Annotated in this window: 46 protein-coding genes, 1 tRNA gene and 3 pseudogenes; 40 read left to right on the top strand and 10 right to left on the bottom strand. The window is 34.5% G+C overall.

Features of this window, described 5'->3' with window-relative positions; all coding sequences use genetic code 11:
* Positions 1 to 1,687 (top strand): annotated as a pseudogene (locus EVI01_RS07285) (hypothetical protein); the annotation flags it as partial.
* Positions 1,688 to 1,985: 298 nt separating this feature from the next.
* Here the strand turns inward: EVI01_RS07285 and EVI01_RS07280 are convergent.
* On the bottom strand, positions 1,986 to 2,384 hold the full coding sequence (locus tag EVI01_RS07280; RefSeq protein ID WP_010751242.1) for a VOC family protein: 399 nt from the start codon (positions 2,382 to 2,384) through the stop codon (positions 1,986 to 1,988).
* A gap of 444 nt (positions 2,385 to 2,828) precedes the next feature.
* Between EVI01_RS07280 and ylqF the strand changes: the two genes are divergently transcribed.
* The 10 genes from ylqF (at position 2,829) to EVI01_RS07230 (ending at position 14,081) form a co-directional block, all read left to right on the top strand.
* On the top strand, positions 2,829 to 3,689 hold the full coding sequence (gene ylqF / locus EVI01_RS07275; protein ID WP_010751241.1) for a ribosome biogenesis GTPase YlqF: 861 nt from the start codon (positions 2,829 to 2,831) through the stop codon (positions 3,687 to 3,689).
* Positions 3,682 to 4,449, top strand: coding sequence for a ribonuclease HII (rnhB, locus tag EVI01_RS07270; protein WP_010751240.1), 768 nt, complete (start codon positions 3,682 to 3,684; stop codon positions 4,447 to 4,449). The genes ylqF and rnhB overlap by 8 nt, the downstream gene beginning before the upstream one ends.
* 57 nt (positions 4,450 to 4,506) lie before the next feature.
* Positions 4,507 to 5,364, top strand: a complete 858-nt coding sequence (dprA, locus tag EVI01_RS07265; protein WP_025480657.1) for a DNA-processing protein DprA — start codon at positions 4,507 to 4,509, stop codon at positions 5,362 to 5,364.
* A 120-nt stretch (positions 5,365 to 5,484) separates the two neighbouring features.
* Complete coding sequence (gene topA, locus EVI01_RS07260) at positions 5,485 to 7,563, top strand: type I DNA topoisomerase (protein ID WP_010751238.1); 2,079 nt, start codon at positions 5,485 to 5,487, stop codon at positions 7,561 to 7,563.
* A 19-nt stretch (positions 7,564 to 7,582) separates the two neighbouring features.
* Complete coding sequence (trmFO, locus tag EVI01_RS07255) at positions 7,583 to 8,905, top strand: FADH(2)-oxidizing methylenetetrahydrofolate--tRNA-(uracil(54)-C(5))-methyltransferase TrmFO (RefSeq protein ID WP_010751237.1); 1,323 nt, start codon at positions 7,583 to 7,585, stop codon at positions 8,903 to 8,905.
* Positions 8,906 to 9,130: 225 nt separating this feature from the next.
* Positions 9,131 to 10,030, top strand: coding sequence for a tyrosine recombinase XerC (gene xerC, locus EVI01_RS07250; protein WP_010751236.1), 900 nt, complete (start codon positions 9,131 to 9,133; stop codon positions 10,028 to 10,030).
* 40 nt (positions 10,031 to 10,070) lie between these two features.
* A complete protein-coding gene (hslV, locus tag EVI01_RS07245) occupies positions 10,071 to 10,619 on the top strand; it encodes an ATP-dependent protease subunit HslV (protein ID WP_010751235.1) in 549 nt (182 codons plus the stop codon).
* A gap of 12 nt (positions 10,620 to 10,631) precedes the next feature.
* A complete protein-coding gene (gene hslU, locus EVI01_RS07240) occupies positions 10,632 to 12,032 on the top strand; it encodes an ATP-dependent protease ATPase subunit HslU (RefSeq protein WP_010751234.1) in 1,401 nt (466 codons plus the stop codon).
* 15 nt (positions 12,033 to 12,047) lie between these two features.
* Positions 12,048 to 12,839 carry a GTP-sensing pleiotropic transcriptional regulator CodY gene (codY, locus tag EVI01_RS07235; protein ID WP_010751233.1) on the top strand — a complete coding sequence of 264 codons (792 nt, stop codon included), beginning with the start codon at positions 12,048 to 12,050 and terminating at the stop codon, positions 12,837 to 12,839.
* Between the two features lie 366 nt (positions 12,840 to 13,205).
* On the top strand, positions 13,206 to 14,081 hold the full coding sequence (locus EVI01_RS07230; RefSeq protein ID WP_010751232.1) for an aldose 1-epimerase family protein: 876 nt from the start codon (positions 13,206 to 13,208) through the stop codon (positions 14,079 to 14,081).
* Positions 14,082 to 14,221: 140 nt separating this feature from the next.
* Here the strand turns inward: EVI01_RS07230 and plsY are convergent, their stop codons facing one another.
* Positions 14,222 to 14,866, bottom strand: coding sequence for a glycerol-3-phosphate 1-O-acyltransferase PlsY (plsY, locus tag EVI01_RS07225; RefSeq protein ID WP_010751231.1), 645 nt, complete (start codon positions 14,864 to 14,866; stop codon positions 14,222 to 14,224).
* Between the two features lie 892 nt (positions 14,867 to 15,758).
* Here plsY and parE point away from each other — a divergent pair.
* The 6 genes from parE to EVI01_RS07195 all read left to right on the top strand — a co-directional run bounded on the left by parE (position 15,759) and on the right by EVI01_RS07195 (position 26,054).
* Positions 15,759 to 17,786, top strand: a complete 2,028-nt coding sequence (gene parE / locus EVI01_RS07220) for a DNA topoisomerase IV subunit B (RefSeq protein ID WP_010751229.1) — start codon at positions 15,759 to 15,761, stop codon at positions 17,784 to 17,786.
* Between the two features lie 11 nt (positions 17,787 to 17,797).
* The gene (gene parC, locus EVI01_RS07215; RefSeq protein ID WP_010751228.1) at positions 17,798 to 20,248 is read left to right on the top strand and encodes a DNA topoisomerase IV subunit A; all 2,451 of its coding nucleotides are present in this window, start codon (positions 17,798 to 17,800) and stop codon (positions 20,246 to 20,248) included.
* Between the two features lie 275 nt (positions 20,249 to 20,523).
* A complete protein-coding gene (gene pflB / locus EVI01_RS07210; RefSeq protein ID WP_010751227.1) occupies positions 20,524 to 22,755 on the top strand; it encodes a formate C-acetyltransferase in 2,232 nt (743 codons plus the stop codon).
* A 473-nt stretch (positions 22,756 to 23,228) separates the two neighbouring features.
* Positions 23,229 to 23,990, top strand: a complete 762-nt coding sequence (gene pflA / locus EVI01_RS07205; RefSeq protein WP_010751226.1) for a pyruvate formate-lyase-activating protein — start codon at positions 23,229 to 23,231, stop codon at positions 23,988 to 23,990.
* A gap of 85 nt (positions 23,991 to 24,075) precedes the next feature.
* Entirely contained in the window at positions 24,076 to 25,002 is a 927-nt protein-coding gene (locus EVI01_RS07200; RefSeq protein ID WP_010751225.1) for a manganese-dependent inorganic pyrophosphatase, read from the top strand.
* 170 nt (positions 25,003 to 25,172) lie between these two features.
* Positions 25,173 to 26,054: a DUF1803 domain-containing protein gene (locus EVI01_RS07195; RefSeq protein WP_010751224.1), complete on the top strand. Its 882-nt coding sequence runs from the start codon at positions 25,173 to 25,175 to the stop codon at positions 26,052 to 26,054.
* A gap of 18 nt (positions 26,055 to 26,072) precedes the next feature.
* On the opposite strand, the gene EVI01_RS07190 is transcribed toward EVI01_RS07195, so the two are convergent.
* Positions 26,073 to 26,699, bottom strand: coding sequence for a hypothetical protein (locus EVI01_RS07190; RefSeq protein ID WP_010751223.1), 627 nt, complete (start codon positions 26,697 to 26,699; stop codon positions 26,073 to 26,075).
* 134 nt (positions 26,700 to 26,833) lie between these two features.
* Positions 26,834 to 27,264: pseudogene (locus EVI01_RS07185) on the bottom strand (DUF5698 domain-containing protein).
* A gap of 124 nt (positions 27,265 to 27,388) precedes the next feature.
* Between EVI01_RS07185 and EVI01_RS07180 the strand changes: the two are divergent.
* The 5 genes from EVI01_RS07180 (at position 27,389) to EVI01_RS07160 (ending at position 31,694) form a co-directional block, all read left to right on the top strand.
* Positions 27,389 to 27,778 carry a hypothetical protein gene (locus EVI01_RS07180; protein WP_010751221.1) on the top strand — a complete coding sequence of 130 codons (390 nt, stop codon included), beginning with the start codon at positions 27,389 to 27,391 and terminating at the stop codon, positions 27,776 to 27,778.
* A 4-nt stretch (positions 27,779 to 27,782) separates the two neighbouring features.
* Positions 27,783 to 28,535, top strand: a complete 753-nt coding sequence (locus EVI01_RS07175) for an alpha/beta fold hydrolase (protein WP_010751220.1) — start codon at positions 27,783 to 27,785, stop codon at positions 28,533 to 28,535.
* A 299-nt stretch (positions 28,536 to 28,834) separates the two neighbouring features.
* Entirely contained in the window at positions 28,835 to 29,782 is a 948-nt protein-coding gene (locus EVI01_RS07170; RefSeq protein ID WP_010751219.1) for a LacI family DNA-binding transcriptional regulator, read from the top strand.
* A gap of 95 nt (positions 29,783 to 29,877) precedes the next feature.
* Positions 29,878 to 30,597, top strand: coding sequence for a hypothetical protein (locus EVI01_RS07165; RefSeq protein ID WP_010751218.1), 720 nt, complete (start codon positions 29,878 to 29,880; stop codon positions 30,595 to 30,597).
* Between the two features lie 68 nt (positions 30,598 to 30,665).
* Complete coding sequence (locus EVI01_RS07160; RefSeq protein WP_010751217.1) at positions 30,666 to 31,694, top strand: zinc-binding alcohol dehydrogenase family protein; 1,029 nt, start codon at positions 30,666 to 30,668, stop codon at positions 31,692 to 31,694.
* Between the two features lie 79 nt (positions 31,695 to 31,773).
* On the opposite strand, the gene EVI01_RS07155 is transcribed toward EVI01_RS07160, so the two are convergent.
* Positions 31,774 to 32,430: a YitT family protein gene (locus EVI01_RS07155; RefSeq protein ID WP_010751216.1), complete on the bottom strand. Its 657-nt coding sequence runs from the start codon at positions 32,428 to 32,430 to the stop codon at positions 31,774 to 31,776.
* A 123-nt stretch (positions 32,431 to 32,553) separates the two neighbouring features.
* Between EVI01_RS07155 and EVI01_RS07150 the strand changes: the two genes are divergently transcribed.
* The 11 genes from EVI01_RS07150 (at position 32,554) to EVI01_RS14060 (ending at position 44,135) form a co-directional block, all read left to right on the top strand.
* Positions 32,554 to 32,841, top strand: a complete 288-nt coding sequence (locus tag EVI01_RS07150) for a hypothetical protein (protein ID WP_010751215.1) — start codon at positions 32,554 to 32,556, stop codon at positions 32,839 to 32,841.
* Positions 32,842 to 33,442: 601 nt separating this feature from the next.
* Positions 33,443 to 34,981, top strand: a complete 1,539-nt coding sequence (locus tag EVI01_RS07145; RefSeq protein ID WP_010751214.1) for an ABC transporter permease/substrate-binding protein — start codon at positions 33,443 to 33,445, stop codon at positions 34,979 to 34,981.
* Entirely contained in the window at positions 34,978 to 35,943 is a 966-nt protein-coding gene (locus EVI01_RS07140; RefSeq protein ID WP_010751213.1) for an ABC transporter ATP-binding protein, read from the top strand. The genes EVI01_RS07145 and EVI01_RS07140 overlap by 4 nt, the downstream gene beginning before the upstream one ends.
* Positions 35,930 to 37,252: a dihydrolipoyl dehydrogenase family protein gene (locus EVI01_RS07135; protein ID WP_010751212.1), complete on the top strand. Its 1,323-nt coding sequence runs from the start codon at positions 35,930 to 35,932 to the stop codon at positions 37,250 to 37,252. Before EVI01_RS07140 ends, EVI01_RS07135 begins: the two co-directional genes overlap by 14 nt.
* Before the next feature lie 317 nt (positions 37,253 to 37,569).
* A complete protein-coding gene (locus EVI01_RS07130; RefSeq protein WP_010751211.1) occupies positions 37,570 to 39,054 on the top strand; it encodes an AcpB/EbpR/MafR family transcriptional regulator in 1,485 nt (494 codons plus the stop codon).
* A gap of 442 nt (positions 39,055 to 39,496) precedes the next feature.
* Positions 39,497 to 40,969, top strand: a complete 1,473-nt coding sequence (locus EVI01_RS07125) for an AcpB/EbpR/MafR family transcriptional regulator (protein WP_010751210.1) — start codon at positions 39,497 to 39,499, stop codon at positions 40,967 to 40,969.
* Between the two features lie 268 nt (positions 40,970 to 41,237).
* A complete protein-coding gene (locus EVI01_RS07120; RefSeq protein ID WP_174270063.1) occupies positions 41,238 to 41,561 on the top strand; it encodes an LPXTG cell wall anchor domain-containing protein in 324 nt (107 codons plus the stop codon).
* 58 nt (positions 41,562 to 41,619) lie between these two features.
* Positions 41,620 to 42,222: a hypothetical protein gene (locus tag EVI01_RS07115; protein WP_010751208.1), complete on the top strand. Its 603-nt coding sequence runs from the start codon at positions 41,620 to 41,622 to the stop codon at positions 42,220 to 42,222.
* Between the two features lie 330 nt (positions 42,223 to 42,552).
* On the top strand, positions 42,553 to 43,059 hold the full coding sequence (locus EVI01_RS07110; protein WP_010751207.1) for a hypothetical protein: 507 nt from the start codon (positions 42,553 to 42,555) through the stop codon (positions 43,057 to 43,059).
* 247 nt (positions 43,060 to 43,306) lie between these two features.
* Positions 43,307 to 43,828: a plasmid recombination protein gene (locus EVI01_RS14065; RefSeq protein ID WP_010751206.1), complete on the top strand. Its 522-nt coding sequence runs from the start codon at positions 43,307 to 43,309 to the stop codon at positions 43,826 to 43,828.
* Positions 43,815 to 44,135: a hypothetical protein gene (locus tag EVI01_RS14060; RefSeq protein ID WP_244150156.1), complete on the top strand. Its 321-nt coding sequence runs from the start codon at positions 43,815 to 43,817 to the stop codon at positions 44,133 to 44,135. Before EVI01_RS14065 ends, EVI01_RS14060 begins: the two co-directional genes overlap by 14 nt.
* A 131-nt stretch (positions 44,136 to 44,266) precedes the next feature.
* Here EVI01_RS14060 and apf read toward each other — a convergent pair.
* From apf to EVI01_RS07090, 3 genes and pseudogenes are all read right to left on the bottom strand, one after another.
* Positions 44,267 to 44,884 (bottom strand): annotated as a pseudogene (gene apf, locus EVI01_RS07100) (aggregation-promoting factor).
* A gap of 363 nt (positions 44,885 to 45,247) precedes the next feature.
* A complete protein-coding gene (locus EVI01_RS07095) occupies positions 45,248 to 45,457 on the bottom strand; it encodes a DUF378 domain-containing protein (RefSeq protein ID WP_010751203.1) in 210 nt (69 codons plus the stop codon).
* A gap of 493 nt (positions 45,458 to 45,950) precedes the next feature.
* Positions 45,951 to 46,033 (bottom strand) — tRNA-Leu (locus tag EVI01_RS07090).
* A gap of 70 nt (positions 46,034 to 46,103) precedes the next feature.
* Here EVI01_RS07090 and EVI01_RS13660 point away from each other — a divergent pair.
* The 4 genes from EVI01_RS13660 to nagA all read left to right on the top strand — a co-directional run bounded on the left by EVI01_RS13660 (position 46,104) and on the right by nagA (position 50,155).
* Positions 46,104 to 46,265, top strand: a complete 162-nt coding sequence (locus EVI01_RS13660) for a hypothetical protein (RefSeq protein ID WP_010751202.1) — start codon at positions 46,104 to 46,106, stop codon at positions 46,263 to 46,265.
* Between the two features lie 150 nt (positions 46,266 to 46,415).
* On the top strand, positions 46,416 to 47,633 hold the full coding sequence (locus tag EVI01_RS07085) for a pyridoxal phosphate-dependent aminotransferase (RefSeq protein ID WP_025480655.1): 1,218 nt from the start codon (positions 46,416 to 46,418) through the stop codon (positions 47,631 to 47,633).
* Positions 47,634 to 48,095: 462 nt separating this feature from the next.
* Complete coding sequence (locus EVI01_RS07080; protein ID WP_010751200.1) at positions 48,096 to 48,932, top strand: helix-turn-helix domain-containing protein; 837 nt, start codon at positions 48,096 to 48,098, stop codon at positions 48,930 to 48,932.
* Positions 48,933 to 49,006: 74 nt separating this feature from the next.
* On the top strand, positions 49,007 to 50,155 hold the full coding sequence (gene nagA / locus EVI01_RS07075) for an N-acetylglucosamine-6-phosphate deacetylase (protein WP_010751199.1): 1,149 nt from the start codon (positions 49,007 to 49,009) through the stop codon (positions 50,153 to 50,155).
* Positions 50,156 to 50,244: 89 nt separating this feature from the next.
* On the opposite strand, the gene EVI01_RS07070 is transcribed toward nagA, so the two are convergent.
* Positions 50,245 to 51,024: a MerR family transcriptional regulator gene (locus EVI01_RS07070; RefSeq protein WP_025480654.1), complete on the bottom strand. Its 780-nt coding sequence runs from the start codon at positions 51,022 to 51,024 to the stop codon at positions 50,245 to 50,247.
* A 382-nt stretch (positions 51,025 to 51,406) separates the two neighbouring features.
* On the opposite strand from EVI01_RS07070, the gene EVI01_RS07065 reads away from it, so the two are divergent.
* Entirely contained in the window at positions 51,407 to 51,931 is a 525-nt protein-coding gene (locus EVI01_RS07065; RefSeq protein WP_010751197.1) for an NfeD family membrane protein, read from the top strand.
* Positions 51,932 to 51,944: 13 nt separating this feature from the next.
* Entirely contained in the window at positions 51,945 to 53,432 is a 1,488-nt protein-coding gene (gene floT / locus EVI01_RS07060) for a flotillin lipid rafts scaffold protein FloT (RefSeq protein WP_010751196.1), read from the top strand.
* A gap of 81 nt (positions 53,433 to 53,513) precedes the next feature.
* Here the strand turns inward: floT and EVI01_RS07055 are convergent, their stop codons facing one another.
* Positions 53,514 to 54,104 (bottom strand): FUSC family protein, encoded by a 591-nt coding sequence (locus tag EVI01_RS07055; RefSeq protein WP_010751195.1) that lies wholly within the window; start codon positions 54,102 to 54,104, stop codon positions 53,514 to 53,516.
* Positions 54,105 to 54,215: 111 nt separating this feature from the next.
* Here EVI01_RS07055 and EVI01_RS07050 point away from each other — a divergent pair, with 111 nt between their 5' ends.
* Entirely contained in the window at positions 54,216 to 55,169 is a 954-nt protein-coding gene (locus EVI01_RS07050; protein ID WP_010751194.1) for an aromatic acid exporter family protein, read from the top strand.
* Positions 55,170 to 55,260: the final 91 nt, after the last annotated feature.

Genomic DNA, 55,260 nt, shown 5'->3' with positions numbered 1-55,260 from the left:
TCTTTCAGAAAATACGCTTACCACAGCTACAACACCAGCGAGTCCTACACCAGCAATAAATGCTACACCAGAGCAACCCACACTAGCTAAAACGACAACAACCGAGAGTCCTACACTTTCTATACCAGAAACATATATTCAAAGAAGAAATAAAATGCTTGAATTAAAGTTCGATATGGTCATGCAAGAAACAAAGGCTTTAAATGAACAATTTCTTGAAATAGATAACTTTTTTTTATCGAAGAAGAAGGCTCATGACTTTACATTATCTAAAACTAATGAAGACTTAAGCTTACGACAAGATAATATAAAGGACAAGCTACTTCCAAAATTAAAGAATGAAACAAATTTGCTTCAAGATCAAATAATGAATGAGAAAAATTATATAAACTCGCTTGTAAAAACAGGAGAAATGAGCTCTTTGAAAGCAGAAGAGGATATGAATGAGTATGATAAACTCACTAATCAATTTGAAAAGCTAAGTAATCAGTTTGACGTTGATAATAGAAGGAATATAACAGATAAATTATTGAAACAACACTTTCCAAATTTCACTCCTACAACAGTTATGAATAATACATTTACAACCAAAAGACCTACTATTTCTACACCAGAAACATATATTCGAAGAAGAAATAAAATGCTTGCATCAGATTTCAGCAAGGTAATGGAAGAAATAAGTGACTTACGTAACCATGTTAATGGGTTAATTACTGAGATAGATCTCAACGTGTCATTGAAGAAAGTATATCCTGAGTTATATAAACGTCTTCCTAGCGATGAAGACTTAAATGCAAAAATTGATGATGCAAAGAATAACCAACTTCCAAAATTAGCGTATGAAAGAGATTTGGTTCAATCTCAAATAATGAATGAGAAAAATTATATAAGTTCGCTTGTAAAAGAAGGAAAAATAAGCGCTGTGGAAGCAGAAGAGTTTATTAATAGGTATAATGGACTCATGGATAAATATAAACAGCCAATTCCTGACATTAACATGGATAACATTACAACCACAACAGAAAGAACTGCCACAACTACCACAGAGATTCCTACTCTTTCTACTTCGGAAACATATATTGGAAGAAGAAATAAGATACTTGAATTAAATTTCGACATGGTCATACAAGAAACAATGTATTTAAGTAATAAAGCGAATGAGATAGAGGATATGTTATTCTTAAAGGAGCAGTTTCCTGACTTACCACTTCCTAATAGTATTGAAACCTTAAAAGCACAACGTGATGAGATAAGAGGTGAACTACTTCCAACATTAGTTGATCAAAGAGACTTTGTTCAATATCAAATAATGAATGAGAAAGATTCTATCGAGCCGCTTGTAAAAGAAGGAAAAATGAGCGCTGTGGAAGCAGAAAAGTATAGGAATGAGTACAATAAACTCATTGATAAATTTGAAGTGCCAGTAAATGTTTTTGGTCATGAATTTGACAACATAAGAAAGAAAAGAGACCTATCATTGGAACAAAGCTTTTCAGAAAAATCAGTAAATATAGCTACAGATAATAAAGAAAAACCAAGGCTTTCAGATAAATCAGCAAATAAGGCTACAGATAAGAAAGAAAAACAAAGACTTTCAAAAAAACTAGAAAGTATCACTACAAATAATAAACAAAATGTATTAAGGGGACGTTCAGTGATGAAACGAGAGCCAGTTATAGCAAGGTAGTTTATAAAAAAGTGTGTCAATTCCTCAATGCTAGTGTCAAGCATTGCAAGGGAGCAAACGAAAAGAATTGCAAAAAGTGTTAGCTTAAAAACGCGCTGAGAACCATCTAAGGAGTAAACTTGTCTCTCCACTTCTATAGAATAAGTCTCCATATTTGTCATTAGTTTACATCTAGAAGAAGAGTGACTGAACAGCTCAAACGCCTTACCTCCAAAAATATTTAGTGCCCAAAAAAGTTCGATTTTTTGTCTAACTTTTTTGGGCGCTATACTAAATTGGTCTTTTTAAGAGTCAAATATCACATTTTCATCCATACAGGTTCTAAAGTATTCCCATCTAAATCTTGAACTTCAAGGGAATACATCTCTTCTTCTGGCATACCCATGTCGACTTCATGATAACTTCCCCCATTTTCTCTGGCTATTTCTGCGAATTTTTTAACTGCTTCAGCATTTTCTACACTAAAAGAAATCAAAGCCCCACTTGTTTTTTTATTGTCAGCAATTTCTTTGTCTTTTAAAAACTTTTTATAAAAGTCGTGAGACAACAACATCACCCAAAAAGTATCATCCCAAACCATTGAACTTGCTTGTTCATTTGAAAATTCTTCATTTTTCTTGAAACCTAATTTTTCATAAAAAGCCACAGACTTATCTACATCTTCCACAGGAAAATTAACAAAAACCATACTATTCATTTTATTCTCTCTCCTTTTCTATTTTTATCTATCATCCGTCATTTTGTAACCGTTGTCAAAAAATGTGAACTAAAAAATATGGATTGGCGTATTTCTAAATTCTTCTTAAATTAAAAAATTGCTGTCTGTAAAAATGAAGTTGCCTCTTTATTCAGTAATATCCACTAAACATTTTTATGCATTAAGAAGATAACTGTAATGTGTCGGTTGTGGAAATGAATCAATCTGTTTGATAATAAGTAAAAATAATAAATGAAGGTATTCAAATCGCCTTATGGGGAAAAGTCCTTTAAAATTAAGAAGATAGACGGTTTAAAATATGATAAAATAAAAAAGTAAGTTTTTTCAGAATCTATTCAACAAAATGATTCATCCTAATAAAATAATAAATATAGTAAGTGAAACAATTTATGGAGAACAAAGTATAAGAGGAGAGAATAAAAAATGACGATCCAATGGTTTCCAGGACATATGGCGAAAGCACGCCGTGAAGTTTCTGAGAAAATGAAATATGTCGATATCGTGTTTGAATTAGTGGACGCACGATTGCCACTATCATCACGTAACCCAATGCTTGATCAAATCATCCAACAAAAACCAAGATTGGTTTTATTAAATAAAGCAGATTTAGCCGACCCACAACAAACCAAATTGTGGCAACAGTATTTTAATAAACAAGGGCACCAAGCATTAACCATCACTGCTCAAGAAAGCAAAGGAATCAAGGCACTGATACCAGCTGCAAAAGAAGCTTTAAAAGAAAAACGTGCACGTGATGCTGCTCGAGGAATCAAACCTCGTGCGATCAGAGCAATGGTTCTAGGCATTCCCAATGTCGGTAAGTCGACTCTAATGAACCGACTAGTCGGCAAAAAAATTGCTCAAACTGGCAACAAACCAGGGGTGACAAAAGGACAACAGTGGCTACGTTTAGGCAGTGAACTAGAATTATTAGATACTCCAGGAATCTTATGGCCAAAGTTTGAAGATGAACAGATTGGGAAAAAATTGGCCTTAACAGGTGCAATCAAAGACCAATTAGTTCATTTGGATGATTTAGCCATTTATGGTTTAGACTTTTTTGCCCGTTACTATCCAGGAAGAGTGGCTGATCGTTATCATTTAAAATTAGACGAAGAGCAACAAATAGCATCGGAATTACTGATGACTATTACTGCCAAGCGTGGTTATAAAGATGATTATGAGCGGGGGAGCGAAGTAGTCGTTTTTGATATTCGTCAAGGGAAACTGGGACGTTACACCTTAGATCGTTGCGAAGAATTGGAGCAAGAAAGCGATGAGTGAAGCAATTCTAAGTATTAAAGAACGATTAAAAGAAATTCGTTCATTAGATGATCCTGCGGTTGCTGTTTTAAGACAAGATCCACGAAAAGGCGTTCAGCAAGCCCTACTTGCCTTTGAAAAACGGCTGAAAAAAGAGGCTCTTATTCAAGAAAAATATTTGGAAATGTCAATGTTTGAGCAAATGGCATATGAACAAGGACATGAGTGGATTGCAGGAATTGATGAAGTAGGGCGTGGTCCATTGGCAGGGCCAGTCGTAGCAGCAGCGGTTATCTTGCCTAAAAATAAACAAATACTTGGGTTGAATGATTCAAAACAATTATCAGAAAAAAAACGAACAACGCTTTATGAACAGATTCAACAAAAAGCAATTGCTATCGGTATCGGTCTCATTGATGAAAGAAAGATTGATGAGGTGAACATCTATGAAGCAAGTAAATTGGCGATGATTCAGGCGGTAGAAAAATTAGCAGTGAAGCCTAGCTATTTGTTAATTGACGCAATGACTCTTGAGTTACCTATCCCCCAAGAAAAATTGATTAAAGGAGATGCTCGCTCTGTATCAATTGCCGCAGCAAGCATTATTGCTAAAGTGTATCGTGACAATCTGATGAAAAAATATGAGGAATTATACCCAGGTTATGGTTTTGGTCATAATGCCGGTTATGGTACTAAAGAACACTTACAAGGGCTTGCGAATCTGGGAATTACACCCATCCATCGAAAAACTTTTGCTCCAGTGAAAAACTATTTAACATAAATGTTCCTCTCTTACGTATTTTATTTAAAAGTAGTGTAAGAGAGGTGACTTTTAATGATAGATAAGATTGATCGTTTTTTACTTAAATTGGCTTATGCAAAAGGTATCAGCATTCAGGGAAGATGGGCTGTTGTGCAATCTTTATTAAAAACGGGAAGAGAAGAACTATTTTGTCATGAGATTATTGAAATTGCCAAAATTTATCGTTATCAGGAGAAATTTAAAGAAAGTTGGCAGAAATTAACCAACCATTTTTATGAGTTTGAAATCACTCAATCGTTTATTACTTGCTTAGATCCACTCTACCCGTCACAGCTTCTTCATCTTGCTTTTCCGCCGATTCTTTTATTTTATACAGGAGATCTTACTTTGCTTGAAAGGAAGATGCTTAGTGTGGTAGGTGGAAGGCAAACATCTATACTTGCAAAAAAAATTGTTCATCAGTTACTTTCTCCTGTCATAGCAGCTGATTATGTGATTGTTAGTGGCTGTGCAAAAGGCGTTGATACATATGCACATCAAGCTGCGATAAAATATTCGGGAAAAACAATCGCAGTCATTGGTACGGGTATAAAAAAAGTTTATCCAAAGGAAAATCAATATCTTCAAGAAGAAATTGGGAAAAAACATCTTTTACTTAGTGAATATCCACCAAATGAAGGACCTAAAAAATATCGATTTCCTATGCGAAATCGAATCATCGCTGCCTTGTCACAAGGAACTTGTGTCATTGAAGCCAAACAGAAAAGTGGTTCTTTGATAACAGCGCAACAAGCATTAGAAATTGGTAGAACTGTTTTTTCTGTGCCTGGGAATATTTTAACAGAACATTCAGTCGGCTCACATCAACTGATTCAAGATGGCGCAGTTTGTGTGATTTCTGGACAAGATATATTGTTGGAATTGAGAGAATAACAAGAACTTTCTCATTTGATTTTCTTGACAAACGTTTTCTGAATGGATATGATAAGCTACGATTTGTATGAGTCCTCTTATATAGTAGGAACACGTCAATGGAAAGGAGTCCATTCAGTAATGGCATATAAATATTTAGTGATCGTTGAATCACCTGCAAAGGCCAAAACCATTGAAAAATATCTTGGTCGCAATTATAAGGTAATGGCTAGTGTTGGTCATATACGTGATTTACCTAAAAGTAAAATGGGAATTGATATTGAAAACAACTATGAGCCCCATTATATTTCAATTCGAGGAAAAGGCGATGTCATAAAAAGTTTAAAATCAGCAGCAAAAAAAGCTCAAAAAGTCTATCTAGCAAGTGACCCGGATAGAGAAGGAGAAGCAATTGCTTGGCATTTGGCTTATTTATTAGGGCTAGATTTATCAGAAAAAAATCGAGTGGTCTTTAATGAAATTACAAAAGATGCGGTTAAAGCTGCGTTTAAAGAACCTCGAACGATTGATGTTGATTTAGTAGATGCTCAACAAGCACGAAGAGCGTTAGATCGTTTAGTTGGATATTCCATTAGTCCTATCCTATGGCGTAAAGTCAAAAAAGGATTAAGTGCTGGGAGGGTTCAATCCGTTGCGCTAAAAATCATTATTGATCGAGAAAAAGAAATTCGTGAATTTATTCCAGAAGAATATTGGAGTATTGATGGAAACTTCAAGAAAGAACGGAAAAAATTTAAGGCGAATTTTGGGGGCATCGATGGAAAAAAGAAAAAATTACCTGATGCACAGTCAGTAAAAGAAATAACTGAACGAATAGATGGACAAGATTTTACGGTTCAAAAAGTTGAAAAAAAAGAAAGAAAAAGAAACCCAGCTAACCCATTTACAACGAGTAATCTGCAACAAGAAGCAGCCAGAAAACTGAATTTTAGGACTCGTAAAACCATGATGGTCGCACAACAATTATATGAAGGAATTTCTTTAGGTAAGCAAGGTACAGTTGGTTTGATTACTTATATGCGTACCGATTCTACTCGTATTTCGGATACAGCAAAAACAGAAGCAGCTACCTTTATTGAAGAAACCTATGGGAAAGAATTTTCTAGTCATGTGAATCGTAAAACTAAAAATGCCCAAGGTGCTCAAGATGCCCATGAAGCGGTTCGTCCGACGAGTGTTTTACGAACACCAGAAGAAATCAAACAGTATCTAGATAAAGATCAGTTGAAGCTGTATACATTAATTTGGTCAAGGTTTGTAGCCAGTCAAATGACACCAGCTATCTTAGATACGATGAAAGTGACTTTAGCGCAAAATGGTGTTATTTTTATTGCAAATGGTTCGAAAGTAAAATTTAAAGGATTTATGCAAGTATACGTAGAAGGCAGAGATGATGGCAAAGAAGAAAAAGAAAACATCTTACCAGAATTAGCAGAAGGTGATGTTGTTCAATCTGTTAATATCGAGCCTAAACAACATTTTACTCAACCACCAGCAAGATTTAGTGAAGCTACACTGATTCGTGCACTTGAGGAAAATGGTGTAGGTCGCCCTTCCACATACGCCCCAACTCTTGATACGATCCAAAGGCGTTACTATGTGAAATTAACCCAAAAACGTTTTGAGCCAACTGAACTTGGGGAGATCGTCAATTCACTGATTTGTGAGTTCTTTCCACAAATTGTCGATATCCATTTTACTGCAGAAATGGAAGGGGATTTGGATAAAATTGAAGAAGGAAAAGAAGCCTGGATTAGAGTGGTTGACCGTTTCTACAAACCATTTGAAAAAGAATTAACCAATGCAGAAGAGAAAATTGAAAAAATCCAAATCAAAGATGAACCAGCAGGATTTGATTGTGACATTTGCGGGCATCCTATGGTTATCAAATTAGGAAAATATGGTAAGTTTTATGCATGCAGTAATTTTCCTGACTGTCGAAACACAAAACCAATTGTGAAAGAAATTGGCGTGACTTGTCCTGTTTGTCATGAAGGACAGGTAATTGAACGCAAGTCCAAGAAAAATCGGATTTTTTACGGTTGCTCGCGTTTCCCAGAATGTGAATTTACTTCTTGGGACAAACCAATCGGCAGAAATTGTCCAAAATGCGACCAATATTTAGTAGAAAAGAAAGTAAAAGGTGGCAAACAAGTTGTCTGCGTCAATGGCGATTACGAAGAAGACATTCAAAAATAAAATGAGAAGAGGTTCTTAATTGAAAACTGTCAATGTTATCGGGGCAGGATTAGCTGGAAGTGAAGCTGCATGGCAGATTGCGCAAGCTGGCGTTCCTGTTCGTTTATATGAAATGCGCCCTGTCAAATCAACAGAAGCGCATCACACAAGCAATTTTGCTGAATTAGTTTGTTCCAACTCTTTAAGAGGAAATAGTTTGGCAAATGCGGTCGGTTTATTAAAAGAAGAAATGCGCCGATTAAATTCTGTGGTTATCACTTCAGCTGATGAAACGGCCGTTCCTGCTGGGGGAGCTTTAGCAGTGGATCGAGATTCTTTTTCTGAAACGATTACGCGTAAAGTCAAAGAGCACCCATTAGTTACGGTTATTAATGAAGAGATGACTGAAATTCCAGATGGGATTACGGTAATTGCTACTGGGCCTTTAACTTCTCATCCCTTAGCAGAAAGTATCAAAAAATTTAATGGATCTGATGGTTTCTATTTTTACGATGCTGCTGCACCTATCGTCGATAAAGCTACGATTGATATGGATAAAGTTTACTTGAAATCGCGTTACGACAAAGGCGAAGCCGCTTATTTAAATTGTCCGATGACCGAAGAAGAGTTTAAAGCATTTCATGAAGCATTAACTACAGCAGAAGTGGCAGAACTTAAATCTTTTGAAAAAGAAAAATATTTTGAAGGTTGCATGCCGATTGAAGTTATGGCACAACGTGGATTTAAAACAATGTTATTTGGACCAATGAAGCCCGTTGGATTAGAAGATCCAAAAACTGGTAAACGACCATACGCTGTGATTCAACTTCGTCAAGACAATGCAGCTGCTTCATTGTATAATATTGTTGGGTTCCAAACTCACTTAAAGTGGGGAGAGCAAAAACGTGTTTTTCGGATGATTCCTGGTCTAGAAAATGCTGAGTTTGTTCGTTATGGTGTGATGCATCGTAATAGTTTTATGAATTCGCCAGAGTTGCTAAAATCCACGTATCAGTCAACGAAACGAGAAGATTTGTTCTTTGCAGGACAAATGACAGGCGTAGAAGGTTACGTTGAAAGTGCGGCAAGTGGTTTACTTGCAGGTATAAATGCTGCACGTTTAGCAAAAGAAAATGAGCCGATTGAGTTTCCAAGAGAAACAGCGATGGGAAGTATGGCTTATTATATTACTCACGCAGAAGGGAAACATTTCCAACCAATGAACGCCAATTATGGATTATTCCCTGAACTACCAGGACGTATTCGCGATAAGAAGTTACGTTATGAAGCAATTGCGCAAAGAGCACTTGCAGCGAATGAACAAGTAAAAAGTAAATTATTAGAAGAAATGACAGCCCATTAGATGAGAATGGCACCTTTTTAACGGAGGTGTCTTTCTTTTAGCTAAAAAATCATTTTTTTAGGTGTGAATCCTTTCAATCTCTTTCACCGAGCCTCAAATGTTTGTCAAGATAATTGTTCTAATTGTGAATAAACTTAGAAATATTGATTAAATTCTGACAATTTATTTGTTTTTTTAATTTTGCTATGCTAAATTTATTTCTGGGATTAAAAGGAAGGTGATAAAATGTCAGAGCCAATATGGAAAGAGAAATTTTTGCGCTATTTGATTGTGGAGCGTGGATATTCTGAAAAAACGCATGAAGCGTACGAAGAAGATATCACTAATTTTGAAAGATTTCTCGCCGAATCTGGAGAAGAGAATTTATTAAAAATCAATCATTTAGACGTGCGAGTGTATTTAAGTTATCTATCCGATGAGCGGTATAGTCGAAATTCGATCAGTCGTAAAATTGCTAGTCTGCGTTCATTTTATCAATACCTTTTAAAAGAAGAGGCGATCAAAGAAAATCCTTTTTCTTATGTCCATCTAAAAAAGAAAAATTTAAAACTTCCACGCTTTTTCTATGAAAACGAAATGCAAGCTCTATTTGCTAGTGTGACGGGTGACAAACCATTAGAGTTGAGAAATCGTGCCTTACTAGAAATACTTTATGGTTCAGGTATTCGTCTAAGCGAGTGTAGTAACTTAAAAGTATCAGAAATCGATTTTGACTCAGAGGTTATGTTGATTCATGGAAAAGGGAATAAAGAACGCTATGCACCACTTGGTTCATTTGCACAAGATGCTTTGTATGAATATTTTGAAAAAGGGCGTCGTGTCCTCATGGATAAATACCAGAAACAACATGAATTTGTTTTTGTAAATCACCATGGCGAACCGATTACACCGACAGGCATTGAATATGTATTGAATCAAGTCATTAAAAAAAGCAGTTTAGACAGTTCAATCCACCCACATATGTTGCGGCATACATTTGCAACACACTTACTAAACAATGGAGCGGATATGCGGACTGTCCAGGAATTATTAGGACATGCCAATTTATCTACTACGCAAATTTATGCCCACGTAACAAAAGAAAGTTTACAAAAAAATTATCGTTCTTTTCATCCAAGAGCGTAACTGAAAGTGTCAATGTGAACGTAACAAGGAGGAAAAAATTATGGTAGAATCACAATTTCATTCAACAACGATTTGTGCTGTTGAAAAAGATGGGAAATTTGCAATGGCAGGAGACGGCCAAGTAACGATGGGTGAGTCTGTTGTTATGAAAGGCAGTGCTAGAAAAGTCCGTCGAATCTATAATGATGAAGTCATCGTGGGATTTGCTGGAAGCGTAGCAGATGCATTTACTTTAGAAGAGAAATTTGAAGGAAAACTAAATGAATACAACGGAAATTTACAAAGAGCAGCGGTAGAGCTAGCACAAGAATGGCGTACGCAACAATCAATGCAAAAATTAGAAGCTATGCTGATTGTGATGAATGACAAAGAGATGCTGTTGGTTTCAGGAACAGGTGAAGTCATCGCACCTGATGATGGCATTCTTGCGATTGGTTCCGGTGGTAATTTTGCATTAGCTGCTGCTCGAGCAATGAAAAACTATGCGCAAAATGAGATGAGCGCAAAAGAAATAGCAGAAAATGCGTTAAACATCGCAGCGGACATTTGTATCTTTACAAACCATAATATCATCGTAGAAGAATTATAGAGGTGAAAAAATATGTATGAATTAAAGCAAACACCAAGACAAATTGTCAGTGAATTAGATCAATATATTATTGGGCAACAAGCAGCCAAAAAATCTGTTGCTGTTGCGTTACGTAACCGCTACCGTCGATTACAATTAGACGAAAAAATGCAACAAGATATTACGCCAAAAAACATGTTAATGATTGGACCAACGGGAGTAGGTAAGACAGAAATAGCTCGCCGTCTAGCCAAAATCGTTCATGCGCCTTTTGTGAAAGTAGAGGCCACTAAATTTACAGAAGTTGGTTACGTTGGTCGAGATGTGGAATCAATGGTACGTGATTTAGTCGAAAATGCTATCCAAATCGTAGAAAAAGAACAATATAGTAAAGTTTATGCAGAAGCTAAGAAAAATGCAGAGAAACGATTGGTGAAGGTTTTAGTACCTGGCATTAAAAAAGAACAAAAACAAACAGGCAACCAGTTTGAACAGATGATGAATCTATTCAATGCTGCACAACAAACCACTGCAGAACCTCAAGAAGAGGTGACAGAAGAAATTCGTGTGAACCGTAAAACAATTCTTGAGCAATTACAAAAAGGATTGCTTGATCAACGTCAAGTAACGATTGAAGTCGAAGATCAAAAGAAACCTGCCCCAATGATGAATAATGGATTGGAACAGATGGGGATTGATTTAAATGAAACATTAGGTGCATTAACACCTAAGAAAAAAATAGAACGTAGAGTCACAGTTAAAGAAGCACTCGAACTATTGATCAAAGAGGAATCTGCTAAACTTGTTAAAGATGCCGATATCCATAGTGAAGCAATCAAATTGGCAGAATCAAGTGGCATCATTTTTATTGATGAAATTGACAAAATTACTTCAAAATCACAACAATCAGGAGAAGTATCAAGAGAAGGTGTCCAAAGAGATATCTTGCCGATCGTTGAGGGTTCACAGGTAAATACGAAGTACGGTGTTCTTCAAACAGACCATATACTATTCATTGCTTCTGGTGCTTTTCATCTTTCAAAACCAAGTGATTTGATTCCAGAATTACAAGGTCGTTTCCCTATTCGTGTCGAATTAGATGATTTATCTGCAGAAGATTTTATTAAAATATTGACTGAACCAAATAACGCATTGATCAAGCAGTATGTAGCATTGATTGGTACAGAAAATGTTTCAGTTATTTTTACCAAAGAAGCGATTGAAAAAATTGCTCAAATTGCGTATGATGTCAATCGCGACACCGATAACATTGGTGCGAGACGTTTGCATACAATCCTTGAAAAATTGTTAGAAGATTTATTATTTGAAGCGCCAGATATGCAAATGGGCGAAATTACAATTACCGAAGCTTACGTAGTGGAAAAATTAGGGTCTATTGTAGCTAATGAAGATTTAAGTCGCTTTATTTTATAAAATCGGAGGTAGAAAATGACGGATTTATTAACCAAAACACGCAATATAAACAAGTTGCTACAACAAAAAAATACTTTTGATATGCAAGCTGATTTACCTTATGATAAGATGGCGGTGACTTTAGGCGCTATTTTAGACAGTAATGTATATATTATCAGTAGTGATGGCGTACTTTTAGGCTATGATGAGCGTCATGACGTAAACAATGAACGGATAAAAATGATGTTTGTTGAAAAACAATTTCCCGATTCTTATACAGACACAGTGGACCAATTAAACAAAACAGAAGCAAATATTCCTATTAGTAGTGAAATGACGGCTTTTCCTTTTGAAGCGAGAGAAAAATACCCATTTGGATTGACAACAGTAGTTCCTATTTTTGGTGCAGGTGAACGTTTAGGAACAATCATTTTATCAAGGATGGAACAAATTTTTACAGATGAGGACCTTGTATTGGCTGAATATGGCGCAACCGTGGTTGGTATGCAGATTCTTTATCAAAAATCACGAAGCATTGAAGCGGATGTAAGAAGTGCTACAGCTGTGCAAATGGCTATTAATACTTTGTCTTATAGTGAATTAAAGGCAGTTCAAGCAATTTTTAACGCACTAGATGAGGATGAAGGACGTTTAACTGCATCGAATATTGCTGATAAGATAGGCATCACTCGCTCTGTGATTGTGAATGCATTACGTAAATTAGAGTCAGCTGGAATTATTGAATCGCGTTCTTTAGGAATGAAAGGAACATATCTAAAAGTTCTAAACTCTCGATTTAAAGAAGAACTAACAAAGCATAGTTATTAACAAATGTTTTTTACAAACAGAGTAGCTTCTCAAAAAGTAGGTCATTTCATACTTAGCGCTATTATAGATTTGACCAGAAAATACGAGCTTTCTTTTCATGATTGCTCGGCTTTCTACTTGTAAAAAAAGACCATGAGGGTAAAACCAAAAATCAAATTGATAATTTGGTTTATCTTCTCAATCAAATAAACGGACAAGAGCAGAAAGGATGTACATTAGCAAACATCTAGAAATGTTCAAAAAAGACGTGAAAGAGCAACCAGCAAAAGAAAACTTGCTGGTTTGTCTTTCATTTTGTCAGATTCTAGATGTATGAACGAGTGTTTCATTCTGACTGAACCGCTGAACGATGGAGGAATTATTATTATGACTGTAATCATTCAAAACGACCAATTGATTGCTGAAATTGCTGAGCATGGAGCAGAATTAATCAGTTTAAAATCAAAAGAAACAAATCTCGAATATATCTGGCAAGCTGATCCAGAGTATTGGGGAAGACATGCACCGGTGTTGTTTCCTTTTGTTGGTCGTTTAAAAGACGATCAATATACGTATCAAGGAAAAACTTATTCAATGGGCCAACATGGTTTTGCTAGAGATATGGATTTTGAAGTGATTGAACATGGGCAAGAATTGGCCAGTTTCGTACTTAGAAGTACACCAGAAACGAAAAAAAATTATCCTTTTGATTTTGAATTAGTCATTTCTTATGAGTTGGGTGGTGATGGAATCACGGTACATTATCAAGTAGCTAATACTGGAGAAGAAGAAATGTTCTTTTCTATTGGTGGTCATCCAGCCTTTAATGTTCCTCTGGAAGAAGGGTTAACTTTTGATGATTTTTATCTTGCTTTTTCACCGAAAAAGTCAAGATTGCGTTTGCCTTTAAAGGGTCCTTATATTGATATGGATCAAAGAACACTAGGGCAAACAAATACAAACCTAGCCCTAATGCGTGAATTATTTGAAAATGATGCGTTGGTCTTTGAAACAAAAGGATTAAATGCGTATGCGATTCGTAGTGAAAAATCTAGTCACAGTATTACTTTAAGTTATAAAGATATGCCTTATGTTGGAATCTGGTCACCCTATCCAAAAGAAGCACCATTTGTTTGTATTGAACCTTGGTGTGGGATAGCTGACACAGTGGATAGCTCGGGTCATTTAATGGAAAAAGTAGGGATCAACCAATTAGGCGCACACGAAATCTTTAAGACCAAATATTCAATTACTGTTAAGTAGAATAAGCAGAAAGAAAATAGCCTCATAATAAATAAAACTAGCTCTTTCTATTTTGGTGGTTCTCACGTATTCTAGTAAAAAACAACCAGTGGAAGAAAGAAAAAACAGTTGACTGTATGTTGCAGTCAACTGTTTTTATCTCATAAGTGCTCTTTTTTCTTACTGCTATTCAAACCGAAAGGAATACGACTTTCCGAGTGATTTTTGATACGTTGAATATTGTCTTTGTGACGATAAAAGATAAAAGCAGAAACTAAAAAGGCAATTATCGTTAGTAACCAATTTTGTTTAGGTAGGATACTCGGTGCTAAATAAGGCAGGAAGATTGTCGATAAAGTAATTAATGTGGCGCTAATCATACTAGTCAAACTAACCATACTGGTACAAAATAAGGTAACGACAAAAATAATACTCGAATATATGAAAAATAAAGGATTAAATCCTAATAACATACCTGCACTTGTTGCGACCGCCTTTCCACCTTTGAATTTAGCAAAAATAGGAAATGTATGACCTAAAATCGCACAGACACCAAACCAAAGGGGATTGATTGATGTTACATGAAAAATAATCGGTAAGCAAGTGGCTAAGGTTCCCTTTAAGATATCCATAAACAAAACAACGGTACCTGCTGTTTTTCCTAATACTCTAAATGTATTTGTAGTACCAGTGTTGCCACTGCCATGCTGTCGGATATCTTTTTTAAAAAATAATTTGCCTATCCAAACACCCGAAGGTATTGAGCCTAAAAGGTAGGCGGTTAAAAATAATAAGATCAATTTCATGATTCTACCTCTTTCAAGTTAAAAACTATTGTTTATTTTAGCATGAATAAGCATTCGGAACAATTGAAAAAATTGAAGATTGAGCGAGTAAAAATGAAATAAAAGGGGAAAGTAAGAGCAGACAGAAATGTCTACAGAAAATTTCATTCAGATAGCAATTTTATATGACGTGAAAGCTCTTCAAGTTTGGTGTATGATTCATCTACTAAATCATATAGAAAAAATTCTACATGGTGAGACGAAATGAACTTCATCGTCCGAGTGATTCGTTTCTTATACTGACTGTTTGTCATATCGAATAAAATAAATAGACAATATATCTTGTTTTTTGTTTTATGTAACTAACGAACTTCTTATACAAACAGCGGTATTTCACATCGATAGAGGATAGTGTATTCTGTTTAAATTACTTTAAAAGAAGAAAAAGTTGCATCATAGGATTAAAAAACAAATATAAATAGATAAGCAATAGTAGCGTAAAGTTTTTTATCACAGAACAATGGATGTATGTTTTTCGAGCCATCCAATTTTAGCTGGAAAAGAAATTCTAGAAGAAAAATTTTATATCTATTTGACAGTCATAGAAAAACAAATCAATAGGGCTGTTTTTCGTCATAGTATAAATATTTACACTAGGAATAAAATGAAGCAGAACCTATAAAAAATGGATCAGACGGATATGGTTTTGGATCGTTGAACCAAAATCAAACTTATAAAGATAAAAAAGCAATAACGAAAAAAATGACTGCTTCCACAAAGGAATTTTAGAAAAGCTATTCAAGGAACAATAAATATTGATTTCTCGTTTAACCTCTTTTTTTTCGTAAGCTTTTCTAGTATGATTATCGTGGTGCGGTTTTTACCGTAAAGTATGATTGAAGGAGCGTTTGCCTTGGCAAAAAAAGTAAAGAACGAATATAATGATGCGTCAATCCAGGTTCTTGAAGGATTAGAGGCAGTTAGAAAACGACCAGGAATGTATATCGGGTCGACTGATAGCCGGGGCTTACATCATCTAGTCTATGAAATTGTCGACAATGCGGTTGATGAAGCTTTATCTGGCTATGGAAATGAAATTGATGTAACAATCCATGAAGACAACAGTATCACTGTAAAAGATAGCGGACGTGGCATGCCGGTTGGAATGCACGCTTCTGGTATTCCAACAGTTGAAGTGATTTTTACAGTTTTACATGCCGGTGGTAAGTTCGGTCAAGGGGGATACAAAACCTCTGGCGGACTTCACGGAGTAGGTGCAAGTGTCGTTAATGCGTTATCAAAATGGCTGACTGTAACGATCGTCCGCGATGGGATAGAGTACCAACAAAAATTTAGTAATGGCGGTAAACCAAACGGAACATTGAAAAAAATAGGGAAAACAAAGAAAGAAAATGGAACAACTGTCCATTTCTTGCCCGATGAAACCATTTTTTCTACCACTAAATTTTCTTATGAAATTTTATCTGAGCGTTTGAGAGAGTCTGCTTTTCTTTTAAGAGGAGTAAAAATCACTCTTTCTGATTTACGTGGTGAAGAACCAGTGAAAGAAGTCTTTCATTATGAAGAAGGCATCAAAGAATTTGTTGATTATCTTAATGAAGAAAAAGACACCTTGACACCTGTTGTTTATTTCTCTGGTGAAAAAGATGGGATTGAAGTGGAAGTTGCTTACCAATACAATGATGGCTATTCAGAAAATGTGCTATCATTCGTTAATAACGTGCGGACAAAAGACGGCGGTACCCATGAATCTGGGATGAAATCAGCCATGACAAAAGCCTATAACGAGTATGCTAGAAAAGTAGGCTTGTTGAAAGAGCGAGATAAAAATCTCGAAGGAAGCGACTTTAGAGAAGGTTTAGCAGCTGTTCTCTCCATTCGGGTTCCTGAAAATTTACTTCAGTTCGAAGGTCAAACCAAAGAAAAATTAGGGACCCCAATTGCTCGGACTGTAGTGGATAATGTGATCGGCGAACAAATGGGCTTTTATTTACAAGAAAATAGTGAAATGAGTCAAATGTTAGTAAGAAAAGCAATAAAAGCTCGAGAAGCTCGAGAAGCCGCCCGAAAAGCACGTGAAGAAAGTCGAAATGGAAAGAAACGTAAAAAAGGGGAGTCATTACTTTCTGGTAAATTGACACCAGCGCAATCACGCAACCCTAAAAAGAATGAATTGTATCTAGTGGAAGGAGATTCCGCTGGTGGTTCTGCCAAACAAGGAAGAGATCGTAAATTCCAAGCAATTCTGCCTTTACGTGGGAAAGTAATCAATACAGAAAAAGCGAAGATGCAAGATATCTTGAAAAATGAAGAAATCAATACCATGATTTATACCATTGGATCGGGAGTAGGACCTGAATTTTCTATCGAAGATTGTAATTATGACAAAATTATTATTATGACCGATGCGGATACGGATGGTGCACACATCCAAGTACTATTATTAACTTTCTTTTATCGTTATATGAAACCATTGATCGAAGCTGGGAAGGTCTATATTGCCTTGCCTCCGCTATATAAAGTTTCTAAAGGGCAAGGAAAGAAACAAGTGATTGAATATGCTTGGACAGATGATGAATTGGCAGCAACGATTAAAAATATTGGAAAAGGATACATGCTGCAACGCTATAAAGGTCTTGGAGAAATGAATGCGGAACAACTATGGGAAACAACAATGGATCCTGCTTCTCGTACTTTGATTCGCGTAAGGATAGATGATGCTGCTCAGGCAGAACGTCGTGTAACAACATTGATGGGCGACAAAGTCGAACCTCGTCGTAAGTGGATTGAAAACCACGTACAATTTACGTTAGAAGAAGATGGAAGTATCTTAGATAAAAAAGAAGAAGTAGAGAATACTTCTTCTGGTTCAAATGAATTATTTGACGAAGAGAAACAATCTGAAATAGTTGGAGAATAGGAGGTCACCTGATGGAAGATCGTCAAGAAGTACAAGAACTAACCCTAGAAGAAGTGATGGGTGACCGCTTCGGACGTTACTCAAAGTATATTATTCAAGAAAGAGCATTGCCGGATATCCGTGATGGATTAAAACCTGTACAAAGACGGATTTTATTTGCAATGAATAAAGATGGCAATACCTTTGATAAAGGGTTTCGTAAATCGGCGAAGTCTGTAGGGAACATCATGGGGAACTACCATCCTCATGGTGACAGCAGTATTTATGAAGCAATGGTTCGCATGAGCCAAGATTGGAAGCTAAGAGAAGTTCTTATAGAGATGCACGGGAATAACGGAAGCATGGATGGAGACCCACCAGCTGCCATGCGTTACACAGAAGCTCGTTTATCACAACTAAGTGGAGAAATGTTAGCGGATATTGAGAAAAACACGGTTGATCTTGTCTGGAATTTTGATGATACAGAAAAAGAGCCAACTGTTTTACCAGCGAGATATCCTAATCTCTTAGTCAACGGTTCCACAGGTATTTCAGCTGGTTATGCAACTGAAATACCTACTCATAATTTAGCAGAAGTAATTGATGGAACGATTTATCTGATCGATCATCCTAAAGCAAGTTTAGATAAACTAATGGAGTACATTCCAGGTCCTGACTTTCCTACAGGCGGGATTTTACAAGGGAAAGATGAGATTAAAAAAGCGTATGAAACTGGTCGTGGAAAAGTCATTTTACGGTCGAAAACTAAGATTGAAGCCATCAAAGGCAATAAACAACAAATTGTAATTTCTGAAATCCCTTATGAAGTAAATAAAGCCACGTTAGTTAAAAAAATGGATGAAATCCGTTTGAATAAAAAAATCGACGGAATTGCAGAAGTTAGAGATGAAAGTGATCGAACAGGTTTACAAATTGTGGTTGAATTAAAAAAAGATGCCAATGCACAAGGTATTTTAAATTATCTGTTTAAAAATACTGAACTTCAGATCAACTATAATTTTAATATGGTAGCCATTGATCACATGACCCCTCATCAAGTTGGATTAAAAGATATTTTAAGCAGTTATATTGTCCATCGAAAACAAGTAATTACCAAACGTAGTCAATTTGACTTAGAAAAAGCGCAAAAACGTCAACACATCGTAGAAGGTCTAATGAAAGCTTTGTCGGTTTTAGATGAAGTTATTACGACAATCCGAGAAAGTAAAGATAAGAAAAATGCGAAGCAAAATTTAATCGAAGTTTTTCAATTTACAGAAGAACAGGCAGAAGCAATTGTTACGTTACAATTGTATCGTTTGACGAATACCGATATTACAGAACTCCGCAAAGAATCAGAAAATTTGATTGCTCAGATCACGGAATTAAATAAAATTTTATCAAATGAGAAAGAACTATTCTCTGTGATGAAAAAAGAACTTCGCGAAGTCAAGAAAAAATATGCGAATATACGGATGACAGCTATCCAAGATGAAATCGAAGAAATTAAAATTGATACAAAGGTGTTGGTGGCACAAGAAGACGTGATCGTCAGTGTGACAAAAGAAGGATATGTAAAACGTACGAGTTTGCGTTCTTACAGTGCTTCAAAACCGGAAGAAATTGGCATGCGAGAAGGCGATTATCTTTTGTATGCTGCCGAACTAAACACCCTAGATCACCTTCTATTAATTACAAATAAAGCAAATGTTATCTATCGTCCAGTTCATGAATTACCTGATCTGAAATGGAAAGATGCAGGCGAACACATCTCGCAAACCATTTTAAATCTTTCTGTTGATGAATCGATTTTAGCGGTCTTTCCTTATAAAAAAATCGAAGCGGAGAAGACGCTGATCTTTATAAGTAAAAATGGTTGGATAAAACAAACTCGTATGACAGAATTTGAACCATGGCGTACGTATAAAAGTCGCCCGCTTAGCGGAATGAAATTAAAGAGTGAAGATGATGAATTAGTGGCTGTTTATCTTGAAGAGGGACAAACAGACTTGGATGTCTTTTTAGTCACACATCAAGGCATGGGGTTACGTTATCCACTGGAAGAAGTACCTGTAGTTGGTGCAAAAGCGGCTGGTGTTCGCTCAATCAATCTAAAAGAAGCAGATACGGTTGTGAATGGATTGTTGGTATTTGCTGAAGGGGATGCGCCAATCGTTCTCGTGACGCAACGAGGAGCTATTAAACGTATGTTAGCTCAAGAAATCAGTCAAACATCTCGAGCTAAACGAGGCGTAACGGTCTTACGTGAGTTGAAGAAACATCCACACCGTGTCATCTATATGTCAGAAGGAAATGCCAAAGAAAGAACGCTTGTTAATCAAAAAGGGCAAGAACTAGTGATTAATCCCACTGATTATCCAATAGGCGATCGCACCTCAAATGGATCGTTTGTTTTAGATGAGAAAAAAGGTGGCGAGGTGATCCAAGTAATCGACACGGCAGATATGATCATCGAAAGTTAACTGTTATAATGTTTTTTGTAATGAGTCGCAACTGTATTAATACAGTTGCGACTCATTATTTGTATTTTTTTAAAAAAACTTAATGAGAAAACAATAAAATATGAAAGTGTTCACAATGGATAAATGCTTTATTATCAATGTTTATTTATATATTTAAATTAAAAAGAAATTTATTGTTAAATAAAAAACAAGAAAACCCTTGCAAAGATAGCTTTCTGTGTTATACTTATCACGTAAAAACTGTTACATAAAACAGACAACAGGAGGTCCATACAATGGAGCAATGGAATGGATTTAAAGGAACCAAATGGAAAGAAGGCGTAGATACAAGAGACTTCATCCAGAATAACTACACAGAATATCGTGGGGATGACAGCTTTTTAGAAAAACCAACAGAAGCAACAGAAAAATTATGGGAAGAACTACAAAAACTAAATGACATCCAATTTGAACGTAATGGCGTTTATGATATGGATACAGAGATCGTGTCAACGATTACTTCTCATGATGCTGGTTATTTAGATAAAGACTTAGAAAAAATCGTTGGTTTACAAACAGACAAACCGTTGAAACAAGCATTTATGCCTTTTGGTGGGATTAATATGGCCAATAATGCTTTAACAAGCAATGGTTACACACCAAATGATGAGTTAACTCATATTTTTACTGATTGGAGAAAAACTCATAACCAAGGTGTATTTGATGCTTACACTGCTGAAATGCGTGCAGCTCGTAAAAACAAGATTATTACTGGGCTTCCAGATGCTTATGGTCGTGGTCGAATCATTGGGGATTATCGTCGTATTGCGTTGTATGGAATTGACTACTTGATGGCACAAAAGAAAAAAGACCACGATATGACTGGTTTCCACACAATGGATGAAGAAGTGATCCGTCTTCGTGAAGAAATCACAGAACAATACCGTGCCTTAGCACAAATGAAAGAAATGGCTGCGAAATATGGTTATGATATTTCTAAACCAGCTGCGAATGCGAAGGAAGCTGTTCAATGGTTATACTTTGGTTACTTAGCAGCAATTAAATCACAAAATGGTGCAGCAATGTCTATTGGTCGTATTTCTGCATTCTTAGATATTTATATCCAACGTGATTTAGACAATGGAGTAATCACTGAACAAGAAGCACAAGAATTAATTGATCATTTAGTGATGAAATTACGTATGGTAAAATTTGCTCGTACGCCAGAATATAACCAGTTATTCTCTGGATTCCCAATCTGGGCAACACTTTCAATCGCAGGCATGGGCTTAGATGGCCGTTCATTAGTGACTAAAAATGACTTCCGTCTATTGCATACATTAACAAATATGGGACCTTCTCCAGAGCCAAACTTGACAGTATTGTATTCAGAACATTTACCAGAAGGATTTAGAACTTATGCAAGTAAAATTGCTATCGAAAGTTCATCTATCCAATTTGAAAATGATAATCTGCTTCGTGAACAATGGGGTTCTGATGACTGTGCAATCGCATGTTGTGTGTCTGGAACAGTTGTTGGAAAAGACATGCAATTCTTTGGTGCTCGTGCGAACCTAGCAAAAGCATTACTTTATGCAATTAACGGTGGCGTGGACGAAGTAACAGGTGCGCAAGTCGGTCCTGAGTATCGTCCAATCACAGGTGAAACACTAGACTTTGAACAAGTAAAACATAACTTTATGAACGTAATGGATTGGTTAGCAGAACTTTACGTTAACACATTGAACATTATTCATTACATGCACGATAAATATTCTTATGAAGCAGCGCAACTAGCGTTAATGGATTCAGATTTAAAACGTACATTTGCAACAGGGATTGCAGGTATTTCACATGCGGCAGATAGTTTAGCTGCAATTAAATATGCACAAGTAAAACCAATTCGTAATGAAAAAGGAATTGCCGTTGACTTTGAAGTAACTGGTGAATTTCCAAAATATGGAAATGACGATGACAAAGCAGATGAACTTGCTGAATGGATCTTAGAGTACTTCATGACACAAATCAAACGTCATAAGACTTACCGTAACTCAACTCCAACAACGTCATTATTAACAATCACATCTAACGTAGTTTACGGAAAAAATACAGGGAATACACCTGATGGACGTGAAGCTGGAAAACCGCTTGCTCCTGGTGCAAACCCAAGTTACAATGCTGAACAAAATGGACTATTGGCAAGTCTGAACTCTACAGCTAAAATCAATTATGCTTATGCTCGTGATGGTATCTCTAATACCCAAACAATTAACCCTTCTGGACTTGGAAAAGATGAAGAAACTCGTATTGGTAACTTACGTAATGTCTTAGATGGTTATTTCTCTAAAGGAGCTTACCATTTAAATGTTAACGTATTTAGTAACGACTTATTACGTGACGCAATGGAAAATCCAATGAAATACCCTAACTTAACCATCCGTGTTTCAGGATATGCCGTTAAATTCCGTGATTTAACAAGAGAACAACAATTAGACGTATTGATGAGAACATCTCACGACAGAATGTAATCAAGAGGTTGTGAACAGCATGTTCTGCTTCAAGAATTAAGAACAAAAATGTGAAAATAGCTTCTCATATTTTCCCATTTTTGGGCTTAATTCCGTAGAAGCAATGCTGTGAACACCGTTTATCAAGAGGTCGTGAAAAGGCTGGTCTGAATCAAGCAATAAGAACGAACAGAGAAAAATAGCTTCTCATATTTTTCCTCTGTTTGGGCTTATTGTCGCAGATGCAAGCCTTTGAACACTGTTTACCAAGAGGTCGTGAAAAGGCTGGTCTGCATCAAGCAGAACAAGCAGAGAATAAGCGCTTTTGATCAATTACTCTAATGGAAGTCACGAAGTAAAACCATTGACTTTCATCAAAAATAAAAAATTTGAGGGCAGAACAATTAGATGTTCTTGCCCTCATCTTTTCAATCGTAATAAAACAATAAGTGTATTTTGAATGAAAATGAAATTAAAGAAAAGAAGTGATCCTTATGGAAGATAAAACAATTGGCTATGTTCATTCGATCGAAACGTTTGGTTCAGTAGATGGACCGGGTGTTAGATTTGTCGTTTTTATGCAAGGCTGTCGCATGCGTTGTGAATTTTGTCATAATCCTGATACATGGAATATAGGTGGAGGAAAAGAATATACGGCAGATGAACTGTTAGACCAAGCGGAACGGTATCGTTCTTATTGGGGCTCAGAAGGGGGAATCACAGTCAGCGGTGGAGAACCGTTATTGCAGATTGATTTCTTAATTGAGTTGTTTAAAAAAGCCAAAGAACGTGGAATGCATACGACTCTAGATACATGTGGTAAACCATTCACACGTGAGGAGCCATTCTTTTCTCGTTTTCAAGAATTGATGAAATATACTGAATTGCTGCTTTTTGATATTAAACATATCGACAATGAAGAGCATAAGAAATTAACACGTTGGGGTAATGAAAATATACTAGAAATGGCACAATATCTTTCTGAAATTAATAAATCAGTCTGGATCAGACATGTTTTAGTACCTGAACGCAGTGATTATGATGAATATTTGATTCGCTTAGATGATTTTATTAAAACCTTGGAAAATGTGGATAAAGTAGAAATCTTACCTTATCATACAATGGGAAAATATAAGTGGGAAACCCTAGGGCTAGAATATCCATTAGAAGGAATCGAACCGCCGACAAAAGAACGAGTCGAAAATGCGAAACGTTTGCTTCACGTGGAAGAATATAAAGGTTATCTTAATAGATAGAAAAGGACGGAAAAGAAGATAAGTATTGCTTCTTTTCCGTTTTTTGCTATTATTAAATAGGAGAAATCACAAAGGAGCGAGACAAATGTCAAAAATTTTAGTTTTTGGTCACCAAAATCCAGATACCGATGCAATTGGAGCTGCAATTGCCTTCTCACATTTGCAAAATCAATTAGGAAAAGAAACGGAAGCAGTTGCGTTAGGAACACCTAATGAAGAAACACAATTTGCTTTAGACTATTTCAAACTTCCTGCCCCTCGTGTTGTTCATTCTGCTAAAGAAGAAGCAGCGCAAGTTATGCTCGTCGATCATAACGAGTTTCAACAAAGTATTGCTGATATTGCAGAAACAGAAATTTTAGCAGTCGTTGATCATCATCGTATTGCAAATTTTGAAACAGCAAATCCACTATACTATCGTGCAGAACCTGTTGGGTGTACAAGTACAATCATTTTGAAATTATATAAAGAGCATCAAGTAGAAATTCCTCAAGCAATAGCCGGGATCATGTTATCTGCGATTTTATCAGATACGTTGTTATTCAAATCACCAACTTGTACATCAGAAGACGAAGCTGCAGCAAAAGAGCTTGCTGAAATTGCCGCAGTCGATGTAACAAGCTATGGACTAGACATGTTAAAAGCGGGAACGAATCTTAGTGATAAAACTGCTGCAGTTTTACTTGACCTTGATGCGAAAAGCTTCCCAATGGGTGGTAAAAATGTTCGAATCGCGCAAGTCAATACAGTGGATTTAAACGAAGTGATGGCGCGTCAAAAGGAACTTGAAGAAGCAATGGCTGATGAAATGTCTAAAAATGGGTATGATTTATTTGTTTTAGTTGTCACGAATATTTTAGATAGCGATTCTGAACTCTTAGTGGCTGGTACTGGTTTGGAAAAAGTAGAAGAAGCTTTCCAAGTCAAATTAACGAACAATCGAGCTTTATTAAAAGGCGTTGTTTCACGTAAGAAACAAGTAGTACCACAACTAACAGCTGTTTTTAGTTAAACATTTGAAAATATCCTAAACTGACCGCCGGAACAATAGGAATTGTTGAAACTTATTTCGGTCACAAATTAAGAGTTGAATGAAAAAAGCAGGATAAAGTCAGTAAGACATTTATCCTGCTTTTTAGTTAGTAAAAATAAAAACATGAAAAGGAAAAAGAGAAAGTAAAGATGAACTATTTTTATTCTAAAAATAAACAAGAGAAATTGGGGAAATTAGTTGAGCATGATCTTTTCCCTTTATTAATTGATTACATGTATCAACATCAAAATGAGGATATTATTTTAAGAGAACTGAAAGCTGTTTTTCCGCAACGAAAATTTGAAGCTTTTCTTGATCAGCTTATTGATGAAAACTTATTAAAACGTGAAAATCGTCGCTACTCTTTAAATTTTCCAATTTTTGATGAAAGTAAATTCCAAAAAGAAATAGAAGAAGCCACTTCTCTTATGACACAAAAATTAGTTTCTTTTTCACAAGAAGAAAAACAGCTCGTTATGGGAGAAGAAATGTGGTCTTACTGTTTTGAATCGAAAAGCAGTTATTTTTATGCGACAGTGGAATATTTATTACCAATAAGTAAACATGTTGCTGGTAATCAAACCTATCAATGGGTATCGTTGAATTATCACGATAGTTTGACCTTTTCTCTAGCTAATTATTTTTATCTGCAAAAAAAGCAAATAGCAATGCCCGTAGAATTTGAACGTTTAGCTAAGCTAATTGGAGATGTCAATGAAATGTATTATTTCGATCAAGTAGAAGTAATTATTGACCGAATAAAAGCAAATAAGTATAAGCGTCGACGTCCTAGTATCTTTTATGATTCTTTAGTACTAACAAAGACAATAGAAACTAAAATAGTTGAGAATGAAGAAAAAACGCAGCTAGCGATTCCTATGATTGAATCTAAAATAAAAACGATTGATTTTCCAAAAATAGCACATGGGCAAACGGTAGAAGAGAAAGCTTATATAAAAAGGAAAGTGTACGAATGTCTCATCAACCAACATTTATTAACTGATTTTTCTTACCTACGTCAAATAAAATAAAAAAACAGTTCAAGACGATTAAATATTTTTGTCTTGGACTGTTTTTCTTACTTTCCACATCATAAATCCGAGGCATGAAATAAAAAGTAATTCTAAAAAGTTACTTGTCATTTGAATATTTGCTGGATCAAAAGTTGGTGCTAGCGCTAATACAAGGAATGAAAAAATACTATAACCAAAACAAAAAAATGGGATGGCTTGCATAAGAAAAGGCAATTGTAACTTTTTATACATCAATGAAAAAATAAAATAGGTAAAGAGAGATAAAGTTACGACTAAACCATTTATGATAAAAAAGAAAAGTGAATTTTGGTTAAATGAGTAAAAGAACGTACTGAGTAAAGACAAGGCTTTTAACACAACGAAGAAATTCGCGGCTTCATTCATCCTCTTAGGTAATTGATAGACCATAAAAGCTCTAAAAGATAAAGAAAAAACAAAAGCACAAATGGATGAAAGTATTAATAAAAATTGACTCTCATCTAACTGATTTAGCCCAGGTTGATCCAGTAATAGCCAACCAAATGCATTGCAAGGTGCATCGGAAGAGCGGAAATAGGAATAGCATATAAATAAACAGAGCGTTAATAGAGCAAAAATAGTTCCTACATGTAAAAAAGTATTTGTATTTCGTTTCGTTTCCATATATTCTCCTGATAAAAATAGTGTTAATCATGATATATGATAACAAAATGATGAGTATATGTCGATGGTTTTTAATGAAAATAAAAAGTATTGTTCATTTTATAGTATAAATTTCATTTTTTTCATTTTATTTGTTAAAAAGTTCTTTCATTTGATGCTTTCGTACTTTTTGTCCAAAAACCACCAGAAATATATGTTGGTACATACGAAATGATAAATGTGCTTGACTCAATTTCTTTGATTAAAATATTTGATATATATTGTTCTCCCAAACTATTTGCGGGTAAAATCGTTGTGATCCTTCTATAGCCTAATACTAATTTGTTTTCAATAACTATCCCGCTACTAATCCCTATTGTGTATCCTAAAACATAAAGAAATGGATAGGAATGTCCAGACGTTCCAAAACAAGCGATAATCCAACCATGTAAATAATAATTTCTACCATATTAACGAGTGGAGCCAATCCATAGCCTTTTATAGTTGACATAAATCGAAGTGTGTTTAATGGAATATACGCAAAATTAATAAGAAAAATCATAGCGAACATCTGAAAATCAATCATTGAAAATCCTTCATTTTCCTTCCTTTATTTAATAAAAGTAGAAAAAATGAAAAATAAGTCTTTTTTCGTTCTAAAAAATGATAAAACGATTATAATAGAATTATAAAGAGAGTTGGTGATAATTATGAAAACAATCAATCGAGCGATAGGAACCACTCATATTCTAAGTATTTTATCATGCGGATACTTAGATTTATATTCAATTAATCAACCAGTTGTAGCTAATAATATTATCTTTCAACTATCATTGACCGATAGTTTAATTTTAAGTATTTTTTTATTTACTATTATATTTATAGGAAATGTATTTGGAAGTTTTGCCAGTTTTTTGAATTTTTCTATTTATCCTTTGCTTTCTTTGGGACTTGGTATGGCTGGGCTTTGCACGCTTCTTTTATTTGCAAAAGTGATCAATCTGTTTGTCATTTTATTCGGTATAATTAGTGTTTTTCAAATTGTTGTTAGTTTGTGTGAAATCGTTCATTCAACCATTTTGATGAAATTAGGTGAGTAAATTAGTGAATCCAATCCTATTAAAGCGTACAGTTAAAAATATTCCATTACTCGAAGTTGTTTTAAAAGAATTAAGAAATGAAAAAATACCAATAATTATATATTATCATGGTTGGCAAACAAGCAAAGAGCTGGTTTTGACTCAAGGAAGGAAGTTTGCTAAAAAAGGATTTCGTGTGTTATTGCCAGATGCGATGAATCATGGTGAACGAAAACAAGCAGTTTCTTCAATTCCCTCCTTTACTTTTTGGAATAGTATCTATGGTAACTTGTTTGAATTTGATACCTTACTCGATCATTTAAACCAGCGTGGCCTATTACATGAAAAAATAGCAGTAGGTGGGGTCTCAATGGGGGGCATGACGACTTGTGCTTTGTTGACCAAACATCCGCAATTGGTTGGTGGGATTTGTTTGATGGGCTCTCCAGCACCACTTGAATATGGAAAAGAGATCTACAAAAGAGCAAATGAATTTCACTATGTACTACCAGAAGATTACTTTGATTTAATTTCGTGGGTTCCTACATATGATTTATCTTTGCAACCGGAAAAATTGGCCGGTCGTCCGCTTTACTTTTGGCATGGCGTGAAAGATGAAAAGATACCTTTTCAACAAACCAATGATTTTGTGAATGAAAATCAATACAAATCTTATGGAATGGGAATTGTTTTTGATTTTTCACGAACGGAAAGACATATGGTGAAAATCCCATTGATGGAACTTGCGGCAGATTTTTTAGCAGAAGCAATGAAATGACTAAAAAAGAAATAGATAAAAGAAAATTGTAAGAGGGAATCATCAATGAAAAATAAATGAATGAAACGGATGATTACCTGAACCGTGTATCTTTTATAAAATAGACCAGAACCAGAATTTCAAGAAACTTAACAAAGGTTCTTGGAATTTTGGCTTGTTTTATTCTTAATGTTGTAGAGAAGATAAAAACGATTTAGGTCTTGCTGATTAATTGTAAAATTACTGAGTTTTATTGCTACAAAATTTGCTATAATAAAAACAACAAAAATTAAAAATTTTTTTCACGAAAGGAGTAGTCTATGCCAACGTTAGCTGATGTTGCTAAAAAAGCAAATGTTTCCAAAATGACAGTCTCGCGCGTGATTAATCATCCTGAACAAGTGACAGATGAATTAAAAGAATTAGTATTTTCTGCTATGGCAGAGTTAGACTATCGACCTAATATTGCAGCTAAAGCGTTGGTCTCTAATCGCTCACAGATCATCAAACTGTTTATTTTAGAAGAAATTGATACAACAGAACCCTATTATATGAATTTATTGATGGGAATTGCAAAATGTATTGGGAAAGCCCATTATTCTCTACAATTAGTAACAAATGATGCATTTGACGTAGGGTCTTGTGATGGCTATATTATCACTGGAGTAAGAGAGAAAGATTTTGATTGGATTGATCGTTTAGAAAAGCCTGTCATCTTATTCGGAGAAAATCGGTTTGGTTATGATTATGTAGATAGTGATAACCATTATGGAACGGCGAAAGCTTCACAATATGCGTTAGAATGTGGGTATGAAACCATTATTTACATCGGTATCGATGAAGATGAACCTTTTGAATTATCAAGAGAAGCAGGCTATATTTCTGTCATGAAAGAGGCTAAGTTAGCCTCTCAAATTTTGCGTTTTCCCAATCATTCGACAATGGCAGAAAATTACCTGATTGATCATTGGCATCGGTTTAACAAAAAAACATGTTTTATTTGTAGTTCTGACCGATTAGCTTTAGGTATTGTTAGAGGGATCGTAAAAGGAAGAGGAAAAGTTCCAGAAGAATTTGGAGTGATTGGTTTTGATGGTGTTTTTTTAGATCAAATCAGTTCGCCTAAGTTAACGACTGTCAAACAGGATATTGTTCGAATGGGTGAAGTTTGTGGAGAAATGTTGCTCAAAAAAATTGCAGCAAAAGGGGAAAGCCAAGGATATCGGCGTTTTTTCCCAGAGTTAATTATCCGTGAAACGACGAAATAACATTTGATCAGTGAATTTCAATTGTGGTCACTATTGTAAATGAATAAATTGTGCTATCATTGAGAAAAGTCTCATGGATGAGAAGGATGGTTTAAATGAAAGAAATTAGTCGAAAACATTTTCGTTTTCCTGCTTATGATGATGAAACTGGGGTAAAGTTAGAAAAAAATCAAAAACGTGTTTTATTTGATGGACAAGATGACTTATTGACAGAGATGAATAGTCAACCTTTATTTGAGCAAATGCAAGAATTTCACTTTGCAAAAAACGAAGGCAAAGAGCAACGAAAACGCCGAAATCTGAGCAAGTCAAACAAAAAAAATCCAAAAGAAGAACTCGTGTACCGGAAAGAAAAACTCTCTGATTATCGTGTTCCTACAAATAACGAAACGTTTGTTCAACCACATTCTAAAACGACCAAAGGAACCACATCAAAACAAAGCAATCAGAAGCATTCAATGGGTCGTTCTTACACAGAAAACCCTAAAAATCCTGGGAGAGAACGAACGTATTTTGTTCCAAAGTATGTTCCAGCATCGATTATTCCAGATCCAAAAACACGTAAAATTTCAGAGAATGAATTAGTTCGTTCTATGAAAAAAAGTAAGGATTCTTATTTGTTATTTGACAATGAATTAGTTCCATATCAAGAAAAAAAAGTAGGCGAACCTTCTGTCAAACCATTTAATAAGGTTGAAAAGGAACCTTTGAATCAAAGAAAAAAAGAAAAAGGCCATGGTGTTTTAGAAAGATCACTTCAAGGATTGATTGAAGACCAAGGGAATTCTTTGGGAGAAAATAGTTATTTTAAATGATAGAAAACCTGAATTTGCCGTTAGGATGGATTCAGGTCTTTTTATTTGAATGAAAGAAGGAATTAACAATGAAAAAAAGAATGAAACGGATTGGTTTTTATGAAGGGTTACCCATTTCAGATGCACATAGTTTTATTGAAGAAACAACAGAACGACCAATTCCTAAACATCGAGATTTATTAGTGCAAGTGTCAGCAGTCTCGGTAAATCCGGTTGATACAAAATTTAGACACCAAGCAGTTAAGAAGAATACGTTAACTGTTTTAGGCTTTGATGCGGTAGGTAAAGTAGTAGCAAAAGGTTCTGAGGTTAAAGACTATGCTATAGGAGATCGCATCTATTATGCGGGCACATCTAAGCGTTCAGGAAGTAACCAGGAATTTCAGTTAGTGGATGAACGTATCGTGGCAAAGGCTCCAAACAATTTAACGGATGAAGCGTGTGCTGCATTACCATTAACGGCGATTACAGCTTATGAACTACTCTTTGAAAAGTTTCAATTTATACCAAAAGAAGTAGCCAATACGACTAAAAACATACTCGTAATCAACGGTGGTGGCGGAGTCGGTTCGATTTTAACGCAATTAGCAAAATGGTGTGGTTTAAAAGTTGCTGCTACAGCCAGTCAAAAAAACTTTGAGTGGTTAAAATCCAATGGTGTAGACTACCCAATTGATTATCACCAACCAGTAAAACCTCAGTTAGAAAAAGTTGGCATGGATAAAGTAGATGCTGTCGCTGTATTATTTGATATTCGTCCTTACTTAACAGAACTTGTAGAAATCATTCAACCAATGGGACATATTGGCATGATTGTGGGGGTCGATGAGCCTATTGATATATCAAAGTTTAAAAATTTGTCTGTCACTTTTGATTGGGAATACATGTTTGCAAAAACAGATCATGAAAAACAGATTGAGACACAAGGGGAGATATTAATTCATCTCACAAAATTGATCGAAGAAAATAAAATTCATACCAATTTAGGAAAAGTATATAAAGAAGGAATATCCGCTGATACATTAAAGCAGGCAACGAAAGAGGTAGAATCGGGAAAAGTACAAGGAAAAGTAGTGATCACTGGTGGCTTTCGCTAAAATAAAAAAATGACCAAAAAGGACAAAAGCTTTTTGGTCATTAAAAAAATAGTAAAAGTTTCTAAGGAATTGATGTCTTTTATTCTGCAGAATCAAAAGACTTGATTGTTTCGTTTTCTCTAGCAGAAGAAATAAATTTAAATGGATTAGTAATATCAAGATATTTTATTTTATTCAAAGTATAAGACAAGATAGAACAACTAACTAGTGTATAAATAAAATGTATAATATCTAAATATAATAATGAGACAATCAAGATACCGAAAGTAACGAGAAATAAACTTTTTCCAATTTTGATCTGGAAATATTTTTCAAATACTTGATAAATGATGTCTGTACCACCTGTACTTCCACCAAAGCGAAAAACAAGACCACAACCGATACCAGATAACACACCTGTCATTAAACTATTAATTAAAAGGCTTTGTACAGCAAAATGAATGTGCAACCCTTCCCATAGATGTAAAAAGAATACTAAAGAAAACGTGCCAATGATCGTGCGAAGAAAAGCCTGTTTTCCAAAAATAAATAAAGAGATCAACAATAATGGCAAGTTAAAAATCAGCGAGGTAATAGAAGGTGCAAAACCAAATAAGTTATTCAATAAAAGGGCAATTCCTGTCACGCCACCATCTGCTAATTTTGCAGGAATATTGATTCCGGTTACCGCTAATCCATAAATCGCAGCGCCAAAGATTATACCAATTAGATCTGTAAATAATTTTAATTTTTTCATGTCTATCCTCTTTTTTTATGAAAATTTTCAGCAACTTCTTTATTATACTTGCTGATCGATAATCTTCAAGAGAGAAATGGAAAAATCTTGTAAAAAAATATCATCATTACAAAGGAGCCCACGATGCGTGCAGCAGATTTATTAACTCTGATAACCAATTCGCCAACGAAAAGAGAGTACAAAGGAATCTATTTAAACAAAGAGGAGCAGATTGTACCACTAACGAGTATTCGAACAAACCAGATGAATCAATGTGTCCTTACTTTTGAAGAAAGAAAGTCCGTTCTTTCGCTAAACGAACTATTACTGTTTTTAATGAAAAATCGTGAGAAAGACATTGTTTATCAAAAAGATCATCAAACTTATCCATTATATGGACTGAAAGAGGACTCTGGAAAACTAATTATTTAAATTAGTTTTAAACAAATCTTGTGAGAATTTCAATCTAAAAACAGAAAAAAGAGGAAAAAAAGAGAAAAATACAACGTTTATGAGTTTAAAATGATCAATTATTACTTTTTTAATACAAAGTAGGAAATTGCAGTATAATAACTAATGAACAAGCCAGCAGAAAAAATATCTCCCCCACGAGGTTTCAACTTTGCTGGCTGTTTTATTTTTATAAAATGTGAAAAGTCACCTTTTGAGTGGAATATTTTTCAAAAAGTTAGACTTTTATGGAGTGGAGAAATCCACTCCTTTTTTCGTACACTAAGATTGAATTAGTAGTCTTCAAAAAGTAGATTTTCACGCTAACATCAGTAAACATTAGTAAAGTCATGTATTTATGTAGATATAAAAAGTTGTTTTGCTCCAATTAAAATTGGAGTAGTCATCAAAAAAAACTAATAGTTACCAAGTGTTTTGGTGTTCTCATTAACATGCTAGGATTAGGGGTATTTATTGATCATTTAACAATAAGGGAAGCATCGTAGGTTTTCTTTTGAGACAACTTATTTGGGAATTATTTAGACTATGTTTATACTTAAATTAACGTGGAAAGGAAGGGACTATGAATAATTTTATCCAAACTCTTATTGAAAGAAAGAACGAACTAATCACCGCTACATTTCAGCATTTATCTATCTCATTAATCGCCTTATTGCTTGCGATCATTATTGCGATTCCTCTAGCGATTTGGTCAGTTAACCATAAAAAAATGGCCGAGGTTTTATTACAAATAACCAGTGTGCTTCAGACGATTCCATCACTTGCCTTATTAGGTTTGTTGATTCCATTTGTTGGTATTGGCACAGTACCTGCACTAATTGCTTTAGTTATTTATGCATTGTTACCGATATTTCAAAATACGTATATCGGACTTAGTGAAATTGATCCATCCATTGAAGAAGCTGCTGTAGCGTTTGGCATGTCTAGAATGAGACGTTTGCTCAAAGTAGAATTACCTATCGCGTTACCAGTTATTATCTCCGGTATTCGTACAGCATTAGTATTAATTATTGGTACGGCTACCTTGGCAGCTTTAATTGGCGCCGGTGGGTTAGGAACGTTTATCTTATTAGGAATCGATCGTAATACGCCAGTGTTAACATTGATTGGTGCTATTAGTTCCGCTTTATTAGCGATTATTTTTAGTAGTTTGATCCGTCTTTTACAATATCTAAAACCTAGATACACTGTGATGACATTATTTATTGTTCTTTTAGGAATTGGAGGTACCTCTTTATACCAAAGTGGTGTTTTTAAGGAGGAAAAGATTACAATTGCTGGTAAACTTGGGTCTGAACCAGATATTTTGATTCAAATGTACAAAGCATTAATTGAAAATGAGACAGATGCTAAAGTTGACTTAAAGCCAAATTTTGGCAAGACAAGCTTTCTTTTTAGTGCACTAGAAAACCAACAAATTGATATCTATCCTGAGTTTACTGGAACAGTTTTAGAGAGTTTGGTGAAGGTGCCCGATGCTTTAAAAGGGAAACAATTAGATAAAAAAGAAACATATGAACAAGCAGATTTATTGTTAAGCAAACAGTTTGATATGAAGCTTTTACAACCAATGGCTTATCAAAATACGTACGCTTTGGCAGTGAAAAAATCATTTGCCAAAGAAAATAATTTAAAAACAATTTCTGATCTAGCCATGGTTGAAAATCAAATCAAAGCAGGATTTACTTTAGAGTTTATCGATCGGTCTGACGGTTATAAAGGAATTCAAAAAACTTATCAACTGAATTTTCCAAGTGTTCAAAGTATGGAGCCGAGTTTACGCTATCAGGCGATAAACAATGGCGAGGTAAATGTGGTGGATGCTTATTCAACTGATAGTGAGCTAAAACAATATGACCTAGTAACCTTGGAAGATGACCGAGGTTTATTTCCAGCTTATCAAGGTGCACCATTGATGACCACGACTTTTGCTAACGAACATCAATCGATTGTTAAAGCGTTAAACAAACTTTCAGGCAAGATCACCGAAGAGCAAATGATTGAAATGAACTATCAAGTGAATGTAGAAAAAAAACAACCTGCAGAAGTAGCACAGACATTCTTAAAAAAAGAAGGCCTACTGAAGGAGGAAAATAAATGAATCGTTTGATTGAATTTAAGCAAATACAAAAAAAATACGGAGAGAAATATGCAATTAAAGAATTAAGTCTGTCAATTGATGAAGGGGAAATTTTCGTATTAGTTGGTCCTTCTGGTAGTGGAAAAACAACTTCGCTCAAAATGATTAATGGTCTTTCTCAGCCGAGTGTTGGTGAAATATTTTTTAAGGGAAAATCTTTAAAAGAATATAACCTGCAGAAAATGAGATGGCAAATGGGCTATGTGTTACAACAAATAGCACTTTTTCCAACAATGTCAGTGAAACAAAACATTGAAGTCATCCCAGAAATGATTGGTTGGGAAAGAAAAAAAAGAGAGCAGGTAGTTGATCAATTACTTGAGAAAGTAGGACTGGATCCAAAAATTTATCGAAATAGAATGCCTCAAGAATTATCAGGTGGCGAACAACAAAGAATCGGCATACTGCGAGCACTAGCAGCTAGTCCAGAAGTGATTTTAATGGATGAACCTTTCAGTGCATTGGACCCGTTGTCAAGGAGCTCATTGCAAGATCTTGTTTTGTCATTACACCAAGAATTAGGGACAACTATTGTATTTGTTACACATAATATGGATGAAGCAATAAAATTAGGGGATCGAATCGCTGTTATGAAAGATGGTGAACTTATTCAGTGTGACACTCCCGAACAATTACTGGCCTCACCAAAGAACAATTTTGTGCGAAGTTTTTTTGATGAAACGATTCAGCAAAAACAACAAACTGTCAAAGATTTGGTTTTAGCTAAATGCTATTCACAAAACCAGCACCATTCCAATCAGCCATTTGTTTATTTAAGTACACCTTTGAATGAAGTTTATAAATTATTGAGTCAACACGAAATAATAACTATTCAAGAAAATAACGAATGGATAGGTGAAGTGACTAGAAAAGATATCTTGACATATTTAAGCAGAAAGGAAAGGGAAAATGAAAAAATATGATGAAATCGTGATTGGTTCAGGTGTCGCTGGTCTAAGTGCTGCCTATGGATTAAAAGAAGCGGGTAAGCAAGTGTTAGTCATTGAAGAAAATCTTTGGGGGGGCACATGTCCAAATCGTGGATGCGATCCAAAAAAAATCTTATTAAATGGGCTTGAAACAAAAAAACGTGTCGAACAACTGTTAGGGAAAGGATTTTCAAAAGTACCGCTTGTGGATTGGCAAGCACTACAAGCCTTTAAACGAACATTCACAGACCCAGTTTCAAAAAATCGTCAAGCTGAGTTAGCCTCTGCCGATATTGATTATTTATCAGGAAAAGCTCACTTTATTAATGAACATACCATAGTTGTGGGTGAAGAAACCATTACAGCTACTCACTTCGTCCTTGCCACAGGACAAAGGCCGGCCATTTTACCCATTGAAGGCAATCAATATTTGCAAACAAGTACTGATTTTTTATCATTAACTGAGTTACCTGAGGAAATTATTTTTATTGGCGCTGGCTATGTTGCGTTTGAATTAGCAATGATTGCTCATGCTGCTGGCAGTAAAGTAACCATCGTCCACCATAATCAGCGTCCATTAAAAGCGTTTGAAGAGAAGTTAGTGAAGCAATTGGTGGAGCAAATGGAAAGAGCAGGGATTCAATTTGTTTTTGACTTTGATTCTCAACGTATTGTCAAAGTAGACGATCGTTATCAATTACAATCCCAAATCAAAGAATTACAAGCGGATGCTATATTTTGTGCAACTGGACGTCAACCTAATATTGAGCGTTTAAACCTTGAAGCAGCAAATGTAGAAGTAAATAAACAGGGGATAGTAGTAAATGAATATTTGCAAACAACAAATCCTATTATTTTTGCATGTGGAGACATTGTAGCACGAACAGAACCTAAATTAACACCAGTCGCAACGTTTGAAGGAAATTACATTGCTGATTATTTAACTAAAAATTCTGCTGAAAAAATCAGTTATCCGAATATCCCTACGATTGTCTTTACTAGTCCCAAACTAGCTCAAGTAGGAATAATAAAAAATCAACTTACTGAAAAGCATCAATTGGAAGAAATCGATATGACTAGCTGGTTTACCTATCGACGAGAAAACGAGCCAATTGCCAGAGCACAATTGATTTATGACACAAAGGGATATTTAGTCGGTGCCAGTGTATTAAGTGAACACGCAGATGACTTAATCAATACGTTAAACTTATTAATCAACCAAAAGATGCGAAAAAAAGACCTTACACAAATGATCATGGGTTATCCGACGTTGGCTAGTGATTTATCTTATCTGTTGAAATAAAAAAGATAAATATAGTTTAAAACAAAATAGAATATGTTTTTTGACTAAATGACTAGAAAAATTATATATTTTTTTACTAAATCTAAAAAGCAAACACTTAAATTTGAGGACAAGAATGAATTGAATCAAGTTTAAGTGTTTTTTTATCGTTTTTCCCAATATACGTAATCGAAAAATATAAAATTAGAAAAAACTACCATTTTTTTAATAATATTTTAATGTAGTGGTAGACATACTCATTTTATTACATTAAAATGAATATAGTAGGATGTTCTCCTCAACAAAGCATAAAAAAATGAATTGATTAGGAGGGAGATATGAAACATTTACTAAACAAACAAAGTTCGAGGCAGTTGGCATTATTAGAGTTATTATGGAAAAACGATTGGCTGACTATTTCAGAAATTGTGAAAGAAATTGGTGGTGTTGAAAAAACTATTCGCACGGATATCAAACAACTAAATGAGATGATTGAGCCACTAAAAATAGAAACTTCATTTAAATATGGTGTTTTTTTAAATAAAGATTTGAGAATTTCTAAATCCTATATCTATTCCATTTTCTTGCAAAAGAGCATTGAATGTAAAATGCTTGAAGCTATATTCATAGATCCTATGATTACTAAAGGAGAGTTGTGTGACCAGTTATTTATTTCTGAAACACAATTAAATCGATTACATACCAAATTGAATATTCTAATGAAGAAATACGAGATTCAAATTACGAATGACTTAAAATTGATTGGGAATGAGAAAAACATACGTAAATTTTTCTCAAGTTTATTTTATGAGATGTACCTTTCGCTTGATTTTCTTTTAAAAAAAGAAGAGTTTCAGTTGATAGATATCGTGTTAAATCGTTTCTATAAGAAAAATAAAGACAAGATGGTTGCTGATGATCAACATTACTTATTATTAAATAAAATGCGTATAAAAATATGGGTAGCCGTTTATCGATGTAAATTTGGGGATTGCTCAAACGAAAAGCTGCCCCCCTTTGATTATTCAATGATTACAAATGACAACAAGTTAAAAGAGCAATGGCAACAAGTATTTGGAATCGAATTGACCGAACAAGTTTTATTTAATCTGTTCGATTATTTTCATGCGCCATTCAAATTAAATGAAGATTTGACACAGATAGGAACGAGTCAATTGCTTTTAAAAGAGAAGTTTGAAAAACTTCTCTTAGAAGTGAGTCAGGAATTAATGATTAATTGCTGTAATCAAGAAGCGTTGATACAGGCTATTTTATGTAGTGGCATTCGTGCCATTGGTCCTACATTTATTTTAAATAATGTAGAAGAAGATTTTGTGTTAGAACTGATGAAAGATCGACAAGATATTGTATTAATCGTAAAAGAAAAACTTCATATCATCTACGAAGAGCTATTATTACCTCTTGCCGATAAAAACAATATGCTCTATCAATCAATCTATACGTTGATGTCACAATGGCCTGAATTTCGAGCAGAGATACGTAAACCGATGATTAAAATAAAAGCAGCCTTACTATTAGACATACCAGCGGGGCATCTGAAAATGTTGAAAGAAGAAATTGAGTATCATTTTAGGAATACATATGAAGTAGATATCTTACCACCTTTAGAACAAAATCTATCAAAACAATTAACTGCCTATGACTGTATTTTAACTAATTGTTTTGATAACAGTCATATTGAAAATGTAAAAATAATTGGTGTACCAAATTATTTTGGGGAAGAATTTGTCAAAAAACTACATTCTTTTTTGATAAATAAAAAAGAAGAATTAAATGGTTTTCGAAAAAATATTTTCATATGATTGATCGCTAACAGAAAGTACATATAAAGAATAAAGTGAAAAAATGTGCGACAATGGATAAAAACTTACCAATAGATGGGTAAAAGTCAGTGTCTAGATGCATGCTTTGTTTTTATAGAATTCGTAAATAACTGTAGTTAAATAGAATGAACGTCAAATGAATTTTAATTTTTTATCTCTTTAATAACTGTATATATGTACTCTAGAAAAGGGCTGAAGATGCCAAGGTGTATCTTATGTCCTTTTTTTTATTTTTTTATGGTGTAGATTACAAGCTAGTAAATGTTATAAAATAAGGGGAATTTGTTGGAAAATAAAAGTGGAAAGTTATGTAATATATTTTACCATGTGCTCGGTATATTAAGGTTATTCTTATAGAAATGAATATGCTAAAAATAAAACAAGCAGTATATATTTATTTAAGAGGAGAGTTAGAGAAGAGATGAGAGAAATATTAGACGGACGTTTAAAACGACAATTGAATATTTTGGAAATCCTTTGGGAATCAGAATGGATTACAACAGCTGAACTAGCAGAAAAAATTGATAGCTCAGAAAAAACGATTCGGAATGATTTTTCTCAAGTAAATGAAATGATCGCCCCTTTATCAATCGAGACTTCTTTTCGAGCAGGAATTATTTTAAAAAAAGATCTAGCAACCCCAAAATCATTTATCTATTCCAAGATACTAGAAAAAAGTTTGGAATACACTTTACTAGAAACAATATTTTTAGGGAAAGCTCGTTCAAAGGAAGAACTTAGTGACATGCTCTATATTTCAGAAACTCAAGTATCTAGAGTGATCAATCGAATTAACCAAGAAGTACGTTTTTTTGATTTTCAAATCACTAATCATATTGAAATCATAGGAAATGAAGGGAATATCAGAGATTTTTTTGCCATTTATTTTTCTGAAAAATATCATTTACCCGAAAAATTAATTCAAAAAGAAGAGATAAATTTAATATCAGATATCATTGAAATATTTATAAAAGAAAATACAGTTTGGGCGATTGTGAATAATGATAATCACTTATTCCTAGGTAATATCAAGTTTCAATTATTTGTCTGTTTAACACGATTAAAACAAGGTTATAAGATGGAGCCAAATGAAATAACTTTTTCTTTTACACACTTAGTGAACGAAAAAACAATGATAGAAAAAATACATAATATATTTGAGATAAAAGACGTAAATGAAGAAACACTTCAACAATTATTTTATGAATTTTATCAGCCCATAAATCCAACGATGCGATTTAGCTCTGAAGGTATTGAAATCGATTCAGTCTCCATAAAGAAGCAAATTGGTCAGGTGATTACCTTACTAGAAAAGCAATTCAATTTACTATGTGAGAACCGTGATAAGTTAATCCATGATATTTATTGGACAACAATGAGTACTGTACGTCCTACTTATATTCTATATGATAAAAAAAAGGATTTTTTTGACAATACATTACGAATAAGTCCTGATTTAGTTACTGCCTTAAGAGATGAATTTTTTGATATTTATTTTTCACTTGGCAATCCTTTTTTTTCATATCTAGATGAAATGATTCATCAATCAATTTTTAAACTCTTGACTTCTTGGTCTGAATTATGGGTTCAAGTAAGAAAGAGTAAAACGAGTATCAATGTGGCACTTTTATTAGATAGCTCCTACGATCATATGCGTATGCTCAAGGAGGAGATCCAGTTTTATTTTAGACAAAATATAAAAATTGAAATCATAAATCCTTCTACCCGCATTCAAAAATCCTATTTACAAAAGTTCGATTGTCTTTTAACGGACGTTTATTCCCCTGATTATTTTGGTATTCCAACTATTGGCATGTCCAGTTATCTTGATGAAGATGTTATTGATAAATTGGTTGAATATTATCATCTTAAAATAGATGCTAATTTGACTTGAATGTTATCAGTTGCTATAAAACCTAGAATAGTTAGTGAAATAGCAAAAAAACCTTGAATTTATTATCAGTAATAATTATTTCTTTATGTTATACACTTTATTTTTTAATCTTAAGTTGCAATTTTTTACAAAAAAATAATTACTGAACCAAAGTATATTTACCAATCTAGCGGTAAAACTTGGTTTTCAATCCAACTTATATTTGAGGATAATATTGTATGTGGAGGTTGCGTCGTTAAAGTAGGAGGTGAAGGGAAAGATAAAAAAAATGAGGTATTATCTGATAGGCGTTTTAATGCTTTGCTTTTTCATTACAAAAGACTGTCATGCGCAAACCACAGCCAAACAAGATATTCGAGTCGAAGCAACAATAGGACCATGGAATGCCAGCTCAAACAATAACGGGAATGACGCAGGAAAAAAAGAAAAACCAACTATAACGATTCCACCATCTGATGCAGGTTCTTCAGCGAAACTTCCACAAACTGGCGAACAAATGAGAATGTATACATTATTGCTCGGCTGGATGCTATCCCTTTTCTCATTGGTTATGTTGATCAATGTCAATCGTGAGAAAGAATATGTGATTTAAATTTTATTTTTTATGAAAATAATTGTAAATTGTTTTCAGTGAGGAGAGAGAAACAAGAATGAAGAAGTTAACAAATATTCTACTATTATCATCTATTGTATTAGGTGGCATAAGTATCGGGGCAAGTAGTGTAAGTGCAAATGACTTGGGATGGGTACCTGGACAGCAAGACCCAGAACCAGGACAAACGATTAAAGGCGAAGAAAATGCTGAGGTTGCTGTTAATGGTTGGGTCGGAGAATGGACTCCTGTAGATCCTGATGACAAAACGTACATTGATATTACAGTTCCTCTAACAGTTCGTTATGCAAACGCAATGTCTGAAGATGGAAAAACTCTTCCAGATATCTTGTCGCCCCTTTATACCATGACGAATAATTCTAATGCGCGCAGAGTGATGGTAGAAGTAGCGAAATTTGTCGAAAATGGTGAATCTGGGGTGAAACAAAACTTGTATTTTACGCCATTAAATGAAGCTGGCGTGCGCTTACAAAGTGCTTCGGGACAATTTCTGAATACGCCTACTTACTTAACAACTCTCGGAAAATCTAAAAGTAAAGCTTTGAAATTTGAAGGAAATATTGCTGAAGGATTCAAAGTGGAGGAAGTAGTAAAACCATCTTATGCGATGTCTCTTAATTTTACAGCTTTGAAAGACTAAAACAAGTTTATATCATTTTATTTGTATCATATATTATTTTTGGAAGTGCCAGTATCATGATGGAACTTTCGCACATAGAACTATAAAAAATAGACGTTACTGTCTTTTTAGTAGAAAAAATGAAATAACTTGGAAATAGTTTTAAATTTTATACGCAATATCTTATATTTCTGGAGGTTGTGGATAGTGACAAAAAGACTATGAATGAAAGCTGGTTTGGATCAGGCTAATGAGACGAGCTTCTTTTATTCTTCAAAATTAAAAGATTTTTACTTAGTAGAGATGAAGCGATTTGTTTTTTGATTTAATCAGAAAGGGAGATTTTTTTAAATGGCACATAAAATGAACAAAAGAAAAAAAAGCACATATATCATTATCGTTGCATCCCTCTTATTTTTGTTATTAGGGATTGGCGGATACTTCTATTTTAATCAATCTCCCCCACAAGTCGTTGCTGGAGTCCCTGACGTGGATGAAAACATCTCTAAATTAAACAATGATGAACTATTGAAAAAGATGCAAGATGAAGTGGACAAAGACAATATTCGTATTGTATTGAAACATGAAGTTGAACTTGATGAAGATGGAAAAGCCAATGTGGACATACGCAATGTTGGTGCTAACGCATATAACATCCAAGTGGAATACTATTTAGCTTCTAATCAAAAAAAATTGTACGCTTCTGGATTGATTCCGCCCAATAATGGCATATCATCCGTTACTTTTGAGAATATGCCTTCATCAGGAACACATAATTTAAAAATATATTATAAAATATATGATAAAAAAGAACTGATTAATACTACAACAATTGATGGGACACTTAAAATCAGTTGATCCAAAAGGTGTATTTAGAAAAATAGTTATAAATACAAAAAACAGAGTAAAATAGAGTATTTCACCATTTTCTGTTTATGCCATCTACTAGAGGGATCCTTTGAGAGGGGGTCCTTTTTTTGCTCTTTAAAAGATAAATTTACCTAGGAAGTGGAATTTATCGGTTTGTTTTTTTCGCATATCTTTAATAAAATTTAAATAAAGAAACATTCAAACTTAAAAATAATGATAAATTTGGTTAGGAGGGATGGATATCAAGCCGATTATATTAAAAAAAACAAATTATCGCTTTTATGAACTTGAAAAAGCCCAAAAACATAATCAAAGAGAAAATGTTGAAACAAATATAATATATCCTAATAAAACAGCCTTAAATTATGACGTGTTAAACAAAAAAATGATTAATTACAAAAATGCCATTAGACGATGTTTAACACATTTATCTTCAACAAAAACCATTCATTCAAATTGGATCGTGTTGATCGAATGGCAAATTATATTTGAAGAAACTTCGCTAGATAAATTATCTGCTAGAGAAACAAAGTTATTCTTTTTACAAGTTGTGCAAACTTTTCAAAAACTTTATGGGATATCAAATGTCGTTTATGCCCATGTTCATTTTGATGAAGAAAAACCACATTTACATATTGGCCTCATACCAATGAAAGAAGGCAGACTCAATTCCACACATATTATTGCTAAGTATAAAACGAGCGAGTTAGAGACAGAACTATTAACAATAGTTGACAAACGTATTGAAAAAAAGTAAAACTTCTGGATACAGCAAAAATATTTCCCACCTAAATCATACTCAAACATCAGATGAACCATACTTAGAATATAAAGAACTATACAATAAACTGATTAATCAATCCATCTTACCATCGGAGATAAAAATAACAGAAACGGGTCGCATACCCTCACACCATTATTCAAGTGGAACGAAAGAAGAAAAAACCATTGAAGAATTAAATAAGGAAAATGATTATCTGGAATCGTTGGTAAAAAAATTGAAATCTGAAAATAACCATTTAGTAAACGTATTAAAAGAAGCAGAAAAAATATTCAAAAGTTAGAAAAACAATTAGCTATAAATGATGAACAAAGTAAAAAACAGTTTGAAAAAATTGAACTTGAAAATAAGAAATGCATAAAAAATTGACAGAGACGTCATCATCTCTGCCAATTTTTATTTATTTTACTACTATTAGTACCAACCGTTTGTTTCCCAGAAAGCTTTCGCTGCTTCCCATGAACCATAACGAGAAGTTACGTATTGTTCAGCAACTTTTTCTTGATTCGCTGCTGAATAGTCACCATTTAAGTAAGAAGAATCTAATTGGTAACGTCCGATGTAACGACCATTTGTTGCTGTGTAAGAACCACTTGATTCTTTTTATGCAATCCATTCTTTCGCTGAATTTGTGCTTGTAGTAGTGGTTGAAGCTGTTTGAGTCGTTTGTTGTGTTGTTTCTGTTTGAGTTGCTGCAGGAGTTGCTTTAGTAGCTGTATTTTGTTCTACAGGTTGAGCCACAGGTTGTGTTTGTACTTGTGTATGTTGTACTGGTTGCACTGCAACAGATTGGCTACCTGTAGGAATAGTTAGTTGTTGACCTGAATAGATCAGGTTAATATTTGATAGTGAATTTTTTTCTGCAATTGTTTGGACTAAAGAGTTATCGCCCACGTATTTTTGAGAGATTGTTGATAGTGTATCACCTGATTGGACAGTATAAGCTTCGTCCGCATGTGCAGATGTTCCCATAAAGAATAAAGCGCCGGCAGTCAAAGTTGTTCCAAGTAATAATGTTTTAAGTGATTTCATGTAAAATCTTCTTCATAAGTTAAAAATAGATTTGTTGTGACCAACGAGGAGTACTTTACCACGATAAAATATTTCATAGGTGATAGCTTTGTGACAAATCTACGTTTTTTGTAATAAAAGAAGTAATACATGTAATCGTAAAGGCTTTCTTTGCTGATAAATCAATCATAATGAGTAAAAAAAATATATTATGCAAGTTATTAAGAAAAGTTTAAACACAGTGTTTTTCGTGTATTGCTTTAAAAATAAGAGCGTGAATACCTATAGGAACAAAGAAAAAAGCCATAAAACTTCAAAGTAAGTTTCATGGCCGTGTGAGATTGCGCTACCTTTTTATCAGGAAGCGACAATTTTATTAAAAAACTATCGTTCAACTCGATTTGTAATTAGTGGAAAGAATTTCAAACAATAAATAGCACAAATTCCTACAATGATATAAATGGCTTTAGCTAGCATTGTGGTAGAACCACCTGCAATTGTAGCGACTAAATCAAATTCCAATAAACCAACTAACAACCAATTTAATCCACCAACGATCAACAATGTTAAAGCAATTATGTCTAATGTTTTCATTGTTATTACTCCTCTCCTTATTTGACATATTCTAATTATAAACCAATTTTTAATTTAGAGCTAAAATCCTGCTTAATACTCTTAAATAAAAGTGTTTATTGTTTTTTTGTGTTATATATAATATATATTAATTAGAAAAAAATAAATATTGTTAAATTGATAGATCTATTTTCTAATTATTTTTTCTTCATTTTTTCTTCGTTGTTTATTCTACTGAAAGAATGTTAGAAAAGAACATGAACATTTAGCGTAAAAGGAAAATAAGAAGTATTGGCACGAATGTATCTAAGGGATGTTTTTAATTGTTGATGACGAGAAGTTTTCAATGGAGCAAATGACAATCAAAATAGAAGAGGTCGTTATTAAGGAAGAAATAAAGCATAGCTGTTTGTATTGTTTATAATAGAAAGAGTAAGACGGAAAGAGAGAATTTTTATCAAAAGAGGAAAAATAAAAAAACGTAGAGTAATACTACTCCACGAACAATAAAAAATGCAGACGATGGGATTTGAACCCACACGAGCATACGCTCACAAGACCCTCAATCTTGCATGTCTGCCGTTCCATCACGTCTGCATATAGAATAACAACAAACTAATGATAGCGAGTATTTTTAAAGATGTCAAGATGAAAAGGAAGAGAAGCATTGAGAAAATACGATGGTGAATTTTCAGTATTAGGAATGTTAGTGGGTATAATCGTAGGATTGCTTAATAAGAATTTATTATTTGGAATTTTTATTGGCGCTATTTGTGGGATTGCAATGGATTGGGGTGCTAATTTATGGGAGATATATCGACGAAAATAAACAGGTGAACGGGGAGTAAAATGGAGGGGCATGCTTTTTAAAAATGTTGGCAAAATTTAGATAGATAGAGTATGATATTGGAATAAATAAGTAAAAAATAAAAAAATCAGAAATTTCTAATTTTTTTGAAATGAGGGATTGGATAACATGATGAGAGAATATGAAAAATCCAATAAATTAGAAGGCGTAAGTTATGATGTCCGAGGGCCTGTTTTAGAAGAAGCAGAACGTATGCAAGAAGAAGGAATCAGTATTTTAAAGTTAAATACTGGAAACCCTGCACCTTTCGGATTTGAAGCGCCCAATGAAGTTATACGTGATTTAATTATGAATGCTCGTGATTCCGAAGGGTATTCCGATTCTAAAGGGATCTTTTCAGCACGTAAAGCCATTGAACAGTATTGCCAACTTAAAAAGTTCCCGAATGTGACGATCAATGATATTTATACCGGTAATGGTGTGAGTGAGCTTATTACCATGTGTATGCAAGGGTTACTTGATAATGGTGACGAAGTGTTGGTTCCAATGCCAGATTATCCTTTATGGACTGCTTCCGTATCGTTAGCAGGGGGAAAACCGGTTCATTATATTTGTGATGAACAAGCAGAATGGTACCCAGATATTGACGACATCAAATCAAAAGTGACGAGTCGGACGAAAGCGATTGTCATTATTAATCCTAACAATCCTACTGGTGCATTGTATCCAAAAGAAATTTTGGAACAAATCGTTGAGATTGCACGTCAGCACCAATTGATTATCTATTCAGATGAAATTTATGATCGTTTGGTGATGGATGGCTTAGAACACATACCGATTGCCACACTGGCGCCAGATTTGTTCGTAGTGACTTTAAATGGACTATCCAAATCTCATCGTGTAGCTGGTTTTCGTGTAGGATGGATGGTGTTAAGTGGGGAAAAATCTCATGTAAAAGGATATATTGAAGGCCTAAACATGCTCTCTTCTATGCGCCTTTGTTCCAATGTTTTATCTCAACAAATCATTCAAACTGCACTAGGAGGATATCAAAGTGTAGACAAACTCCTTTTACCAGGGGGACGTATCTATGAGCAACGAGAATATATTTATCGTGCAATCAATGAAATCCCTGGTCTTTCTGCAGTAAAACCGAAAGCCGCTTTTTATATTTTTCCTAAAATTGATACCAAGCGCTTTAATATTTTAGACGATGAAAAATTTGTTTTAGACTTTCTTCATGAGCATCAAATTTTATTGGTTCACGGTGGCGGATTTAATTGGCACCAACCCGATCATTTTAGAATCGTCTATTTACCAAAGATGGATGATTTAAAAACAACGGCTACCAAGATGCGCGAATTTTTGTCGACTTATCGACAAAATTAGCCTGTCCGTATTTTCCGAAAAAAGATTGTGAAAGTAGCGTGTAGCTCCGAGCGATTATAAATTTATAAAATGATTCCTCATGCTTTATAAATTTAGCGTTTATGGTTGAGGAGTTGCTCCTTGAACGTTGTTTATGCCAAGAGGTCGTGAAAAAGCTGTTCAGCTTCAAACATTAAAGAAAAATTCAATAAAACAACTTTCCATATTTTGTTGAATTTTTCTTTAATGCCGAAGAGTTTAGCTTTTAAACGTTGTTTACACGCATTTAGAGCGTGAGGCGAAAGTATTCTTTACTTTTTGTCTCACACTCTTTTTGGGTTGGAACGGATAGAGGAATGAACATGATTATCAAGAATAAGGAAAACATTGGAGAAGTTCTATAGGACATTTCTTGATGTTTCTTTCTTCGTAAAGTAAAATACTGGTATAATGCGAATACGCATATTTTGAAGGAGGATGCTTATGGAAACGTTGGTCGCTTCCTTTGGTACAATCATAAAAGAGATTCGAAAAGAACAAAAAATGACACAAAAAATGCTTTCGCAAGATATTTGTTCACAAAGTGTTTTAAGCAGAATTGAAAATAATGAGGAATTACCAAATGTTGTAGTAATGGCACAAATCTGCCAACGTTTAGGCGTAACGATCGATCATGTCTTGCGTTTATCCCATGGGAAAATTCGAGCAGTATTGAAACAATTTGAATTAACCGACCTTTATTTTCAGCAACGAGATTATCGCAAATTAGAACAAGTGATAAAATCAACAGAAATTACAGAAAATCTATATGAAGCGACAGATTTTCAAAAATACTATTATTATTTAGGCGTATGCGAATTTACATTACGTAAAAATATTACTCAAGCACTTAGTTATTTGAAAGAAGCACTCTCTTATTCTACTTCAAAAGATCGATCGCAAGTGACGGATATTGAGATCCAATTAATTAGTTGCATTGGAAAAATTTATGGTGTAGCAGGTAAATCAGCAGAAGCCAGATATTATTTAAGTCGGAGCATCCAGTTGTTTCATGAGACGATTCAAGATCGAACCAAAAGCGAGTTTACGCAAATATTCTATAATTATGGCAGTTTTTTGTTGCATCAAGATGAAATTGACCTTTCTTTAGAACAAGTAAATCATGGGATTCGTTGGGCACAGGACAAAAATAGTTATTATTATCTTAATGATTTATTTATTTTAAAAAGTTTGATTTATAAAAAGAAAGGCGAAATCAAGAGGGCGTTATTTTATGAAGAATTAGCCCAATCTGTTAAAAAAATATCTAAAAGTCTATAAATGGTGTAGACCATTCTTGACTTATCTCCAAAATAAGAGTACCTTTAGGGTAGAAAATCAAAGGAGAGAGAAGAATGAGAACTTTTATCTATGCGGACAAATTCTTTTTGTCATCCGGCGTCAAAAATGCAGGTTATCTTGAAATTACTGATGGTCTATTTGGAGAGTATACTCAAAATACACCAGAAGGAGAAATCAATATCATTGACCAGAGTGGAAAATGGATTGCCCCTGGCTTAGTAGATACGCACATTCATGGTTACATGAATCATGATGTGATGGATAATGATGCAGAAGGTGTGAAAGCAATGTCAGAGGGGTTGCTTTCTTGTGGTGTAACCTCGTTTTTACCAACGACTTTAACTTCAAGCAAAGAACATTTAAAAGACGTTGCTGAAACAATTGGAAAAATGTATCAAGAAGCACCTGGAGCAAAAATCAAAGGTATTTATTTTGAAGGACCTTTCTTCACAGAAGAACATAAAGGTGCGCAAAATCCAAGTTACTTTGGTGATCCTGATCTAGCCACTTTTCACGAATGGCAAGAAGCTTCTGGTGGCTTAATCAAAAAAATCGCATTAGCACCAGAACGTCATGGCGTTGAAGAATTTGTCAAACAAGTGACAGATGAAGGCGTTGTTGTTTCTTTAGGTCATAGTAATGCAACAATTGATGAAGCTCAAAAAGCGGTGGAAGCAGGGGCGAGTGTCTTTGTTCACGCTTATAATGGGATGCGTGGCTTAAACCATCGTGAACCTGGGATGGTAGGTGCCTTGCTATCATTAGAGCATGTTTTTTCAGAATTAATTTGTGATGGGCATCATGTTCACCCAAATGCTGCTCAAATCTTAATGGAAAAAGCGGGACATGATCATGTTGCGTTGATCACTGACTGTATGATGGCTGGTGGAATGCCTGATGGAAACTATAACTTAGGAGAATTTCCGGTTGTTGTGAAAGATGGCACTGCGCGTCTAGAAACTGGAAATTTAGCAGGAAGCATTTTGAAATTAAAAGAAGCAATCAAAAATGTTGTAGATTGGGGTTTAGCCACACCTGAACAAGCGATAATGATGGCAAGTTTGGTTCCTGCGATCAGCTGTAAGATTGATGATACTTGTGGGAAAATTGCTAAAGGACGTGACGCTGATTTCATCGTGTTAAATCCTGACATGACGTTAGAAGCTACTTATTTAGACGGAGTAGAACGTTATCATGCTTAAGAAATCTAGCTATTGAAAATAGTTTTATTTAGCCAATATAGCTAAAAGAACCGCAAATAGGATTTCTATTTGTGGTTCTTTTGGCTTTTTTATTTGATTAAAATCTCTAAGCGTGTGACATATTCTTCAGGTTTATTTGTTTCGTGAAAATCAATAAGATAAGATTCATAAAATGGACTGACGGTAGTGAGTTTGTTTTCTTTTGCAAATTGTAAAATTGCTTCGATCCCATCATTTGTTTGCTCATAGTCACCTTTAAAGCTGTAACTAAGGTAAGTACCTGCAGGAAGAATTTCTACATCTTCATTTTTTAACGAAAGATCGGGATGAAAATAAAAAACTTGATACTCATATGGTTTTTTTTCTAAATGAATAACGCTACCAAAAAGGTTTTGGTTATTGGCACTAAGCAAGGTCTCGTACTTTTTATGAAGTTCTTTTAAGGAAAAGTCAATCTCCTCTTCCTGGGTAATCATCGAAGATTTAAGAATCATTCGCTCTGGGTGCTTCATCAGTAGCGGTTTTTTATAGTCGATCTGTTCGGCCTCTTCAATTAATTGTACCCGTTCTTCTAGCTGAGCAATTTTTTTCTTCGAGTCATCAATGCATTGATGAAGCGCTTGTATTTCAAAGTCTAAAAGTTCTTTGGTTTTACCAACATTTTTTTGATGCAAGTATTTGGCAATTTCAGCAATCGAAACATCGAAATAACGCAAGTCGCGAATGGTATTTAGTTGTTCGATGTGCCTGTAGGAATAATTTCGATAACCGTTTTCATCATAATCTGGAACAATTAATCCTAATTTTTCATAATAACGTAACGTATGAGCTGTAATATCATATAGCTTTGCTAATTCATTGATCTTCAAATAATCACTTCCGTAGATAACATATTTATAACAAGTCCATTTTACTATGAAATATCGATGAAATGTGAAATAATTTTCTATTACTCGAAAAATTTTCATCTACTTAACTTTACAACTATTTGACTCTTTATACTCTGAATCGCAAGAAAAGTACAGACATGGACAAATGAAGAAAATAAAATGAGCAAGTTATTGGTAAGAGAAGAAAAATCAGGGAATCCGATATTAGATCACAAAAATTGATTATATCCTCTTGTAAAGGATGATCTATCGTTTCAAAATTGAATTGTTCGGCAAAAAGATTCGTACAGATGATGCTATACAGAACCTTATTCTATTGGTATGATAGACGTAAATAAACGAAGAGAAAGAGGGGATGGAAGTGATTGGGGGTATAGCATTAGAAACGATTTATTGGTATACATTATTGGGGTGTGCTGGGATCGCTGTGTTTTTGGTTCTTTTTGGGGATATTTTTGTTTTTGATGGACCGATTGATCCGATCCTTATTGTTCCATGGCTAACATTTACTAGTTTGTTTGGTTATTTAGGAGAGCATCTAACAGAACTTGATTCTATCTTCCTTTTAATTGTTAGTGGTGCCATTTCGACAGTTCTCGTATTCTTGCTAAATTTTTATGTGCGTGTGCCAATGAAAAATGCCCAAAGCTCGTTATCAGCCTCTGAAAAAACACTTGAAGGACAAATAGCCATTGTAGTAACCCCTATCCCATTACAAGGAATGGGTGAAATACAATTAAAAAGTGTGACTGGTTCGATTACACGACCTGCCTGCTTTTATGCGCCACAGAGTACAACCGCAAAAAGAGGGGAACAAGTATTAATTATAGAAGTAAGAGATAGAGTTTGTTATGTAACGCCTTATGAAGGCATGTTAAAAATATAAAGGAGTGACAAAAATGGAAATACCAGGAGTGTTTATCGCAATTGCACTTGTAGGGTTGATTATCTTGATGTTGTTGATTGTATTTGTAGCGAAATACCAGACAGCAAAACCTGATGAAGCATTGATTATCAGTGGGAGTTATTTAGGAAGTAAGAATGTACACACCGATGAGAGCAACAATAAAATCAAAATCGTACGTGGCGGAGGCGCATTTGTGCTACCAGTTTTCCAGCGATCTAATCGAATCAGTTTGCTTTCAAGTAAATTAGATGTTTCTACCCCAGAAGTCTATACAGAACAAGGGGTACCAGTGATGTGTGACGGAACCTCCATCATAAAAATCGGTTCATCCGTGGAAGAAATTGCAACAGCAGCTGAACAATTTCTTGGAAAAACACGTGAAGAATTAGAAAATGAAGCAAGAGAAGTATTAGAAGGACATCTTCGTTCGATTTTAGGCTCAATGACAGTAGAAGAAATCTATCAAAATAGAGATAAATTTAGCCAGAGTGTGCAAGAAGTTGCTTCCGTTGATTTAGCAAAAATGGGATTGATTATTGTTTCTTTTACGATAAAAGAAGTGCGAGACAAAAATGGTTATCTGGATTCTTTAGGTAAACCAAGAATTGCTCAAGTAAAACGTGATGCAGATATTGCGGAAGCACAAGCTTTGAAAGAAACGCGAATCAAAAAAGCAGAAGCAGAAAAAGACTCACAAGCAGCTGAATTACAACGCCAGACCGAAATTGCAGAAGCATTAAAAGAAAAAGAATTGAAGTTAGCTGCTTATAAACAGGAACAAGACATTGCTAAAGCTAAAGCAGATCAAGCGTATAATTTAGAAAGTGCTCGTGCACAGCAACAGGTAGTGGAGCAGGAAATGCAAGTAAAAGTTGTTGAAAGACAAAAACAAATTGAACTTGAAGAAAAAGAAATCACTCGTCGAGAAAAACAATATGATTCAGAAGTAAAGAAAAAAGCTGATGCAGATCGTTATGCCAAAGAACAAGAAGCACAAGCGCAAAAGGTAAAAGAGGTAACAGAAGCCGAAGCAGAACAGTTCCGTATAGAAGCGTTGGCACAAGCACAAGCAAATAAAACTCGTTTAGCTGGTCAGGCTGAAGCAGAAGCGACCTTAGCAAAAGGGAGTGCAGAAGCTCAAGCAAAAGAAAAAATTGCAGAAGCCTTCAAAGAATATGGTGAAGCAGCAGTATTGAGTATGGTCATCGAAATGTTGCCTCAATTGATGCGTGAAGCTGCTCAACCGCTTGGGAATATTGAAAAAATCTCTGTAGTAGATACTAGTAATGGTGCTAGCGAAACAGGAGGAGCGAACCGTGTGACCAATTATGCGACAAACTTGCTCGCTTCTACCCAAGAAACATTGAAAGAAACGACAGGGTTAGATATAAAAGACATTATTGAAAATCTATCCAATCGAGGAACCACCAAACAAGTAAATTTATATGAAAATGAAAAAACGACCGACCAAGGGGAATAATTTTTTATAAAAATAAAACAAACGAGTGTCTCTTATTACAGTGAGGCACTCGTTTGTTCATTATATGTATCATCTCTCTTTTTATTTCTTTTGTTTTTTGATTTTTTCTTCTACTTCTGCCAAATTTTTTCTGAGTAGTGCTTCTTTTTTTTGCAATTCGACAAGGTCTTCTGCCAACTCTTCTTTTTTTTCAAGTTCAGGTGGGCGTAAAAAGAAATTGATGCCTATAGCAATAAAAGTGCCGATAAAAGTATCTAAGACTCGTTGGATGGCGTACAATGTAGATTCTCCTTGAGGTACACTAAGAGCAATCAATAGTAACGTTGAAACAGCAGAAATGATCCCAGAATTATTGTTGAAGCCATCGGAAATAACAATCACAATGATAACTAAGACAGGTAATAAAAATAGCTCGACCAAAAAATCGTTATGGAAATAATGTTTCACTAAAAAGTAGAGGATGCCAAGAAAACCACCAATCGTATTTCCGATGATTCTTGAGCGTCCGAAAGAAACGGTGGTCGTTAAGTCTTGGCGTAAAGAAAATACTGCAGATAGAGCAGCAATCATTGGTAAACCACGATTAGTTACGTGAAAAAATAAAATACATAAAAAAACTGCTAAAGCGCTCTTTATTGTACGCATTCCTAACCGAAAACGACCAAATTCCATAGCGTACTCCCCTTTTTGTTCTTTTTTATAGGATAACGAATTTTAAAAGAGATTGCTAGTTTTTCGATAAAGGTTTTAGTATAATTCTAAGAAAAAAGAAAGGAGCGGTTTATGCGTATTGGTATGAGGACCGTGAAAACGGTTATTAGCGGTATGTTATCGATGGTAGTGGCGCAAATGTTTTCGCTTTTATTTTGGCCTTCCGCTGGGATTATCGCTTTGTTAAGCGTCGGGAATACGAAGCGTTCCACTTTAACGATTGGTTTATCAAGAATCGCTGCATTTGTATTAGCTACAGTATTAGCTTTTATCAGTTTTTTTATGCTTGGTTATACCATACTTGGATTTGGATTATTTCTTTTGTTATTTATTCCATTGGCTGTTTCTTTTAAATTGACGGATGGAATTGTAGTCAACTCCGTACTGATTACTCATTATCTAAGTGAGAAAAATATGAGCTGGTCTTTCATTGGAAATGAAGCAAGTTTAATGGCGATTGGTGTTGGTTTTGCTTTAGTAGCCAATATTTATATGCCAGACATCAAAAAACAGCTACAAAGAAATCAGCAAGATATTGAAGAACAGTTTCGTCTTATTTTAAAAAACATGGCTGATTTTCTGCTTTCCGGCAAAAGCGTAAATAACCAATTGCTTTGTGAAAAATTATTACTTTTTGTTAGAGAGAATCAATCTGATGCCCGAAAATACCAAGAAAATTATTGGGTAAAGCAAACACAGTATTACGAAACGTATTTTTCGATGAGGCGAACACAAATCAGCGTCATTAAAGATATGCAGAGAAATTTGGAACGGATTCATGATCCTGTTCCTTATGGTGATCATATTTATGGAGTGTTGATCTACACAGCAGAAACTTTTTCAGAAAAAAACGATGGGAGAGAAATATTAAAGCGTATTGAAGAAGTCTATGAACTTTATCGAAAAATGCCATTACCAACCGATCGTTTAGCTTTCGAAGATCGTGCAGAACTTTTTCAATTTCTACAATCATTTAAGAGTTTTATCGAAATCAAAGCAGAATTTTCACAACAAGCAATTCATTAACTATTTTTTATGGGTACTTCCATTCTTTCTTTTAATCACTTTTTTTCTGTAGATAGAAAAAAAGAATCGGCTTTTCCTTGTTGCTATGGAA

Source organism: Enterococcus villorum (assembly GCF_007990225.1).
Lineage (GTDB): Bacteria > Bacillota > Bacilli > Lactobacillales > Enterococcaceae > Enterococcus_B > Enterococcus_B villorum.
Note: the sequence above shows the minus strand (reverse complement) of the source record. Positions and strands in the feature narration are given on the sequence as shown.

What these genes read in the sequence shown, in the direction of transcription:
- EVI01_RS07280 (WP_010751242.1), bottom strand. Translation starts at nt 2,384, where the DNA reads ATGAATAGTATGGTTTTTGTTAATTTTCCTGTGGAAGATGTAGATAAG.
- ylqF (WP_010751241.1), top strand. Translation starts at nt 2,829, where the DNA reads ATGACGATCCAATGGTTTCCAGGACATATGGCGAAAGCACGCCGTGAA.
- rnhB (WP_010751240.1), top strand. Translation starts at nt 3,682, where the DNA reads ATGAGTGAAGCAATTCTAAGTATTAAAGAACGATTAAAAGAAATTCGT.
- topA (WP_010751238.1), top strand. Translation starts at nt 5,485, where the DNA reads ATGGCATATAAATATTTAGTGATCGTTGAATCACCTGCAAAGGCCAAA.
- xerC (WP_010751236.1), top strand. Translation starts at nt 9,131, where the DNA reads ATGTCAGAGCCAATATGGAAAGAGAAATTTTTGCGCTATTTGATTGTG.
- hslV (WP_010751235.1), top strand. Translation starts at nt 10,071, where the DNA reads ATGGTAGAATCACAATTTCATTCAACAACGATTTGTGCTGTTGAAAAA.
- hslU (WP_010751234.1), top strand. Translation starts at nt 10,632, where the DNA reads ATGTATGAATTAAAGCAAACACCAAGACAAATTGTCAGTGAATTAGAT.
- codY (WP_010751233.1), top strand. Translation starts at nt 12,048, where the DNA reads ATGACGGATTTATTAACCAAAACACGCAATATAAACAAGTTGCTACAA.
- EVI01_RS07230 (WP_010751232.1), top strand. Translation starts at nt 13,206, where the DNA reads ATGACTGTAATCATTCAAAACGACCAATTGATTGCTGAAATTGCTGAG.
- plsY (WP_010751231.1), bottom strand. Translation starts at nt 14,866, where the DNA reads ATGAAATTGATCTTATTATTTTTAACCGCCTACCTTTTAGGCTCAATA.
- parC (WP_010751228.1), top strand. Translation starts at nt 17,798, where the DNA reads ATGGAAGATCGTCAAGAAGTACAAGAACTAACCCTAGAAGAAGTGATG.
- pflB (WP_010751227.1), top strand. Translation starts at nt 20,524, where the DNA reads ATGGAGCAATGGAATGGATTTAAAGGAACCAAATGGAAAGAAGGCGTA.
- pflA (WP_010751226.1), top strand. Translation starts at nt 23,229, where the DNA reads ATGGAAGATAAAACAATTGGCTATGTTCATTCGATCGAAACGTTTGGT.
- EVI01_RS07200 (WP_010751225.1), top strand. Translation starts at nt 24,076, where the DNA reads ATGTCAAAAATTTTAGTTTTTGGTCACCAAAATCCAGATACCGATGCA.
- EVI01_RS07195 (WP_010751224.1), top strand. Translation starts at nt 25,173, where the DNA reads ATGAACTATTTTTATTCTAAAAATAAACAAGAGAAATTGGGGAAATTA.
- EVI01_RS07190 (WP_010751223.1), bottom strand. Translation starts at nt 26,699, where the DNA reads ATGGAAACGAAACGAAATACAAATACTTTTTTACATGTAGGAACTATT.
- EVI01_RS07180 (WP_010751221.1), top strand. Translation starts at nt 27,389, where the DNA reads ATGAAAACAATCAATCGAGCGATAGGAACCACTCATATTCTAAGTATT.
- EVI01_RS07170 (WP_010751219.1), top strand. Translation starts at nt 28,835, where the DNA reads ATGCCAACGTTAGCTGATGTTGCTAAAAAAGCAAATGTTTCCAAAATG.
- EVI01_RS07165 (WP_010751218.1), top strand. Translation starts at nt 29,878, where the DNA reads ATGAAAGAAATTAGTCGAAAACATTTTCGTTTTCCTGCTTATGATGAT.
- EVI01_RS07160 (WP_010751217.1), top strand. Translation starts at nt 30,666, where the DNA reads ATGAAAAAAAGAATGAAACGGATTGGTTTTTATGAAGGGTTACCCATT.
- EVI01_RS07155 (WP_010751216.1), bottom strand. Translation starts at nt 32,430, where the DNA reads ATGAAAAAATTAAAATTATTTACAGATCTAATTGGTATAATCTTTGGC.
- EVI01_RS07150 (WP_010751215.1), top strand. Translation starts at nt 32,554, where the DNA reads ATGCGTGCAGCAGATTTATTAACTCTGATAACCAATTCGCCAACGAAA.
- EVI01_RS07145 (WP_010751214.1), top strand. Translation starts at nt 33,443, where the DNA reads ATGAATAATTTTATCCAAACTCTTATTGAAAGAAAGAACGAACTAATC.
- EVI01_RS07140 (WP_010751213.1), top strand. Translation starts at nt 34,978, where the DNA reads ATGAATCGTTTGATTGAATTTAAGCAAATACAAAAAAAATACGGAGAG.
- EVI01_RS07135 (WP_010751212.1), top strand. Translation starts at nt 35,930, where the DNA reads ATGAAAAAATATGATGAAATCGTGATTGGTTCAGGTGTCGCTGGTCTA.
- EVI01_RS07130 (WP_010751211.1), top strand. Translation starts at nt 37,570, where the DNA reads ATGAAACATTTACTAAACAAACAAAGTTCGAGGCAGTTGGCATTATTA.
- EVI01_RS07125 (WP_010751210.1), top strand. Translation starts at nt 39,497, where the DNA reads ATGAGAGAAATATTAGACGGACGTTTAAAACGACAATTGAATATTTTG.
- EVI01_RS07120 (WP_174270063.1), top strand. Translation starts at nt 41,238, where the DNA reads ATGAGGTATTATCTGATAGGCGTTTTAATGCTTTGCTTTTTCATTACA.
- EVI01_RS07115 (WP_010751208.1), top strand. Translation starts at nt 41,620, where the DNA reads ATGAAGAAGTTAACAAATATTCTACTATTATCATCTATTGTATTAGGT.
- EVI01_RS07110 (WP_010751207.1), top strand. Translation starts at nt 42,553, where the DNA reads ATGGCACATAAAATGAACAAAAGAAAAAAAAGCACATATATCATTATC.
- EVI01_RS14065 (WP_010751206.1), top strand. Translation starts at nt 43,307, where the DNA reads ATGGATATCAAGCCGATTATATTAAAAAAAACAAATTATCGCTTTTAT.
- EVI01_RS07095 (WP_010751203.1), bottom strand. Translation starts at nt 45,457, where the DNA reads ATGAAAACATTAGACATAATTGCTTTAACATTGTTGATCGTTGGTGGA.
- EVI01_RS07085 (WP_025480655.1), top strand. Translation starts at nt 46,416, where the DNA reads ATGAGAGAATATGAAAAATCCAATAAATTAGAAGGCGTAAGTTATGAT.
- EVI01_RS07080 (WP_010751200.1), top strand. Translation starts at nt 48,096, where the DNA reads ATGGAAACGTTGGTCGCTTCCTTTGGTACAATCATAAAAGAGATTCGA.
- nagA (WP_010751199.1), top strand. Translation starts at nt 49,007, where the DNA reads ATGAGAACTTTTATCTATGCGGACAAATTCTTTTTGTCATCCGGCGTC.
- floT (WP_010751196.1), top strand. Translation starts at nt 51,945, where the DNA reads ATGGAAATACCAGGAGTGTTTATCGCAATTGCACTTGTAGGGTTGATT.
- EVI01_RS07055 (WP_010751195.1), bottom strand. Translation starts at nt 54,104, where the DNA reads ATGGAATTTGGTCGTTTTCGGTTAGGAATGCGTACAATAAAGAGCGCT.
- EVI01_RS07050 (WP_010751194.1), top strand. Translation starts at nt 54,216, where the DNA reads ATGCGTATTGGTATGAGGACCGTGAAAACGGTTATTAGCGGTATGTTA.